53 protein-coding genes and 4 pseudogenes are annotated in these 56,820 nt (G+C 61.2%); 18 read left to right on the top strand and 39 right to left on the bottom strand.

From position 1 onward, the window contains the following. Nucleotides 1-68: 68 nt before the first annotated feature. The 9 genes and pseudogenes from NKK52_RS31515 to NKK52_RS31475 form a co-directional block, all read right to left on the bottom strand. Entirely contained in the window at nt 69-725 is a 657-nt protein-coding gene (locus tag NKK52_RS31515; RefSeq protein WP_348626517.1) for a lytic transglycosylase domain-containing protein, read from the bottom strand. 17 nt (nt 726-742) lie between these two features. Next, nucleotides 743-1,291, bottom strand: a complete 549-nt coding sequence (locus tag NKK52_RS31510; protein WP_023685538.1) for a S26 family signal peptidase — start codon at nt 1,289-1,291, stop codon at nt 743-745. Further along, nucleotides 1,288-1,557: a helix-turn-helix transcriptional regulator gene (locus NKK52_RS31505; RefSeq protein WP_023672373.1), complete on the bottom strand. Its 270-nt coding sequence runs from the start codon at nt 1,555-1,557 to the stop codon at nt 1,288-1,290. The genes NKK52_RS31510 and NKK52_RS31505 overlap by 4 nt, the downstream gene beginning before the upstream one ends. Nucleotides 1,558-1,728: 171 nt before the next feature. Further along, entirely contained in the window at nt 1,729-2,052 is a 324-nt protein-coding gene (locus NKK52_RS31500; protein WP_023672372.1) for a DUF736 domain-containing protein, read from the bottom strand. A gap of 856 nt (nt 2,053-2,908) precedes the next feature. Beyond that, nucleotides 2,909-3,988 carry a hypothetical protein gene (locus tag NKK52_RS31495; RefSeq protein WP_023685539.1) on the bottom strand — a complete coding sequence of 360 codons (1,080 nt, stop codon included), beginning with the start codon at nt 3,986-3,988 and terminating at the stop codon, nt 2,909-2,911. Further along, a complete protein-coding gene (locus NKK52_RS31490; protein WP_245263156.1) occupies nt 3,931-4,086 on the bottom strand; it encodes a hypothetical protein in 156 nt (51 codons plus the stop codon). Before NKK52_RS31490 ends, NKK52_RS31495 begins: the two co-directional genes overlap by 58 nt. A 114-nt stretch (nt 4,087-4,200) precedes the next feature. Then, nucleotides 4,201-4,621 (bottom strand): annotated as a pseudogene (locus NKK52_RS31485) (DUF2958 domain-containing protein). Between the two features lie 247 nt (nt 4,622-4,868). Next, on the bottom strand, nt 4,869-5,831 hold the full coding sequence (locus NKK52_RS31480) for an ArdC family protein (protein ID WP_023697813.1): 963 nt from the start codon (nt 5,829-5,831) through the stop codon (nt 4,869-4,871). A gap of 539 nt (nt 5,832-6,370) precedes the next feature. After that, nucleotides 6,371-6,604 (bottom strand): helix-turn-helix domain-containing protein, encoded by a 234-nt coding sequence (locus tag NKK52_RS31475; RefSeq protein ID WP_023708050.1) that lies wholly within the window; start codon nt 6,602-6,604, stop codon nt 6,371-6,373. A 104-nt stretch (nt 6,605-6,708) separates the two neighbouring features. Between NKK52_RS31475 and NKK52_RS31470 the strand changes: the two genes are divergently transcribed. Beyond that, nucleotides 6,709-6,990 carry a DNA -binding domain-containing protein gene (locus NKK52_RS31470; protein WP_081731646.1) on the top strand — a complete coding sequence of 94 codons (282 nt, stop codon included), beginning with the start codon at nt 6,709-6,711 and terminating at the stop codon, nt 6,988-6,990. Between the two features lie 94 nt (nt 6,991-7,084). Here the strand turns inward: NKK52_RS31470 and NKK52_RS31465 are convergent, their stop codons facing one another. From NKK52_RS31465 to NKK52_RS31405, 13 genes are all read right to left on the bottom strand, one after another. After that, complete coding sequence (locus tag NKK52_RS31465; protein ID WP_023685543.1) at nt 7,085-8,995, bottom strand: putative bifunctional diguanylate cyclase/phosphodiesterase; 1,911 nt, start codon at nt 8,993-8,995, stop codon at nt 7,085-7,087. A 293-nt stretch (nt 8,996-9,288) separates the two neighbouring features. Beyond that, complete coding sequence (gene ubiM, locus NKK52_RS31460; protein ID WP_023672363.1) at nt 9,289-10,470, bottom strand: 5-demethoxyubiquinol-8 5-hydroxylase UbiM; 1,182 nt, start codon at nt 10,468-10,470, stop codon at nt 9,289-9,291. A 416-nt stretch (nt 10,471-10,886) separates the two neighbouring features. Next, nucleotides 10,887-11,018, bottom strand: coding sequence for a cbb3-type cytochrome oxidase assembly protein CcoS (gene ccoS, locus NKK52_RS31455; protein ID WP_081740647.1), 132 nt, complete (start codon nt 11,016-11,018; stop codon nt 10,887-10,889). An 84-nt stretch (nt 11,019-11,102) separates the two neighbouring features. Further along, nucleotides 11,103-11,870 carry a CBS domain-containing protein gene (locus NKK52_RS31450; protein WP_023740425.1) on the bottom strand — a complete coding sequence of 256 codons (768 nt, stop codon included), beginning with the start codon at nt 11,868-11,870 and terminating at the stop codon, nt 11,103-11,105. Between the two features lie 66 nt (nt 11,871-11,936). Then, nucleotides 11,937-12,107 carry a cbb3-type cytochrome oxidase assembly protein CcoS gene (ccoS, locus tag NKK52_RS31445; protein WP_023685546.1) on the bottom strand — a complete coding sequence of 57 codons (171 nt, stop codon included), beginning with the start codon at nt 12,105-12,107 and terminating at the stop codon, nt 11,937-11,939. Next, nucleotides 12,104-14,392 (bottom strand): cation-translocating P-type ATPase, encoded by a 2,289-nt coding sequence (locus tag NKK52_RS31440; RefSeq protein WP_023685547.1) that lies wholly within the window; start codon nt 14,390-14,392, stop codon nt 12,104-12,106. The genes ccoS (NKK52_RS31445) and NKK52_RS31440 overlap by 4 nt, the downstream gene beginning before the upstream one ends. Next, nucleotides 14,389-14,886 carry a FixH family protein gene (locus NKK52_RS31435; protein ID WP_023685548.1) on the bottom strand — a complete coding sequence of 166 codons (498 nt, stop codon included), beginning with the start codon at nt 14,884-14,886 and terminating at the stop codon, nt 14,389-14,391. The genes NKK52_RS31440 and NKK52_RS31435 overlap by 4 nt, the downstream gene beginning before the upstream one ends. Further along, nucleotides 14,883-16,442, bottom strand: coding sequence for a cytochrome c oxidase accessory protein CcoG (ccoG, locus tag NKK52_RS31430; RefSeq protein ID WP_352630883.1), 1,560 nt, complete (start codon nt 16,440-16,442; stop codon nt 14,883-14,885). Before ccoG ends, NKK52_RS31435 begins: the two co-directional genes overlap by 4 nt. A 128-nt stretch (nt 16,443-16,570) precedes the next feature. Beyond that, a complete protein-coding gene (gene ccoP / locus NKK52_RS31425) occupies nt 16,571-17,434 on the bottom strand; it encodes a cytochrome-c oxidase, cbb3-type subunit III (protein ID WP_023685550.1) in 864 nt (287 codons plus the stop codon). Between the two features lie 2 nt (nt 17,435-17,436). Continuing rightward, nucleotides 17,437-17,586, bottom strand: a complete 150-nt coding sequence (locus NKK52_RS31420; protein WP_023818742.1) for a CcoQ/FixQ family Cbb3-type cytochrome c oxidase assembly chaperone — start codon at nt 17,584-17,586, stop codon at nt 17,437-17,439. Between the two features lie 11 nt (nt 17,587-17,597). Further along, nucleotides 17,598-18,329 carry a cytochrome-c oxidase, cbb3-type subunit II gene (gene ccoO, locus NKK52_RS31415; RefSeq protein ID WP_023818743.1) on the bottom strand — a complete coding sequence of 244 codons (732 nt, stop codon included), beginning with the start codon at nt 18,327-18,329 and terminating at the stop codon, nt 17,598-17,600. An 11-nt stretch (nt 18,330-18,340) separates the two neighbouring features. Further along, on the bottom strand, nt 18,341-19,951 hold the full coding sequence (gene ccoN / locus NKK52_RS31410; RefSeq protein WP_031204392.1) for a cytochrome-c oxidase, cbb3-type subunit I: 1,611 nt from the start codon (nt 19,949-19,951) through the stop codon (nt 18,341-18,343). A 554-nt stretch (nt 19,952-20,505) separates the two neighbouring features. Then, nucleotides 20,506-21,252 carry a Crp/Fnr family transcriptional regulator gene (locus tag NKK52_RS31405; RefSeq protein ID WP_031204393.1) on the bottom strand — a complete coding sequence of 249 codons (747 nt, stop codon included), beginning with the start codon at nt 21,250-21,252 and terminating at the stop codon, nt 20,506-20,508. A gap of 152 nt (nt 21,253-21,404) precedes the next feature. On the opposite strand from NKK52_RS31405, the gene hemN reads away from it, so the two are divergent. After that, nucleotides 21,405-22,754, top strand: coding sequence for an oxygen-independent coproporphyrinogen III oxidase (gene hemN, locus NKK52_RS31400; protein ID WP_023685554.1), 1,350 nt, complete (start codon nt 21,405-21,407; stop codon nt 22,752-22,754). A gap of 236 nt (nt 22,755-22,990) precedes the next feature. On the opposite strand, the gene queE is transcribed toward hemN, so the two are convergent. The 3 genes from queE to queC are packed head-to-tail and all read right to left on the bottom strand — an operon-like array spanning nt 22,991 to nt 24,776. Then, nucleotides 22,991-23,725: a 7-carboxy-7-deazaguanine synthase QueE gene (gene queE, locus NKK52_RS31395; RefSeq protein ID WP_023685555.1), complete on the bottom strand. Its 735-nt coding sequence runs from the start codon at nt 23,723-23,725 to the stop codon at nt 22,991-22,993. After that, nucleotides 23,722-24,078 carry a 6-carboxytetrahydropterin synthase QueD gene (queD, locus tag NKK52_RS31390; RefSeq protein ID WP_023673552.1) on the bottom strand — a complete coding sequence of 119 codons (357 nt, stop codon included), beginning with the start codon at nt 24,076-24,078 and terminating at the stop codon, nt 23,722-23,724. Before queD ends, queE begins: the two co-directional genes overlap by 4 nt. Continuing rightward, nucleotides 24,078-24,776: a 7-cyano-7-deazaguanine synthase QueC gene (queC, locus tag NKK52_RS31385; protein ID WP_023685556.1), complete on the bottom strand. Its 699-nt coding sequence runs from the start codon at nt 24,774-24,776 to the stop codon at nt 24,078-24,080. The genes queD and queC overlap by 1 nt, the downstream gene beginning before the upstream one ends. A 561-nt stretch (nt 24,777-25,337) precedes the next feature. Between queC and NKK52_RS31380 the strand changes: the two genes are divergently transcribed. Together NKK52_RS31380 and NKK52_RS31375 are read left to right on the top strand one after the other, a co-directional pair. After that, nucleotides 25,338-25,727: a hypothetical protein gene (locus NKK52_RS31380; protein ID WP_023673549.1), complete on the top strand. Its 390-nt coding sequence runs from the start codon at nt 25,338-25,340 to the stop codon at nt 25,725-25,727. A gap of 56 nt (nt 25,728-25,783) precedes the next feature. Beyond that, complete coding sequence (locus NKK52_RS31375) at nt 25,784-25,948, top strand: hypothetical protein (RefSeq protein ID WP_023685557.1); 165 nt, start codon at nt 25,784-25,786, stop codon at nt 25,946-25,948. 186 nt (nt 25,949-26,134) lie between these two features. Here NKK52_RS31375 and NKK52_RS31370 read toward each other — a convergent pair. Beyond that, nucleotides 26,135-27,084, bottom strand: a pseudogene (locus tag NKK52_RS31370) (IS1380 family transposase); the annotation flags it as partial. A gap of 97 nt (nt 27,085-27,181) precedes the next feature. Continuing rightward, nucleotides 27,182-27,280: pseudogene (locus NKK52_RS31365) on the bottom strand (LysR family transcriptional regulator); the annotation flags it as partial. Between the two features lie 573 nt (nt 27,281-27,853). On the opposite strand from NKK52_RS31365, the gene NKK52_RS31360 reads away from it, so the two are divergent. Together NKK52_RS31360 and NKK52_RS31355 are read left to right on the top strand one after the other, a co-directional pair. Beyond that, nucleotides 27,854-28,129 carry an acyl carrier protein gene (locus NKK52_RS31360; protein ID WP_023673543.1) on the top strand — a complete coding sequence of 92 codons (276 nt, stop codon included), beginning with the start codon at nt 27,854-27,856 and terminating at the stop codon, nt 28,127-28,129. Beyond that, nucleotides 28,130-29,335 (top strand): beta-ketoacyl-[acyl-carrier-protein] synthase family protein, encoded by a 1,206-nt coding sequence (locus tag NKK52_RS31355; protein WP_031194397.1) that lies wholly within the window; start codon nt 28,130-28,132, stop codon nt 29,333-29,335. A gap of 318 nt (nt 29,336-29,653) precedes the next feature. On the opposite strand, the pseudogene NKK52_RS31350 reads toward NKK52_RS31355, so the two are convergent. From NKK52_RS31350 to bluB, 5 genes and pseudogenes are all read right to left on the bottom strand, one after another. After that, nucleotides 29,654-30,533, bottom strand: a pseudogene (locus NKK52_RS31350) (IS1380 family transposase); the annotation flags it as partial. A gap of 698 nt (nt 30,534-31,231) precedes the next feature. Next, complete coding sequence (locus NKK52_RS31345) at nt 31,232-31,486, bottom strand: helix-turn-helix domain-containing protein (RefSeq protein WP_031197535.1); 255 nt, start codon at nt 31,484-31,486, stop codon at nt 31,232-31,234. Nucleotides 31,487-31,934: 448 nt separating this feature from the next. Continuing rightward, nucleotides 31,935-33,755 (bottom strand): glutamine--fructose-6-phosphate transaminase (isomerizing), encoded by a 1,821-nt coding sequence (glmS, locus tag NKK52_RS31340; protein WP_031204395.1) that lies wholly within the window; start codon nt 33,753-33,755, stop codon nt 31,935-31,937. 374 nt (nt 33,756-34,129) lie between these two features. Beyond that, nucleotides 34,130-34,396, bottom strand: coding sequence for a class I SAM-dependent methyltransferase (locus tag NKK52_RS31335; protein ID WP_198031538.1), 267 nt, complete (start codon nt 34,394-34,396; stop codon nt 34,130-34,132). Between the two features lie 241 nt (nt 34,397-34,637). Beyond that, the gene (bluB, locus tag NKK52_RS31330) at nt 34,638-35,273 is read right to left on the bottom strand and encodes a 5,6-dimethylbenzimidazole synthase (protein WP_023685561.1); all 636 of its coding nucleotides are present in this window, start codon (nt 35,271-35,273) and stop codon (nt 34,638-34,640) included. A gap of 2,428 nt (nt 35,274-37,701) precedes the next feature. On the opposite strand from bluB, the gene NKK52_RS31325 reads away from it, so the two are divergent. Further along, nucleotides 37,702-38,457: a Crp/Fnr family transcriptional regulator gene (locus NKK52_RS31325; RefSeq protein WP_023731597.1), complete on the top strand. Its 756-nt coding sequence runs from the start codon at nt 37,702-37,704 to the stop codon at nt 38,455-38,457. Nucleotides 38,458-38,995: 538 nt separating this feature from the next. On the opposite strand, the gene NKK52_RS31320 is transcribed toward NKK52_RS31325, so the two are convergent. The 7 genes from NKK52_RS31320 to panB form a co-directional block, all read right to left on the bottom strand. After that, complete coding sequence (locus tag NKK52_RS31320; protein WP_023708080.1) at nt 38,996-39,970, bottom strand: hypothetical protein; 975 nt, start codon at nt 39,968-39,970, stop codon at nt 38,996-38,998. A 170-nt stretch (nt 39,971-40,140) separates the two neighbouring features. After that, complete coding sequence (locus NKK52_RS31315) at nt 40,141-40,551, bottom strand: DUF2285 domain-containing protein (protein ID WP_023673629.1); 411 nt, start codon at nt 40,549-40,551, stop codon at nt 40,141-40,143. 58 nt (nt 40,552-40,609) lie between these two features. Continuing rightward, complete coding sequence (locus NKK52_RS31310) at nt 40,610-40,984, bottom strand: transcriptional regulator domain-containing protein (protein WP_352498917.1); 375 nt, start codon at nt 40,982-40,984, stop codon at nt 40,610-40,612. Between the two features lie 22 nt (nt 40,985-41,006). After that, a complete protein-coding gene (locus tag NKK52_RS31305) occupies nt 41,007-41,639 on the bottom strand; it encodes an acyl-homoserine-lactone synthase (protein WP_023707030.1) in 633 nt (210 codons plus the stop codon). Nucleotides 41,640-41,731: 92 nt separating this feature from the next. Continuing rightward, nucleotides 41,732-42,457, bottom strand: a complete 726-nt coding sequence (locus NKK52_RS31300; RefSeq protein ID WP_023708081.1) for a LuxR family transcriptional regulator — start codon at nt 42,455-42,457, stop codon at nt 41,732-41,734. A gap of 93 nt (nt 42,458-42,550) precedes the next feature. Then, the gene (panC, locus tag NKK52_RS31295) at nt 42,551-43,414 is read right to left on the bottom strand and encodes a pantoate--beta-alanine ligase (protein ID WP_023685567.1); all 864 of its coding nucleotides are present in this window, start codon (nt 43,412-43,414) and stop codon (nt 42,551-42,553) included. After that, nucleotides 43,411-44,271 carry a 3-methyl-2-oxobutanoate hydroxymethyltransferase gene (gene panB, locus NKK52_RS31290; protein ID WP_023707031.1) on the bottom strand — a complete coding sequence of 287 codons (861 nt, stop codon included), beginning with the start codon at nt 44,269-44,271 and terminating at the stop codon, nt 43,411-43,413. Before panB ends, panC begins: the two co-directional genes overlap by 4 nt. Before the next feature lie 163 nt (nt 44,272-44,434). Between panB and NKK52_RS31285 the strand changes: the two genes are divergently transcribed. The 11 genes from NKK52_RS31285 (at nt 44,435) to groL (ending at nt 56,423) form a co-directional block, all read left to right on the top strand. After that, nucleotides 44,435-45,403, top strand: coding sequence for an NUDIX hydrolase (locus tag NKK52_RS31285; protein WP_023673634.1), 969 nt, complete (start codon nt 44,435-44,437; stop codon nt 45,401-45,403). A gap of 67 nt (nt 45,404-45,470) precedes the next feature. Next, nucleotides 45,471-46,445, top strand: a complete 975-nt coding sequence (nadA, locus tag NKK52_RS31280; RefSeq protein WP_023685568.1) for a quinolinate synthase NadA — start codon at nt 45,471-45,473, stop codon at nt 46,443-46,445. Continuing rightward, a complete protein-coding gene (locus NKK52_RS31275; RefSeq protein WP_031204400.1) occupies nt 46,442-47,986 on the top strand; it encodes an L-aspartate oxidase in 1,545 nt (514 codons plus the stop codon). The genes nadA and NKK52_RS31275 overlap by 4 nt, the downstream gene beginning before the upstream one ends. After that, complete coding sequence (gene nadC / locus NKK52_RS31270) at nt 47,983-48,837, top strand: carboxylating nicotinate-nucleotide diphosphorylase (protein ID WP_023685571.1); 855 nt, start codon at nt 47,983-47,985, stop codon at nt 48,835-48,837. The genes NKK52_RS31275 and nadC overlap by 4 nt, the downstream gene beginning before the upstream one ends. A 90-nt stretch (nt 48,838-48,927) precedes the next feature. Continuing rightward, on the top strand, nt 48,928-49,941 hold the full coding sequence (gene bioB, locus NKK52_RS31265; protein ID WP_031196184.1) for a biotin synthase BioB: 1,014 nt from the start codon (nt 48,928-48,930) through the stop codon (nt 49,939-49,941). Then, on the top strand, nt 49,938-51,089 hold the full coding sequence (locus tag NKK52_RS31260; protein WP_023685573.1) for an 8-amino-7-oxononanoate synthase: 1,152 nt from the start codon (nt 49,938-49,940) through the stop codon (nt 51,087-51,089). The genes bioB and NKK52_RS31260 overlap by 4 nt, the downstream gene beginning before the upstream one ends. Beyond that, nucleotides 51,086-51,721, top strand: coding sequence for a dethiobiotin synthase (gene bioD, locus NKK52_RS31255; protein WP_023673640.1), 636 nt, complete (start codon nt 51,086-51,088; stop codon nt 51,719-51,721). The genes NKK52_RS31260 and bioD overlap by 4 nt, the downstream gene beginning before the upstream one ends. Then, entirely contained in the window at nt 51,721-52,986 is a 1,266-nt protein-coding gene (locus NKK52_RS31250; protein ID WP_023673641.1) for an adenosylmethionine--8-amino-7-oxononanoate transaminase, read from the top strand. The genes bioD and NKK52_RS31250 overlap by 1 nt, the downstream gene beginning before the upstream one ends. Continuing rightward, a complete protein-coding gene (gene bioZ, locus NKK52_RS31245) occupies nt 52,983-53,966 on the top strand; it encodes a 3-oxopimeloyl-[acyl-carrier-protein] synthase BioZ (protein ID WP_023685574.1) in 984 nt (327 codons plus the stop codon). Before NKK52_RS31250 ends, bioZ begins: the two co-directional genes overlap by 4 nt. A gap of 432 nt (nt 53,967-54,398) precedes the next feature. Next, a complete protein-coding gene (gene groES, locus NKK52_RS31240) occupies nt 54,399-54,695 on the top strand; it encodes a co-chaperone GroES (protein WP_019863563.1) in 297 nt (98 codons plus the stop codon). Nucleotides 54,696-54,758: 63 nt separating this feature from the next. Then, complete coding sequence (gene groL / locus NKK52_RS31235; protein ID WP_286460910.1) at nt 54,759-56,423, top strand: chaperonin GroEL; 1,665 nt, start codon at nt 54,759-54,761, stop codon at nt 56,421-56,423. Nucleotides 56,424-56,820 lie beyond the last annotated feature (397 nt).

The following is a 56,820-nucleotide window of genomic DNA, read 5'->3' as shown; positions in this document are numbered from 1 at the left end:
TGCCTTTATCTTGCCTTCCGCGGACCTGCCTCCCTGCCCCCCCGCCCGAACCGCGGTAGCCGCTGCCCTCACCTGCGATCCGGCCGGCCTGACCTTGCTCGCTCCGATCCGAGCGGCACCAGGAGTTGGCCATTCGGGCCGGTCACGGAAACACCGTTTCGGAGGAAAAACAGCGACTGCCCGGAAGGGATTCCCGGCGCGCTTTTGGAACGGGATTTGTCGGTGAGCGCGTCCATATCAGCGGCCGAAATGCCCGCCGCCTTGACCTCTTCCAGATACGAAACCGTCTCGCTGGGCAGTGGCCGCCCACGCTGCAAATGCTGTTCGTAGCGCTCCGGCCCGGCGTTATAGGCTGCAAACAGGCCTGGAAATCCGAAGCGGTCATACATGGCGCGCAGATAGGCAGTGCCTGCCAGAATGTTGTCGCGAGGGTCGTGCGGGGCGGCTCCCAGGCCAAGCTCTGCGCGCAACTCCTCGTAGGTGCCTGGCATCACCTGCATCAGGCCAATGGCACCGGCGCTCGACGTGACCGGCCGTCCATTGAGCCTTGTCTGCCCCCGGCTTTCGGCATCCATGACGGCATAAATCCAAGTCTGTGGAATGCTGAAACGCCGGCTTGCTTCGGCTACGAAGGGCTGCCATCTTGCAAGCTGCGGACTATGGGAGATGACGACCGGCTTCGTGTTGGTCGCCGCGGAACAGGAGCATGGTGCGAGAGACACCATGCCCAGCATCAGGAGGGTCACTCGGTCCATAGCGGCACGAGCCTCCCGATGATATTTTCGGTCGGCACCGGCCCGAAATAGCGGCTGTCGAACGAGCGATTTTCGTCGCTGCCGAGTAGGAAAACCTCGGCAGCGGCGAGCTTTCGGCAGGCATTCCACGAAGGCAGCGGACGGTGCTGCGTGTCGGTTGCAAGCCGGCGCGCGACAATCTCGCCGCCGATGATGATGGCGTCGCCGAAGGCGCAGACGTGCTCGCCAGCCAGCGCGGCAAGGTGCTTGACCAGCGGCACGTTGCTGGGCAGATAGAAGCGTTCGGCGGCCAGATCGACGACCGGTTTTGGCGGGCGGACGAGTACGAGATCACCAAGAGCTGGCGATCCGGACGCGACGCGATAGAGGCCGACCGGCGCACTCGCCGAGGCGTTCCAGACCAGCCAGGGCGATGGTTTGCCGAAGGCGGCGAAGCCGATCAGGGCAAGGCCCATCGTGGCCATGGCGATCGTCTTGCGCGCCCGAATGCGCCGCAGATGGCTGCCGATCAGATGGATGGTGGGACGCCGGCTCATGAGCGGCCTCCCTCGCCGGCCGAGCCGGAATCGTGCCCGCCGTCCTCGGGCCCGGTCTCCTGCGCGTGCCCCTTCGACCAATCGTCGAGTTCGTCGATGTGATAGCGGACATAGCGGCCGTGCTTGCGGAATTGCGGGCCGCCGCCTTTGAGGCGCATCTTCTCCAGCGTGCGCTGGGACAGCCCGATATAGAAGGCCGCTTGCGCGGTATTGAGAAACGGACTGCCCTTCTTGGCGCGGGCTGCGCGTTCGTTTTCGTCGTCCATGATGATCCTCGTTTCGCTACGGACAAGCGAAGGCGAGGATCGGCGAGCGAGATCGTTTTGGGGACGGGCGAAGAGTGGGGGGCGAGTTTTCGCCGCCCCCTTCGGCGGCCTCACGGGTCCTGAGAGAGGACCCCGCGCCGGTGGCGGCGCGGGGCTTTCCGGATCGGCCGGTTAGTCGACCGGGTTCCAGATGATGGCGTAAGTGTCGTCGTCATCCTGGCCGGCGGCGCGGCCGAGATTGGCGTAGAGCTTGCGGGGGCCAAACTCGGGGGCGGCAATCGACAGGCTCACATAGTCCTTGCCGGAGGTCTCGCCGGTGCGGATCCAGCCCGCACCCACTTCGACCCCTTGCGTCAGCACCCGGAAGTCGGGATGGGTGTCGGCGCTCTTTGCCTGATTGGGCACGATATCGATGTCGGCGCGGACGCTGAGCGTCTTGAGCTGGCCCTTGTAGCCGCCGTTTTCCTGTTTGGTGACGTATCCGATCGCGGTCATTTCCAGTCTCCTCTTGGTGCTCGCAAGGGACCATTCCCCTGCGATGGCGGACCGTGATGGGCGCGTCCGGACCGCCGGAACCGGGACGGCCGCAGCGATAGCGGAGGACCCGCGCGGGCAGCTTTTTTGAAGCGAAGCGGCGCGAGGAAGCCGCCGCAGGCGGCGGGGAAAAAAGCTGCCGGCGAGGGTTTCGGGCGGGCCTGATCCGCCCATAGGTCGACAAGCCAGCCGCAGGAAATGGTCCCCGAGACACAATGGAGACAGGTGGCGCGATCGGTGACACAAGAAGCCGGCCGCAATGCAGAGCGCCGGCTGCGCGGGCTCTGTCGGCAACCGGATCGGACAATTGGCCCGATGGGCCTTTGGCGCCTCAGCAAGCAACCCGGCGCGGTGCGGGGCTGCCGAAATGGGGCGAACTGGCGTCGGAATTTCTCGCGCGCGGCACTGGCTCGACAAGACGCCCAATCGGCAGCCGGCGTGGCCCGTAGCGGCGCGCGCGACCTGAGCGGCGGTAATCGAGAGAACCGCCGCTCGGGCCCTGATCGACTATTCGCGCACGAACAGCGGCTGCACTTGTGTCCACTGATCGGCGGTGCGGAGCCGCTGCGGCTGGTGTAGCAGCTTTCGGCCGGGAATTTCATCCAGCGCGGCAGCCAGGTCTCGACCCAGGGGCGGCCATTCTCGCCCGCCAGGAAGTCGCGGATGATGTTCTTTTGCGTCTTGACCTTCTCGGCGACATTGCCGTCCGCGACCAGCTTGCCGCCGACGTCGGCCAGCATCGAATTGGCGATTTCCTTGTCGCGCAAGAGGTCGAAGAAGGCATCGTCCGGTTGCCACCATATGCCAATGTCGACGTTCAGGTGGTTGCCGAGGCCTCGACGACGGCGCTGCCGGCTGCAAGCGTCTCGGCCATGACAAGGGTGAGAACGCGCATGACATCGTCGTCGCAGAGCGCCAAGAGGCGCGCGAACACGCCGGCGATAGCAACGGCGTCGCCATTGCCGCCGGCGACCAAGCTATCCTCATCCGGTGATCCGAGCAGGGCCAATACCTCGCGCCGCTTTTTGCCGAATGCGGCTTCAGCCTTGCAGCCGGCAAGGCTGGCAGTCACCGTCTCGTTGGCTGCGCGCTGCGGCTCAGGCCGCACCTGCCACAGGCCCGAACCGGTGATGGCGTGCGCCACCACGAGGCGCAGCGCCACGGCGGGATGGTCGAGCATGGCCGCGCGCACGGCGGCATGGCGATGCAGATCGATATAGTTGTGCATCGGGCCGGTGACTTCGGGGCGCGGCAGCTTGGCGGCTGTTTCTTCTTGCTCGCCGCCCTCGCGGGCGCGGCGGGCTTCCTTTGCGTGACAGCCAGCCCTCGTGACACTCGACCTCACCGCGATGCGAGACAGTGATGATGATCTTGCCGCCCTTCTTCTTCGGGGTCTTCTCGTGGTCCCATGCGTGGAAATACTGGCCCGGTTCCAGCGCACAACCTCGCTCCAGCCCTCGTTGAGATAGGTGTCGCGTTTGGTGGCAATCGCTTCGTTCTGCTTTTGCCAGAACAGGTCGGCATCGGCGAAATAGCTGTCCTCGCCGAACAGGTCCGAGGTGATCAGGCCGGGATACTCCTCGATGGCAAACAGTGCCACCTTGGTGGAAATCGACTGGCCGCCGAACAGCCATTGCTTCAATTGATAGCCACGCGGCGCGTATTGATCGGGATCGGCACAGAGTGCCAGCCAGTCCTTCTGCTGCGCCTTGGAAGACATGGTGAGATGGCGCACCGGCTCGGTGTCGATCTCCTCGCGCGGATAGGCTTCGCGGATTTTGGGCAAGAGGTCGCCAAGCGCCAGAATGCGTTTGACCTTGAGATCAGTGATGCCGAAGGTCACAGCGATGTCGAGAACGGTGCGGCCTTGCCTGACAAGCCGCGAAACGTCTCCCATTGCCATACTTCGTCAGGATCGAGGCGGGCGAGGTTTTCGATCAGAGAAGCTTCCAGCGCATCGGCGTCGTCACCGTCCTCCATGATGGCGCAGGGCAAGGGATCGCCTTCACCGCGCTCGTCGGCAAGCGATTTCGCGGCGAAATAGCGCCGCCTGCCGGGTTGTCCCCGCCGCGGAGGCCGAAGGCCGACGCGGCGGGACGGTTTTTGCGCCTATCGGCGCTGCTGTTCCGCCGTGTCGGGCGGAAGCTCGGAATGGGGCTTTGATAGGGCGTCTGCTGCCTGCCGCAGCAGTCGCTCGGCCTCGGTGACGTGGCCGCAAAATGCGGGCGGCTTCGGCATGGACGGAGATCGGAAAGCGCGCCTGGAAATGCAGGTCGCGCTCTATGCCGAGGCCAAGCGGCCCTTTTACGGATGCAAGCTCGGCCAGACTGACGCTGCCAAGTTCGGGGAAGCCGAAGCCGAGATCGCAAAGACCGAACAGCGTGTCGCCATCGGCGTCGAGTTCGCTCAGAAGCGAGGTCGCGGCACCTGTCGGATCAAACAGTTTCACAACGGGAAAATGGTCGATGTCGGCGCCGGCGGCGCCATGGGCGAGCAGTCGTGCGCGCAGTGGATTGGTGATCAGGATCATGGAAAGACTCCTTGTCAGAACGGGTCGCGTTGACTTCTTGCGTCCGGCGGGAGAAAGGTTCACCGGACCTTCCTCTGATCCGCCTCCCCATTAGAGACCGACCTCGAGCAGCTTTGCGCCGCGCGCGGACACATCGGCGCGTCCATCAGGAGGGTTTGCCCGCGTGGTGATCGGCTGGACGCCGGGAATGAGCGTCTGCTCCTTTGCGGCGTCGGCTCGGTCGCGGTCAGTTGAGGATCGCGCATCGTCATGCCGCAATCCCTTCTTGCGCCTCGCCTTCCGCATCGGCCGGAAGGCCAAACAGGAAATCAGCGGCCTTTGAAGCTAGGCTGGCGGCACGGAATATAGCGCGGTTGTCCTCGCGCAGCACCTTCAGCCATGAGCCGATGTAATCGGCGTGACGCACGGTCGGCTCGATGCCGAGATTGCTGCAGACGAAGGCGGCAGTGATTTCGGCGACCAATTCTTCACGCGCGTAGGCCTTGGAGCCGAACGAGCCGGAGAGGTCGCGAGCAAGCCGCGTCGGGTGGCCGGTCCAGTGGCCTAGCTCGTGAAAGCAGGTCCGGTAATAGTCGATCTGCTGATGGAACGCTGGCTGCGGCGGCACCTGAATGTGGTCGCTGCACGGCATGTAGAAAGCGCGATCGCCGCCGACCCTGAAATCCGCACCGCTGGCGAGAATGAGCGTCTCGGCCTGCGGCACGATCTCGCACTGTGGCAGCGGCTCGGCAGGGGCATGGAGGTGTTCCGGAAGATTGTCGCATTGCGCGACATTGAAGACGGTAAAGCGCTTCAGAAAAGGCACGGCCTGTGGTGCATCGCCCTCGTGGCGTGCGCGCTCCTTCTCGTTCTTTGGGACAAAGCGGTCGGCATGCACGATCGTCGTGCCGCGCTCGCCCTTCCTGACATTGCCGCCCAGGGCAAGCGCCTGCCGGAAGGTCAGCCAATTCTGGCTGGGATAGCTGCGCTCGATGACGGCGCCCCACAGGATGAGGATATTGATGCCGGAATAGGTGCGCCCCGTGGACGCATTCCTCGGCAGGCCGAGGCCTGCTTTTGCGCTGCCCCATGGCTTGACCCATGGCACGGTGCCGCGCTCCAGCTCGGCAATGATGCGGTCGGTGATCTCCTGATAGAGGCTTGCGCCTGGGCGCCTGCCCTTGCCTGCGCCAGCCTCTCCGCTGGTGGTACGCTTGCTGTTTGCACGCATGTGTTATCCTCCGCTCGCCAATCGCCGCGCCTTTCCCCGGAAGCGGGGTGGGCGGCGAGTCGCGACCGGAAAGGCCCGCCGTGGTAGGCGGACCGCATCCGAAGGACCGGAACGAAGAGGAGGACCCTGAGCGGCACGCGAAGGGTTGCGGGCTGCCGCGGCGGGTCTAGAAGGGAGTGCCGCCCGCCCCGCGCCACCGGGAAAGGCCAACAGACAAACCGCGCCGCCCGCAAGGGCGGCGGCCGTCACAGCCCGAAGGGCTGCCCACGCCAAGGGGCGAAGCCGAATGGCCGAGACCGCCTGAGCTTGCCGAAGAAAAGCGGGCTCGGTTCACGAGCACCTGGTGCGCGTCGTCAGGCGCGCGGGCGCCCGCCAAGTTTTTTCGCACATGGTCAGGCGCCGCAGTTACGTCGAGAACCAAAAGGCATCGGCGCCGTGCGCGCGGCTTCCTCCGAGAACCAGCGCTCGCCTTTCAACAAATTGAGGCGTTGTCCCACTCAATATTCCTGTCCGTGATCATGATGGATGCGGCGCGCCCGCTAGGACCGGAGGCTGGAGAGAATCTCGCACGGATCAGCGTCAAGGGCCGCAGTTATGTCGAGAAACTCGATGACATCGAGACGCCGCTCTGCGCCCTCGTACTTGGCCACGAAGGATTGGGGACGACCAAGCTTGTCAGCCAGCTGCTTCTGGGTCAGGCCTTTGGCCTTGCGCAGCAAAACCAGCCGGGCCAGGAACCGCTGGTGGCGGGGCGATCGAAGGGATTTGGGCATGGAGGCGAACCGGTCGGGTAAAGACCGGATCAGCGACTAATCCCGGTTTCGGATTATCCCATTTTGGGATATACTGCCTGCGCTCACAGGCGAGGTTCGCAGGCATGAATGGACCAATGGGAACAGATGAGACTCGAAGCTCAAGTTTGAGCGATGAAGTCCCCTGGTCGGAGAACCTCACGAGCTACGACAGGGAGCATTTCACGATCTACCTGCGGATCCTGGATGCCTGCGCCGAGAATGCCAGCGAAAAGGAGATGGCCGAGCGCATCCTCGGCATCGACCCGTCCATTGACCCGGTCCGCGCCCGCAAAGCTCTTCGCAGCCATATCGACCGTGCGAACTGGATGGTGACGACCGGCTACAAGGAACTGTTCGCCGGCTGATGCACAGCGCCCAATGCCACGTGTTTCGAGTAGGCAAGTCTCTGTAGCCAAATTCGGCAGCGCACGGCCGCGACAGCGGGCGCTGCGGGAGCGGTCACAACTGGTTCGCGTACTGTTTGACTGCCATTTCCAGTGCTTGCATCAAAGGCACAGCCTTGGAGAAGAGGAAGCCTTGAGCGGTTCGGCAACCAAGCTTGTGCAGGGTTTGCCGATCCGCCTCTGTTTCGACGCCCTCGGCCATGACCTCGATCCCGAGCATGTCACCGAGTTCGATGACGGATTTGACAAGCAGTCGGTCCTCTCGGGACTTGGCCAAGCCGCGAATGAAGCCTTGGTCTATTTTCACCTTGCGTATCCGACGGTCCTTGAGAGATGCCAAGGTAGAAAAGCCGGTGCCGAAGTCGTCGAGCGCGATGGAAATACCGGCATGCGAAAGCCGTCCGAGCTTTTCATCCACTCTGTCCGGATCCACCGGCGATTCTTCGGTAATCTCGATTTCGAACATCGTCGCAGGCAGGCCTCTTGCGGCCAGACCATCCAGAACCATGTCGTCGATATCGCCGGCTTCCAGTTCGCGCGGGGAAACATTCATCGCCACACGAATGTTACGACAGTCAGCTTTCACCAAGCCGTCGATAAAAGCACAACAGTCGGCGAATACGGTTTGCGTCAGCAGCTGAAGCATTCCGGTTTCGCGTGCGGCTGTGATGATTTCGGGTGGAGAGATGGCACCATGTGTCGGATGGGACCATCTCAGCAAGGCTTCAAAACCGACCACGGCCTCGGTGTCGAGTTTCACGATCGGCTGGAACCAAGGTTGCAATCTTCCCGTCTTTATCGCCGAATGAAGGTCCCGTTCGATGGACTGGCGGCGTTGGAGTTCCCGGTCGAGTTCGGCATCGAACAGGCAAAATTCGTTCCTGCCATGGCGCTTGGCCGTATAAAGGGCGATATCGGCCCGCAACAGCATTTCAGTCAGGCTCGACGTCTGCGCCAAGTATATCCCTATCGATGCCCCGACGCGCACGGACGCGACCCCGATATAGGGGCGAGCAATTTTGGCTATGATATTGGAGGCGAGATCACTGGCAGAAAGCGAAGCTCTCGTTGAGGGAAAAACCAGCACGAATTCATCGCCGCCGATACGAGCTAGCGTTGAGCCTTCCGGTGCTTCCTGCTCTATGCGGCGGGCGATCATGACAAGCAGTTCATCACCGGTCCTGTGACCGTAGGTGTCGTTGACAGATTTAAAGCCGTCCAGATCAATCAGCATTGCCACGAAGGGGCCATCCGCGGTCTTGAACCGACCGATGGCGTGTTCAAGGCCCCGCCTGTTGAGAAGGGCGGTCAAATGGTCCTCCCTGGAGTTGCGCTCCATTTCCGACGCAAGTCGCTCTGCCTCATGTCTCAGGCGGCTTGCTTCGCGGAAGCGCGCCTGCCCAACAAACGAAGCTCGGACCAAGCCGCCCATGAAGAGCAGAACGGTGAAAGCCAGAATGTAGCGTTCAAAATTGCCTTTCGCCAAAAGGCACGCCACCGTGATGAGGAGTGGAGGTGTGATGAAGCTGGTCGCCGCCGCGGCATACGAACTGCCATATGTAACCGCACCAGCTGAAATGCCCGCCAGTATGACCAGATGCATCGGTGCTTGAGGTGTTGTGTATCCAACAGTCAGCACGGCCGGGAAGGACCAGGCAAACCCTGCCAGAAGGGCAAGGACGCCAAACATGCGAAGGCGCGGCAAAACGCCAAGCGAATCCTGATGGCGCCCCGTTTCCTTTAGCTGAAAACGGGCGAGTGCAAGCCGGGCGGCATTTAGCGCATTGACGACCAGGAACCAGCTTGCAGCGGCAAAGCCGCCGCCAGAAAGGGCCTGCACCCCGCAAATCAGGCCTGACAGGATCGCGCTTATCGGCATCGACACGAAGAGCCCGGCCCTCAGGTCAGCAAGCTGATCCTGACGGATTTTGGCCTCCAGCGATTCTTCTTTCTTTAGGGGTGCCATGAATGGACCAGCTTGCTTCCGTCATTGTTCGCGAGGACCAAACCTATGCAAGCCCACTGAAGGACGGGTTAACTACCCAGCGAGGGTAACCGGTGCGCTCACCATGCTTCGGGTCACACCTTTGGCTTAGCATTGCCGAATCATCAAGGTTTCGCCCGCGCGCGTGCCTTGATCCGAATCATGCCATGATCGGCAACGTCACCAGGAAGCAGCCTTGCCCGCGACGCTGCGAGCCAGCAAGACAAAGAAGCCGCGCCGAGACAGCGCTCCAGAGCGGTAGCGCTCTGTGCGATTCACCGCCTGAGCATGGCCGAAATGCCATGGCGGACAAAGGGAAGATGTTGGGCAAAGCGGAGCCCAGCATGTCTTGCAAGCCGTGCCGCCGGGTGCTCGCTTGAGTAAAGACCGACAAGCATGTTGGTGGCATGATAGAGCGGCGCCGCCGACAGCCGCAGCCGGCTTTCATATCTGCCGAGCATGTCGGGATCGGCAATGTCGCGGCGTGCGCGACATGCTGTCAGTATTTTATGAGCGAGTTGCTTCTGGCCGCTGAGGCCGATGTTGAAGCCATGCGCGGTCACCGGGTGCATGCCGATGGCAGCGTCTCCTATAAGTGCCGCACTCGGTGCCGAGAACTTGTGCGCCCAGGTCGTGACCAGCGGATAGGCATGGCGGGTGCTTGCCAGGGTCAACTGCCCGAGGCGTCCTCGACACCGGTTCATCAATTCCATGAGGAACAATTCGTCATCGAGAACAGACAGTCTATCGGCCTCGATTGAGCGCAAAGTCAGAAGCAGCGACGACACGCCTTCCATGAGCGGCAACATCGCTATGGTCTGATGGTGGTCGAACCATTCGACCGCGATCTGGCGATGGAAGCGCTCGTGCCTCACTCGGCAAATCAGCATGGAGTGGCCAAGCGGATGGATGTTGGCGCCAATGCCGAGCAGGTCGCGCATCGCGGACAAACGCGAATCCGCTGCTACGAGCAGCCGAGCGGCCAATTGCCTGCCATCAGAAAGCGTTATGACCGCCTCGTCGTCGCTGGTTGTTGCATTCACGACCGAGTTGCCGCACAGCAGCCGGGCATGATCCTGGAAGTAGACAATTTTGAACAGGGCATCGCGGATCCGACAATTTGGGACCAGAAATCCGAGTGGTTCCCCAGATCCGCTGCGAGTATCGAAGCACAGGGCGAAAGGGCTCGATCCGTTGAGCACGCGCGCGCCATGAAGCGGTGATTTGTCAGATGCGGGCATGGCGTCCCAGGCGCCGAGCTCGCGAAGGATTCTCACCGAAGCGTGCGTCAGCGCGATCTCGCGACCGTCGAAAGCCGGATTCGCCAGGCTGTCGAGCGACTGCCGTTCAACCACTGCCACCTTGAGTCGGCTCAGGGCGAGCGATGCTGCGAAGGCAAGTCCGACCGGCCCAGCTCCGACGACAATGATGTCGAATGTGTCGACAGAGCCGGCCATCAGCGTGCCGCCATAGCGGCTATCTGCGATACGAAGCGCTCTTGAAGCATCGCAATCACCCACGGTTTGCCGCTCATCTCCCCATCGTCGACAGACATGCGTTCTCCGTTGGAAGCCTGGTCAATGAAACCACGCCGACGAAGAGATAACGCTGATCTGGATCAACCAGGCTCGATAACCCGGCAACGGCGGGTTCACGGTCGAGTGGTCGATTGCCGTGAAAACGTTTGCATGTCTAGGCATTCTGAACGGTCGGCTTCCCAATCGCGTGCCCCTACTGGCCAAAGGTTCGGCAACGTATTGTGGCTGATCCGTTCTTCGCACGCGCGCCGATATCATCATGACGAGGCAATCCAGCAAAGACTCGGTCGACTGACGACCAGCATCCGCACAGTCGTTGGGCGCCGCCAACCGGTTCAGCCTCGCGGCTCTTCCCGATCGATAAGGATCCGCTGGGCGGAGCCGTCGAGATCTTCGTATTGGCCGCTCTTCAGATCCACAGGAAGCGCCGGTCCAAGCCCCACCAAAACAGGCAGCGGCCATCGCATTCCGTCAGGACGGGCATCTTGCTGCCGACAGCGTACTCTCCGCCCATGACGGGCGCTAGACGCCGAAGGAACTCGCCGACGGCCTCATGTCCAAGTGATGTGGGAAGGGAGCAGAACCAAAGGGACTCTGCTCCGCGTCCCCGCCTTTTCCGCAGCTATGAAACCTTCACCGAACGGATCCGTACTGAGGAGGAGGCCGTCCTTGACTTGCCCGACGCCGGCAACCTTCTCAGCCGCAACGATCGCTGCCTTCCGCTGACGCTCGTCGACAATCGCCCCCTTCAGTTCGACAAGGCCGTCGCTGACCCTCACATCGATCAAGTCACCACCGCTCCAGGTTTGTGACTGCAGTTCGGCAAGGATAGCCTTGCGGATCAGGTCGTCATCGGGTGGCGTGGTTCCCTGTTTCGGCATGGCGCGGATCAGGACAAGCAGCAAATCAGTTCGCGTGATGATGCCGATGACCCTGTCCCGATCGACAATCGGAAGATTGTTGATGCGATGTTGCATCATCAGGTCGACAATATCTGCAATCGAGGCGCCAGGAGGCGCCGAGATGACGGGTGTGGTCATCACCTGATGGATGATCCGTCCGTTCGAGCGCGCATAGTCATTGGCGACTGTGCCCGGGCCAAGATCAAACTCCAGCCAGCGCGGACGCACACGCTGGGTCCCAAGTTCTTCTCGGCGCAAGAAGTCGCTTTTGCTTACAATACCAATCAGGGTGCCGTCGCTGTCTGCTACCGGCAGGCAGCTGACCTTGTTTGAAAGCATGAGCTCGACCGCTTGCGCGATCGTCGCGTTCGCATCCGTCGTGATGACTGGCTTTGTCATTATGGATTCGGCCTGCATCCTCACCCTCCTGATCTTTCGTCGGACGACGATAGGACATCCCGACCCGCGGCGCTTTGATCTGAGTCACTTGGAGCGAGGAGCATTCTCCGCGCCGTCGTCGCGGTCGATTAGAATGCGCTCCGCAGCGCCATCGAGATCATCGTACTGGCCGCTTCTCAACGCCCACAGGAAGCCGGACAGGCCGAGTGCGCCAAGGAACAGCGCCACCGGAATGAGATAGGCGAGCGTCGTCATGAGGATCGGGCCAAGGCGCCGGCCCGCGCGGGCCTGTCCTGCCGCGCAGTTTCGGACGACGCACCCGTTGCGAAGCCTTGCAGACGCATGGCATTTCCAATCACAAGCAATGACGAGGCAGACATCGCGACCGCCGCGATCAGAGGCGTAACATGACCCAGAATGGCGATCGGCACGGCCACAGCATTGTAAACGATAGCAATTGTTATGTTCTGTCGGATCAGGCTTCCCGCCTTGCGCGACACGTCCAGCGCCAGCGGGATCGCCAAGAGGCTTTCGCGCAGAAAAACGAAGTCGGCTGCATTGCGGCCAATGTCGGCGGCGGTGGCGGGTGCGATCGAGACATGCGCGGCGCTCAGCGCCGGCGTGTCGTTGAGCCCGTCGCCAACCATTAGAACCTTGTGCCCGTCTCTCGCCAGGCTCTCGATGCGTTCAACCTTGCCGGACGGCAGCAGGCAGGGAACGAAGTCATCGACACCAAGCATGTCGGCAACCTCGGCGCAGGCTTTCGCGGTATCGCCCGACAGCATTTCCACGCACATACCAGCGTTGCGCAGTTGATCGATCGCTGCCCTGGTGTCGAGGCGTAGCGCATCTTCGAAAACGAAGGATGCGACAATCATGCCGTTTTTAGTCAGGACTGTTCCGCCATAGCCATGTTTGCCTTCGCCGCCGGTTCGCGCCTTCCAGCCAGCCCATCCGCGTCGACCCAGCCGCCAGGTGATACCGGCGGCGGTGGCTTCGATCCCGAAACCCGGGTGCTCGGTCACCGCATCGAATTTGTGCTGGCTGCTGCTGACGGCAAAGCCGGCAATGGCCTTTGAATATGGATGACGCGAATGCGCGGCCAAGTCGGCAGCGATTGCCAGCATGGCGGGATCGATCGACGACGTGTTGACGAGCCTGGGCTGGCCAAGCGTGAGCGTGCCGGTCTTGTCGAACACGGCTGTATCGATCGCTGCCAGGCGCTCCATGGCCGAGCCGTCCTTCACCATGATGCCGTTCTCGAACAGGCGCCGCGCGGCGACCACCTGAACGATTGGGACGGCGAGGCCAAGCGCGCAGGGGCATGTGATGATGAGAACAGCGATGGCAATCGTCATCGCCCGATGCCAGTCGCCGGTCACCGCCATCCAGCCCGTGAATGTTACCAATGCGGTGAGATGAACCACGGGCGCGTAGAGTGCCGACACGCGGTCGGCGATACGGCGATACCGGGCGCGACCACCTTCGGCGGCCTCCATCAACCGAACCATTTCCGCCAGGAACGAATCCTTGGCGGCCGCTGTCGCCTCAATCGTCAGCGGACCGGTGAGGTTGAGGACACCGGCCTGCACAATCTCCCCTGGCGCGACGTTTCGCGGCGTGCTCTCGCCAGTGACCAGTGAGCAGTCAAGATCCGACGCTCCATGAACGATCGTGCTGTCGACGGGGATTCTCTCGCCGGCTCCAATGAGCAGTTGCATCCCCGGTTCGATTTCGCCAACCGGCAAATAGTCCCGTGCGCCATCGCCGCGCAGCACCATGGCGCCACGCGCAGCCAACTGTGACAGGTTCTTTACCGCGGTCCGCGCGCGTTCGCGCATCACGTGATCGAGCGTGCGGCCGATCAACAGGAAGAACAGCAGCGATACCGACGCGTCGAAATAGGCGTGGTCGCCATGGGTGATCGTCTCATAGAGGCTCATGGCGTAGGCCAGCGACACGCCGACGGCGATCGGCACGTCCATGTTCATGCGGCCGTGGCGCAGCGCAGTCCACGCCGATTTGAAGAAGATCCCGCCGGCAAAGGCGAGGGCGGGAATGGCGATGAGCGCCGAGACCCAGTGGAACAAATCGCGGGTGGCGCCTTCGGCGCCGGACCAGACCGATACCGAGAGCAGCATGATGTTGCCCGCCGCAAAGCCGGCAACGGCGACGGCGCGGATGAGCTCCGATAACGTCCTGTCCTTCGCATCGGTGTCGGCTTCGAACAGATGTGCCTGGTAGCCCAGGCGCCCGAGCACTGCGACCAATGGTGGAACCTCATCGCCGCGCCACTGGACCGAGACCCGCTTCGTTGAAAGGTTGACGCGGGCGGCCTGAACGTGATTGAGCTTTCCCAACGCGGTCTCGATCATCTGGATGCAGGCGCCGCAGTGAACCGTCGGTACCGACAGGTCGGTCTGATGAAGGTCATCGCCCAGCGACCGGCTCGCCAGCCTGACCTCCTGGCTTGACGGCAGGACCGAAGCGGGGCTGACCAGATCCAGCGCCATTTCAGCGCCCGGCGCGCAGCAGCTCATTTCAGCACCCCTTGGGAAATCATGACCCTGCGCACGTCGCGATAAGGTTTTGCCAGGCCGGCATCGGCGTCTATTTCGATGATCCAGACACCATCCCTTGGCACGTGTTGTGCTGCAAACTCCTGGCCAGAGACCAGGGCGAGCGTGACGGACTCATCCTCTTTCTCGTAAGCCGGATGGCGAAACAGCACCTTCACGCCATGCAGGGAAACCGGTTTGCCCGCGGCGTCGATGATGCGATAGCGGACTTCGCCCCATGCGATGGTCAACTGGCCGGTCCAGCCAAGCGCTGCCTGCGCACGGCCTTCCTCGGCCTTCTTGTTGAATTGCTGGCTCGCCACATAGGTATTTTCGACGACAAGGCCGGTCCAGCTTGTGTTGGCAAGCGTCGCCATCGTGAGATTGACCGCGATGACCACGCCGAAAAAGGCAAGGACGGTGGCCAACATGTGCCTGCCGGTGAACTCGCGGGGTTTTCGCGTGGTGGCGTTCATCTGGCGATCTCCGGCGAGTTGAAGGTGGCGGTGTATTCGTTGGACTCGAAGCTGACCTTGTCTTCGACCCGGAATGTGAAGGTCTGCGCCTGGCCATGAATCTGGTCGGCGGGCAGGCGCGCGAAAACCTTCAACATCTTCAGCCGGTCGGGTTCGACCTGGACTGCAAAGGAGCGATCGGCGGGGAGATCGACGCCAACGATGCTCATCTCCGCGCCTGGCAAACCCCCGAGGGTGACGATAATCGTTCTCGGTTCGGGGATCATGTTCAAGAGCTTGACGGTATAGCCATTGCGGATCGAGCCGTCCGAGAGCGTCACGAATTGCGGGTTGCGGTCGTGTAGGACATTGATTTCGAGCCGGTCGCGCGTCAGCAGCGAAAAGAGCAGGCCCAGCCCGATCAGCGACCACATGGCCATGTAGACATAGGTTCGTGGCCGAAAGATCTTGCGGATATGGAAAAGCGCCACCCTGTCCGAAAACACGCCGTCATCCGTCCTGACCAGTGATGGATCGACCGAGCTGGCGCCGCCGGCGGTGGCCAGCATCATGTTGGCGTTGTAGTCGGAGAGCGTCGCGTAGGAGATCAGTCCTCGCGCTTTGCCGAGCTTGTCCATGACGCCGTCACAGGCATCGATGCAGAGCGCGCAGGTGATGCATTCGAGTTGCTGACCGTCGCGTATGTCGATCCCCATCGGACAGACGGCGACACAGGCATTGCAGTCGACGCAATCGCCGACGGGATGCCCTGCGGCAAGAACCTTCTTGGCGTGACGCGTGCGCGGTTCGCCGCGCCAGTCATTGTAGGTGACAGTGAGCGAGCTCTCGTCGAGCATGGCTGCCTGGATGCGCGGCCATGGGCACATATAGGTGCAGACCTGTTCGCGCATCAGCCCACCAAACGTGTAGGTCGTCGCCGTCAGGACCGCGACGGTGATGTAGGCGACAGGCGCTGCCGTGCCGGTGAAGAGTTCGCCGAGCAGGGTCGGCGCATCGGCGAAATAGAAGATCCATGCGCCACCAGTCGCTGCGCCTATGACCAGCCAGATGACGTGTTTCGATGCCCGCAGCACAAGCTTACGAGTGGTCCAAGGACCGGCATCGAGCTTGATGCGTGCGTTGCGGTCGCCCTCGATCGCGCGCTCGACGACCAGGAACAGATCGACCCATACGGTCTGTGGGCATGTGTAGCCACACCATGCACGGCCAACAGTCGATGTGATCAGGAAAAGACCGACGCCGGCCATGACCAGAAGACCGGCGACATAGTAGAATTCCTGCGGCCATATCTCGACGAAGAAGAAGTAGAAGCGCCGGTTGGCCACATCGAGCAGCACGGCCTGGTCGGGGGCAAACGGACCGCGGTCCCAGCGCAGCCACGGCGTGAGATAGTAGATGCCGAGCGTGATCGCCATCACGATCCATTTGAATCGGCGAAAGCTGCCCGAGGCCCGCTTCGGGAAGATCTTCCTGCGCGCGGCATACATTGGCTGGCGCACCTTGGCGGAGTTGAACGTCGTGGGTTCGATCCGTTCTATTTGCGTGTTATCGAGCACGAGAAGCTCCAGTCACCAGCGACGATTTCGCCGGAAGCCGACTCATCGGTTCTGGATGATGCCGAGGCCCGGCTTGCGCCGGGCCTCGTCGCTTGGCGGGAGGGGGAGGACGAGAATAGGCTGCTTTGCTATTCTCCGCCGCCAAGCGAATGGATGTAGACCGCCAGTTCCTTGACCTTGATCTCGCCGAGGCGCGCGCCCCAAGCCGGCATCACGCCGTGTTTCGGTGCGGTTACCTGGGCGGCGATGGCCGCTTCGCCTGACCCGTAGAGCCAGATGGCGTCGGTCAGATCTGGAGCGCCGAGTTCCTTGTTGCCTTTTGCATTGTCGCCATGACAGGCCACGCAGTTTTCGGCAAAGACCTTTGCGCCCGGCGCGACCAATGCTTGATTGACGACGGCTCCCGACAGACTGGCGACGTAGGCGCTGACCTGTTTGATCTGGTCGGCGGTGATGATGTCGGCAAAGGCGGGCATTTCCGACAGGCGCGTATCCGGATCGGAGGCGAAGCGAATGCCATGGGTGATCGTCTGCTGAATCTGGTCCGCCTTGCCGCCCCACAGCCAGTCGTCGTCGTTAAGGTTGGGGAAGCCCTTGGAGCCCTGGGCGCCGGAACCATGGCACTGCACGCAATTGAGCTTGAACGCGGCACCGCCGGCGGCGACGGCGAATTCGCGCAGCGTGTCGTCCGCCGCGATCTCCGAAACACTTTTCGCTTCTATCGCGGCGACATATTTGCCCTTGGCCGCTTCAGCCGCGGACAACTCGTTCCCGACATCGTTGCGGCTGGAGTAGCCGAGCACCCCCTTGGTTGCCGTGTGCAGCAGAGGCCATGCCGGATAGGCGATCGTGTACCCGATCGCCCAGACTATGGTGATGTAGAACGTCCAGACCCACCAGCGCGGAAGCGGGTTGTTGAGCTCCCGGATGCCGTCCCACTCATGACCGGTGGTTGAGATGCCGGAAACCTCGTCGATGTGATCGCTGCTCATGATCAGTCCTCCTTCAGAGGAATTTGAGCTGCTTCGCCGGCTTGCCTGCGGCCTCCGGGACGAACTGCAAAGGCAACAGATCCGATGAAGAAAAGAGCCATGGCAAGTAGGCCCCAGCTGTCGGCAAACTCCCGCATGAAATTGTACGTCATGGCCATTGTCCTCAGCGGTAGCCGGCGGTCTCATCGTAGTTCTTGAAATCGACCAGCGTGCCCAGCATCTGGAGATAAGAAACCAGCGCGTCCATTTCGGTGACTTGCTGCGGGTTGCGGTCGAAGTCGCCGATCTTGGCCTTGGGGTAGCGGGCCTCGAGGCCGGATGTGTCGGCGTTGGGATCAGCCTGCGCCATCAAATCGGCATTGGCGTTGGCGATCATGTCGTCGGAGTAGGGGACGCCGACGCGCCTGTTGGCGACCAGATGCGTCGAGAAGTCCTTCACCGCGATCGGCTTGTCCTTCAGGAAGGCATAGCTCGGCATGATCGATTCCGGCACCACGGACCGTGGATCTGTCAGGTGATCCACGTGCCACAGGTTGGAATAGCGGTCGCCAACGCGGGCGAGATCCGGTCCGGTGCGCTTCGATCCCCACTGGAAGGGGTGGTCGTATATCGACTCGGCCGCCAGGCTGTAGTGGCCGTAGCGCTCGACCTCGTCACGGAACGGGCGGATCATCTGGCTGTGGCAGAGGTAGCAGCCCTCGCGGACATAGATGTTTCGACCAGCAAGTTCGAGCGGCGAGTAAGGCCGCATGCCTTCCACCTTCTCGATCGTATTATCGAGATAGAAGAGCGGTGCGATCTCGACGATACCGCCGATTGTCACGACCAGCAGCGACCCGAGGAGGAGAAGTGTAGCGTTCTTCTCGATGACCGCGTGTCTGTTCATCAACCTCATTTTCTGTCTCATCATCGCGCAAGCTGGAGGGCGGGGGTGGAGCGCGGCATCGGATCCTGCTCGCGCCGGTAGCCGAGGATGGTCATGGCGATGTTCCAGGCCATGATCAGGGTGCCGGAGAGGTACATGGCCCCACCGATGGCACGCATGATGTAGTAAGGATGCATGGCTGCCACGGTTTCGGCGAAGGAGTAGACCAGGAAGCCCTGTTCGTCGTATTCGCGCCACATCAGGCCCTGCATGATGCCGGACACCCACATCACCGCGGCGTAGACGACGATGCCGAGCGTCGCCAGCCAGAAATGCCAGGTGACGAGCCTGAGCGAATAGAGGCGTTCACGGTTCCAGAGTCTCGGCACCATGAAGTAGATTGCGCCAAACGAGATCATGCCGACCCAGCCGAGCGCACCGGAGTGAACGTGGCCAATGGTCCAGTCGGTATAGTGCGACAGAGAATTGACCGTCTTGATCGACATCATCGGGCCCTCGAAGGTGGACATGCCGTAGAAGGCGATGGCCATCACCATCATGCGGATGATCGGGTCAGTGCGCAGCTTGTCCCAGGCGCCCGACAGCGTCATCAGGCCGTTGATCATGCCGCCCCATGACGGCATCCACAGCATGATCGAGAACACCATGCCAAGCGTCTGCGCCCAGTCGGGCAAGGCCGTGTAGTGCAGATGATGGGGCCCGGCCCAGATGTAGAGAAAGATGATTGCCCAGAAATGGACGATCGACAGACGGTAGGAATAGACCGGCCGGTTGGCCTGCTTGGGCACGAAATAGTACATCATGCCGAGGAAGCCGGCTGTGAGGAAGAAACCGACGGCGTTGTGGCCGTACCACCATTGCGTCAGGGCGTCCTGGACTCCGGAAAATGCAGAATAGCTCTTGGAGCCGAGAAAGGAGGCCGGCATCGACAGGTTGTTGATCACATGCAGCATCGCGATGGTCACGATGAAGGAAAGGTAGAACCAGTTGGCGACGTAGATGTGCGGTTCCTTGCGCTTCAGGATGGTGCCCAGAAACAGGATCAGGTAGCCGACCCAGACGATGGTCAGCCAGATGTCGACATACCATTCGGGTTCCGCATATTCGCGGCTCTCGGTGATGCCGAGCAGATAACCGGTCGCGGCCATGACGATGAAGAGCTGGTAGCCCCAGAACACGAACCAGGCGAGATCGCCACCGAACAGCCGAGCGCGGCAGGTGCGTTGGACGACATAGAGAGACGTGCAAAGCAACGCGTTGCCGCCGAAGGCGAAGACGACGCCCGAGGTGTGCAGAGGCCGCAAGCGGCCGAAGTTGAACCAGGGCTGGATGTTGAGATCGGGATAGGCAAGCTGCAGCGCGATGACCACCCCGACCAGCATGCCAACCACACCCCAGAACATGGTGGCGATGGCGCCGTAGCGGATTGGACCATCCATGTAGGCGGACGGGTCGATCGGAGCGGCAGGCTTGAACTCAGTGTTACGCAGTAGGATCGCAGTGAAACCAGCCAAGGCGAAGAACAAGACCCACATATGCTGGCGAAAGGGTTCATCCACCCCAGCGCCAGCCGCCACCAAAGCCGCGAATGCGAACAGGCTTAGAAGCACGATTTCTTTGCCGAATTTCATCGCAAGCCCCGATTTCCAATTCCGGCGGATGCCAAACCGCGGTGTCTTATTGCGCAGCCGTCGCCTGCTCGCCCTGATCCATGTCAGAGCCGCACCATTTTGCTCGAGCAGCATCGAGTTCGGTGCGATCAGACTGCGACAATCGAATGTGGAAGCGCACCACCGGCCGCTCGTTTATGGATGGGACCTGGCGTCCCCGGTCGGGCCCCGGGTGCGGAGGCGACCGCGGGCGTGTGGGGGAGCGCACCTTCTGCGACGCTGGAAAGCAGGTCGACGCCTTACCGAACCCCGCGTTCAATGCCTTGGAACAGCCAGCGCCAGCGTTACGCTGCCGTCGTGACATTCGTGGCTTGGGGAGACGGCGATTTTCCCCTGCGGATGAGGCGTATTGACTTCGGCCAAGTGTGGATGCTTCGCCGACGAGCCGAAAGGCAACTGGCGCATACGATCGGATGGAGAACGGGCTGTCGCTACGCGACTTCTTCTGAGCCCAACGCGAGCATGCCCTGCCCCGAATGAAGTAAGTGACGGGGGCCATGCAGCTTCTGCGTCATTCAAACGGCTGTAGCGCCTCGGCCGCCGCAGCGCCGTTCCAGCCGGCTCATGCTGTCCACGGTGACGCGGCGGTTGTTCTCGATCCGAATCACGCCGTCCATTCTCAGGCTGGTCAGCTGACGGCTCACGGTCTCGTTTGTGATTCCAAGGAAATCAGAAATGTCGGCACGCGTCATCGGCAGCTCGAAGCACGTCGAGCTAGCCGTCGGGTCAACATTGGAGTCGATGTTCCGGGCAATCATGAGGAGAAAGCTCGCCACCTTCTCTGGTGCGGTCTTGCGCCCCAGAGTCACCATCCATTCGCGTGCCTCGTCAAGTTCGTTCAGCGCCTGCTTGAGCAGGCGATGCACAAATTCGGGTGACTGCTTCATCATCCGTTCGATGGCCGCTCTGGGAAACGAGCATAGCGAGACAGCTGTTGCCGCTTCCGCATTGATCGCACTTTTCATCTTGAAGGGCCGACCCAGAAAATCCGGGGCGAACTGCAGGCCGACAATCTGTTGGCGTCCATCTGACAGGCTCTTCGTGAGCTTCACCACGCCTGAAAGCACGTTCGAATAACAGTCGATCGCCTCGGCGTCGCCGATCAGTTCGACCCCCGGCTCGATATTGTGCCGCGACGACGTCTTGGCGAGCTGAGCCAAATGGTCTGGCTCTAGCGCGCCACAGACACCGCGGCTCCGTGCCTCGCAAGACAGGCAAAGAACGGGGATGCCGGAACTGTGAATATCCTGCCGTAATGTCATTCGATCGCTCTACCGGTCCGTGCGGGCAGGATAGCATCCACGGTAGAAAAATCCTTGCGGCAGTTTGTCCGTGCTTAAGGTTGATCGAAATCAGGGCTTAGGCTCATCCAAGCATCCACAGTTCGGGCGACGCAAACACGGTGGACCACGACATGCGACAAAAGCTAGTTGCCAGATTTGGCGAGAACGTCCCGCGATACACGAGCTACCCGACCGCGCCGCATTTCAATGCAAGCGTTGACGCTACCGTTTGTCGTGGCTGGCTACAGGGGCTCGACGAGGGCGACGAAATCTCGCTCTATCTGCACATCCCATACTGCGACAAGCTTTGCTGGTTCTGTGCCTGCCATACCAAGCAGACACGCCATTACGAACCGGTGACCACATATCTGCGCTCACTGCATGCCGAGATCGCCACCGTCGCCAGTCTTGTTGGAGGCAAAGGTCGTGTGCGTGCCGTCCATTTCGGCGGTGGTTCGCCGACGATGCTCAAGCCCGAAGATATGGTGGCGCTGGGAACCGCCCTGCGCAACAGCTTCGGCTTTCTTCCCGGCGCCACGATCAGCGTTGAAATCGAACCCAACGATATGGACGATGCCCGCCTCGATGCGCTTGCCGAAATCGGCATGACCCGTGCGAGCCTCGGCGTTCAGGATTTCGATCCGAAGGTGCAAAAGGCGATCAACCGCGAGCAGAGCTTCCTGCAGACCAAGACGGTCGTCGACGGCGTTCGTTCGCGCGGCGTCGGATCCGTCAATCTGGACCTGCTCTACGGTCTGCCGCACCAGACCAGGGAAAGCGTCGCTTCTACGGTCACGCAGGCACTGACCCTGGAACCGGATCGGATCGCACTGTTTGGCTACGCGCATGTACCGTGGTGCAAGAAACATCAGACGATGATCGACGAGGCCTGGTTGCCGGGTCCCGCGGAGCGCTTTGCCCAGTCGCAACTGGCTGCACAGGCGATTGTAGACAATGGATACGAGGCAATCGGGCTCGACCATTTCGCCAAACCAGGCGATGCGCTGGCGATTGCGGCACACACCGGGACTTTGCACCGGAACTTTCAGGGCTACACGGACGATTGCTGCGAAATCTTGATCGGGCTCGGCCCGTCATCCATTAGCCAGTTTCGGCAAGGCTATGCGCAGAACATGCCTTCAACCAGCGAATATAGACGCATGGTTGATGACGGCGGGCTGGCCGCTGTTCGGGGTATCGCACTTTCCAACGACGACCGCGTTCGCGGCTGGATCATCGAACGTTTGATGTGCGACTTCGCCTTCTCGGCCATCGATCTGGTGGAACGCTTCGGCGAGGCCGGCCAGAGGCTCCTCCTTCAGTCAAGTTCCATGGCCCTCCACGATCCGGTTCGATTGCTTGAACTTGATGGCGACAGATTCGTTGTGCCGGCTGAAAGTCGCCCTTTCGTCCGAAGCATCGCGGCCAGGTTCGACAAATATTTCGAAGCTGGAACGGCCAGGCACTCGGCGGCAGTCTGAGCACTCAGAGGAACGGTCATGCCTCTCAGTCGATCATGGACCGCGGTACGTTTGTTGATCGGCGACCGTCTATCGAGACAAGATTCTGAGCGGACCAGACGCGTCTTGGCGCAGCGACGATATCGTCCGCTCGAGCCCTGCCTGTCGGATCATGGTTGTCGGCGACAGCTCCCTTCGACCTGAACCACCCGTTCACCCGAATTCTGCCGGCGCAGTTCCAGTGGAAAGGGCCTGGGCTAGACGGCTCTCTTGTTACCCCAGAGCACAACGTGCAGCTGCGGCAGCACGCGGGCCTCGAACCATCTGTCGCGGGTCACGCTGTCAACCAGCCACTCCATGCGCTTCAATATTCCGTCAAGGTCGACAGGCGCGTCATCATTTGTGGGGTGTGGCGGCGTGTGATTGCCGGGCTGCAGATAGATCGGAAGTTGCGGAAATTGCGCAGCGGCGTCTTTCGCGTAGGTGTAGTCCCTTTCGTCGAAAACAATGAGCTTGAGCACGACTTGGGGCTTGCCTTGTGCCGCCTGGAGGCACGCCTCGACAGCGGCCCAATCTGTCGTCATTCGGCTTGACGGCGGCTTTGGGCTGAGGATCAGCACGTCAAGCTGCGCAAACCAGTCCCTGACAAGCGACCCTTGGGTTTCCAGCGCAAAACGGTAACCGTCACCATGGCCCCGGTCGATGAGCGCGCCGAGCGGCTGGATGGCCGGATTGCCGCCTGATAGCGACACCATCAGCGGGCGGCCACCGGAAAGGGCAAGCACATTTTTCCACACCGCCCCAACGGACATCATCTCCCATTCATGGCGGAATTGATTGTCCACAGCATGGAGGCTGTCGCACCAGGAACAGCGATAGTCACACCCGCCGGTTCTGACGAAGATCGTCGGCAAACCTATGAGCACGCCCTCGCCCTGGATCGTCGGCCCGAAAATCTCGCTAACGCGGATTGCGGGATGAGTATTCGTCATGGCCGGTATTCCGCCCAGGTTTTCGGCGTTTCGCTCACCCGCACGGCCGCGGTTTCGCTCAGGCGTGCCTTGCACCAGTCGTAGAAATGTCTGGCCAGATATTCCGCCGTGACTTGCTCGTGTCCCAGCACGTCGTTGAGATGCCGGTGGTCGAAGCTCTCGTCGATGTAGCGTTTGAATGGCGCCAAGTCGTGGTAGTCGCGCACGAAGCCGTGATCGTCCAGTCCATCCGCTGAAAGCTCCACTTCGACGATGTAGTTATGTCCGTGCAGGCGCGCGCATTGGTGATCGGGTGGCAATGAGGTGAGCTGATGCGAGGCTGAGAAGTGGAATTCCTTGGTGATGCGGAACATTACGCGGTGGTCCTTCGCAGCGCTCCGAGCCAGAAGTCGGAGTCCTCATACTCGGTTGGGTCCGGGTGCCCAGCGATGTGAAACGCCTCACGCCGCTCGACGCAGGTCCCGCACCTCCCGCAATGACGCTCGGTGCCCTTGTAACAGGACCAGGTCTGCGCAAACGGCGTGCCGTATGTGGCTCCATCCGTAACAATGTCCGCCTTCGTCAGGTTCACATAGGGTGCATAAAGGCGAATCTGCGCGTAGCCGTCGAGCGCGTGGTCCTGCATCATCTGGAAAGCGTCGATGAAGGCCGGACGGCAATCGGGATAGACAACGTGATCCCCACCATGCACGGCCGTCGCCACTGCGTCAGCGTCTTGCGCTGCGGCGAGGCCGAAGGCAATGGCCAACATGATGGCGTTCCGGTTGGGCACCACCGTTATCTTCATCGTGTCTTCGGCATAGTGCCCGTCGGGCACGTCCACATTGTCGGTCAGCGCGGAGCCGGAAAGGTCGCCGCCGATCTCGTGGATATCGATGATTCGCTGCGGGACACTCAGGCGCTCCGCGCAAAGGGTGGCGAAGCCCAATTCCTTCCTATGCCGTTGGCCGTAATCGAACGATAGCAGGCCGGTCAGCTGGTGCTCCGCTGCCACCTTGTGGGCAAGAGTAACGGAATCCAATCCGCCGGAGCAGACGACGAGAGTCTTCATCGTTGGGTCCTTGTTTTAACCGGGTAGGCTGCGACCGGAGATTTCTCTGCGCTCCAGTACTTCAGGAAAACCATTTTGTGAAGTGAACGGAGACCAATTCGTGCGCTTGCGTGCGATGCGCAAAAAGCCTTCGCGGTGAGCTGCAAGGACACGGACTGACGAGACGTCACCCTTCAGCGGAATGCTCAAAGTCGAACGCTTCTCGGGGACAAAGTTCTCGACGAGCAGAGCCTGTCGGTCCCGAGCGCCGAGCGACGCCATTGCAACGGTTTCGGAGTACAAAGCCGAGATGGGCTTGCCGCAAACAGCTCACTTACCAGGGATGTTCAGCGATGCCGAAATCCAGATATCGGGGTGGATTATGAGATCAATTGTCGCGACAGCTTTGGCTGGCCTGCTCGTCGCGCTTCGTAGATGCAGCGCATTCCACGTCAGGATCATTTTGATGAGCACGCCCTCAATGGATAACCGGCGAACCCTGAATAACCGGTCGTGAGCCGACATCTGTGAACAAGCGGTGTGGTCGATTGCAATCACCCATGTCTTGCGCACAGGTACCTTATGGCAGTGGATGAACTGAACTTGATGGTTTTACAGATGGCAGTCGAAAGCGTCCGCTCGCTCTCGTTGAGCTTCGCTGAAAAAGCCGCCGAGATAGCCACCAGGAGCCGCGGCAGCCTGCTTTTCAACGTGCGGATCGACGGTGACGCGCAGGTCCAGCGGGTCGCAGCCATCCGATATCACGGCGGCCAATTCGGCGTGCTGGCGTTAGACGGACACGGCCTAGTTACCCACTATTGCATCGTTAACGGTATGTTCTCACATTACATTGCGGCCTTGGAGAGCTGGCACAGGATGCCCCTGTCGATGCAGGCCAAGATGGATGCCAACGGCAATGCCCGTCTCTTCGTAGCGGCGTTGCGGGATGCCGGACATATGCTGGGCACCTAGCATTTGGCCAGAGTGCATCTCTGAATTTGCAAGTGCATCACTGCGATGGCGCCGGCATGATCGTCATGCTCGAAAAGGGCTGCGGCGGCCGCGGCAAAGCGGTCGCCGCGATGATGGTGTCAACGGCGTTGCATCGATGCGAGCGTTTAGAACAGAGGTCTCCTCCTGGCATCGAGCGCATGCAAGGAGCTACGCAAGCGCAAATGTATCAAGTATTTTGAAGGGACGACCCCTCATGCATACTTAGCTGCGATGCTCGGGCGGCATAAGCCTCGTTGCCATCTAGCCGCCTTGATGCACGGCGATAAGCTTTTGACGGCCTGAAGCGACGCTGTGGTCGCCGTTGCGGTGCTTTTCCACGCGCCTCGTCAGGCGCCGGGATTGCTCCGGCGTGATGGCAGGCGGGGGACGAAGCGGATATCGCCACCGTGGGCGCCGACCTCGACCCGCGCGATGATGCGCTCGACGCGGCTCCAACTAGCGGCGCCGTCAATGAGCTCCTTGAACATGCGGACCTTGCCTCTCTTGGCCGACGCTTCCAGGCGTGCTGTCGTGCTGGCCTCCAGATCCGCCACATGCTTGCGCAGGGTCGTGGTGGGCGCGAGGCCAAAGATGAAGTCGACGCGCAGCACCAGTCGATGACCTGGGTTGCAATAATGGCTATCCCCGCGGAGCAGGATTCGAATGTTCGGCCAGTTGATCCGGATCGCCCGCACCAGACGGCGCAGGTGGGGGCGGATCTCAGCCCCACTCGGCCGCTTGGCCGGTCGCAGGATCGCGCTGACGAACCGTCCCGCACCATCGAACACGACGATCGGCTGGAAGCCGTACTCGTATGGTGGGCATTGTACAGGCGAAGCTGTTGGCCTCCGTGCACAGCGTCGAAGGTGTCGTCAATGTCGAGTACGATCCGCTTCGGTACTTGCCGGAACGAGGCGCAATAGAGATCGACCATCGCCCGTCCCATCGCGACCAGCTCCCGCACCCCGGGTAGGTTCTCCAGCCGGCACAGCGTCGATTGCGACGCCAGATCCCGACCCGACGGCAGCGCATCCTGGGCCATCTTGAAGACCGGATCGCGGCGCAGCCGGTTGGCGTCGTTGCCGTCCTCGTAGCCGGCGCCGATCATCTTCATGCGAAAGTCGATCATGTCCGCCAGGCTGTGGACGACCTGGTCCGGGCAGCGCGGATCGTCGATGCAACGCGCCAGACGCTCGGCCACCCGCAACCGCTTTTCCACCTCGGCCAAGGCCAGAACGCCGCTGTTGGACGACAGCATGCCGCCGTCGAAACGGGCGACGACGGACTAGCCGCCGACTGATGACAAACCGCTCAGCGGCAGCGCAAGATCGTTCATGGTGGGTGTGGTCTCCGGGAAATTTCGGATCGGCTTAAGCAACCAAATCCTACGTCATTTCAACGGGCTTGCGCCACATCCACCAACCCCCATGAATGGTTAGGTTGATGCTGCGTGCCGCCGCCGTGAGGCCGCGCTCGCTAAGCAGCGCGTCGAGAACGACGAGAAGATTCAGATCGAGCCCTTTGAAACGCATGTCTTAGCTATCCATAGCGTGGATGAATTTGATTGAAACAAACGATTTTACCAATTTTCCGGAATGTCGCATGGACCTGGCAGGACCTCACGTGCGCCGATCACTGCCTCTATCGCGTGGCGAGTCCCTTGAGAAGAGCCCGAAAGAGGAAATCTGTCGCGTGCGGTGGAGATTGTACTGGGAATGAGAGGCAGCGCTCCAAATCATGTCGAACTCTCCGACGAATGGCGACCGGTACATAGTTGATCGCAACTGGTCCGGAGCTATGAAACATCTCGATTACATATGAGGTGCCGAGTGAATACGCTGACAGCACCCACCGTCGCAGCGTTTAGCTGACGTTTGACGACGGTTCCTATCCATTTACACGCAGATTCTTGATGTGCTGGCGCAAAAGCGGGAGGCCGGCGACTTTTCTTCGTCATCGGGCTGACGCCGCAGAAGCCGGAACTCGTCCGGTTCCTATGGGCATTGGGCTTGGTCGGCGCACAGGCTCTATGAGGGGCAATTTTGGCAACGCGACGCGACTCGGGTTTTGAACGACGCCGAAAACGCAAGCTGGAAAGGAACAAGATGGCAGATCAACTCGCCAACGAAATAATCGCAATGATCAAGAAGCGCGCCGCGTCGGAGGGCGGCATAGCGCCTGCCACGGGCGGCGAAATAACGGCTGCCACGGGACTGACTTCGCTCGGTATCGATTCACTGGGATTGGCGGACGTTCTCTGGGACCTGGAGCAGGCCTACGGCATCGAGATCGAGATGAATACGGCCGAGGCATGGTCGGATCTCCAGAATGTTGGGGGCATGGTGGAAGCCGTGCGCAGCTTGCTCCCTACGGGGGTGTGAATGGACAGGCGCGTCGTGATTACTGGGATTGGCGGGATTTGCGGGCTTGGAACCAACGCCGCCGCCATTTGGACAGAGATGCGAGAAGGCCGCTCCGCCATCGGCCCAATCGTCAACTCCGAGTTCCATGAATTGAGGGTCAGGATCGGTGCCGAGATCAAGGCCCTGCCGGAGCATGACATCGACAGCAAGCAACTCATCTCCATGGACCGCTTCAGCCTGCTCGCTGTGCTTGCGGCGCGCGAAGCCATGCGTCAGGCCGGACTTTCCTCCAAAGACGGAAATAGCTATCGCTTCGGTGCGACGGTGGGCGTTGGCGGCTGCGGGTGGGATGCGATCGAGCAAACCTACCGCGCCATCCTTCTGGGCGGTAAGCGTGCCGCTCTCTTGACTGTACCCAAGGCGATGCCGGGGGCCGCTGCCGGCCAGGTCAGCATGAGTCTCGGCCTGCGCGGGCCGGTCTTCGGCGTCACGTCCGCCTGTTCCTCGGCAAACCATGCGATTGCCTGCGCGGTGGACCAGATCAGGCTCGGCCGGGCCGACGTGATGCTTGCCGGCGGCAGTGAAGCGCCGCTCATATGGGGTGTGCTGAAGGCATGGGAAGCGATCCGCGTGCTTTCGCCCGATACTTGCCGGCCATTCTCGGCCGATCGCCAGGGGCTGTCGCTTGGTGAAGGCGCCGGCATGGCGGTGCTGGAAAGCTACGAGCATGCCCTGGCTCGGGGCGCCACCATCCTTGCCGAAATCGCCGGTGTCGGCCTTTCCGCCGATGCGTCCGGCATCGTCGCGCCGACTGTCGAGGGGCCGGAGGCAGCAATGCGGGCCTGCCTTGCCGATGCCAGGCTGGACGCCGAGGATGTCGACTATCTCAACGCGCACGGCACCGGCACCAAGGCCAACGACCAGATCGAGACGGCGGCGATCAAGCGCGTCTTCGGTCAGCACGCCTTCTCAATGTCCATTTCTTCTACCAAGTCCATGCACGCGCATTGCCTCGGCGCGTCCGGCGCGCTCGAGTTGATCGCCTGCGTGATGGCTATCCGCGAGAGCGTCGTGCCGCCGACTGCCAATTATCGTGAGCTGGACCCCGATTGCGATCTCGACGTCACGCCCAATGTGGCACGCGAGCGCAAGGTGCGCGTGGCACTGAGCAACTCCTTCGCCTTTGGCGGCACGAACGCGGTTCTGGCGTTCAGGCAGGTGTAGAAGCCATGAAAGATGCTTCCGGCAACATTATCTCTCGCACCTAGATGCTTGCCGGATAACCTTGTGAAGGGCGGGTCATTGACCGCCTCGGCGCATGCGGGAAGTGGCAGCGGAAGCTCGAGGATCCGGGGGTATCGTCTTTGCGAAATTCTTAACTGTTGAACCGGCTTGGACGTACCGCCGCCCCGTAAAAGGTAAGCGAGGCCATGCGGGCTCGGCTTGAGGGTCTGAAGCTGTACACGACAATGTCTGGAAGCCGCAGGGTCGGCTCTGCGCCCGTTATAGTCGCCTGAGTGCTGCCGGCCCGGCCGCGCCGCGGGCTCCGTCAACGAACTTCTTGAACCTGCGGACCTTGCCTGTCTTGGCCGACGCTTCGAAGCGCGCGGTCGTGCTGGCCTCCAGATCCGCGACATGCTTGCGCAGGGTCGGGGTGGGCGCGAGGCCAAAGATGAAGTCGACGTCGTTGGCGCGGCACCAGTCGAGGACCTGCGGGTTGCAGTAAGGGCTATCGCCGCGGAGCAGGATTCGAATGTTCGGCCACTTGATCTGGATCGCCCGCACCAGACGGCGCAGGTGGGGGCGGATCTCAGCCCCACTCGGCCGCTTGGCCGGTCGCAGGATCGCGCTGACGAACCGTCCCGCACCATCGAACACGACGATCGGCTGGAAGCCGTACTCGTCATGGTGGGCATTGAACAGGCGAAGCTGTTGGCCTCCGTGCACAGCGTCGAAGGTGTCGTCAATGTCGAGTACGATCCGCTTCGGCACTTGCCGGAACGAGGCGCAATAGAGATCGACCATCGCCCGCCCCATCGCGACCAGCTCCCGCACCCCGGGTAGGTTCTCCAGCCGGCACAGCGTCGATTGCGACGCCAGATCCCGACCCGACGGCAGCGCATCCTGGGCCATCTTGAAGACCGGATCGCGGCGCAGCCGGTTGGCGTCGTTGCCGTCCTCGTAGCCGGCGCCGATCATCTTCATGCGAAAGCCGATCATGTCCGCCAGGCTGTGGACGACCTGGTCCGGGCAGCGCGGATCGTCGATGCAACGCGCCAGACGCTCGGCCACCCGCAACTGCTTTTCCACCTCGGCCTAGGCCAGAACGCCGCTGTGGACGACAGCATGCCGCCGTCGAAACGGGCGACGACGAACTTGCCGCCGACTAAAAACCGCTCAGCGGCAGCGCAAGATCGTTCATGGTAGGTGTGGTCTCCGGGAAATTTCGGATCGGCTTAAGCAACCAAATCCTACGTCATTTCAACGGGCTTGCGCCACATCCACCAACCCCCATGAATTTTTCAGGCTAGCAGAGAGGGTGCTTGCGGTGCACTCACTGACACGAGATCGCAAATGGAGGCGCGTGACCACCAGAACTGGCGACACCCATGGTGGTCCGCTGGACCCGCAGGAGGAACCACAAGGTGTCAGCGGGCAGAGCGCAAGCGAGTGCCTACTTCGATCTTTCTAGAAGCGCGCCGGCAGCCTGGGCGGGGGCTTGGGGGTCAGACTGCCGGCGCACGCCACTCACGAAGAGCGGCCCCTTTTCGTGGTTCGAACGCCCATAGTCAACCGGAAACGTCAGGATGCCCGCCATGTTACTTTCAGAGCGGCGCGACTTCGCCATGGTGGACGATTCAGCCTAGGACTAGCCACTCTCGTAGGCCGAGTTGATGCTCAAGCCAGCATCGCCTCGCCGAACTAGGAAGAGTTCGCCGTTAGTCCTTCGTCGCGAGCCGATGCCGTCGTGCACGTTTCGTAGCACTCCGGGCGGCTATATCGCTTTGTGTTCGGCGAGCTGCGCCAGAAGGCATCGCATCAAATCGAATCAAGCGTCGACATCAGCCGCAAGCTTCACATCACAACAGCTAGTCCACCCATTGCAGATCATCCGACTGTTCAGGCGGCGTCCGAAATGTCCAACTCCGACTCAAGAATTCCCACAGGTATGGAAAGCGATTTCGCTATCCGATCCCGATAGCCCTTGCTGTACCTCAGACCTCGCTCGATGTTTTGGATTTCCTCAGCGGCCAGCCCGCACGCGACCGCCAGGTCGTCGATCGAATATCCAAGGTGCTCGCGATAAGCGCGGACGATGTGGGTTCCCTGGGACATAGCCGTCAAGACTGGTTCGGGAATGCGCGAATCCTTCATAAACATCTCCAAGAACTGGGAGCTCCCTCGGAGATTCCTCCCCGAGGCGCACACTTAGCAAATAAAAAAAATTGGTCGTCCATTCGGCCGAACCGGCCTCATGCATGGGCCGCTGAATTGGCCGGGCCGGAATATGGCGGCTCACCTCCTTCTGATCAAGTATCAAGGCTGCCCGTGCTGAGAGCCTGGTCGGCGTAGCGCATGCGACCTGCGATCCTTCGTGGACCATTCTCGCCGATGGCTTTCTTGAACAGCAACTCGAACTTTCGGCAGGACACTGCTTCCTTCGGCCAATCTCCACCGGCGAGGCAGCGAAAGACCCGCTCGTAACCGCTACCGAGTTTCGCAATTGCAGCAAACAATGGTCATCTGGTTTCATCCGGGCTTCGGATCCAGACAAGGGGTACCGCTTTCCTGGAGGCGCATCGCCACCTGTACAGGTTCACAATCATTCGACCGTGACCGATTTTGCGAGATTGCGCGGCTGGTCTACATCCGTCCCCATGAAGAGCGCCGTGTGGTAGGCTAGAAGCTGTATCGGGAGCGAGAAGATCATTGGCGCGATAATCTCGTCGACAACCGGCAGCACGAGCGTGTGCATGGTTTCGAGTTTCGATACGGCTGCCCCTTTTTCATCGGTGATGAGGATAATCCGCCCTCCACGGGCAGCCACTTCCTGCATGTTGGAAACGGTCTTGTCGAAAAGACGGTCATGGGGCGCGATGACGATCACCGGCATGTTCTCGTCTATCAAGGCGATCGGCCCGTGCTTCAATTCACCCGCTGCATAGCCCTCGGCATGGATGTAGGAAATCTCCTTGAGCTTCAGCGCACCTTCCATCGCTAGCGGGAAACTGGTGCCACGGCCGAGATACAGGACGTCACGACACTTTGACAGTTCGCGCGACAAGAACTCGATTTCCGGCTGGATGCACTCGAGTACGTGGCCCATCACGCGCGGCAATTCGGCGAGGCTCCTGACGAGCGCCTGCAGCTCGTGTTCGGGGACGGTCCCGCGGGCTCTGGCCGCGCCGATGGCGAGTGCTGCTAGAACGGCAAGCTGGCAGGTAAAAGCCTTGGTAGAGGCGACGCCGATCTCCGGTCCGGCAAGGATCGGGAAAACCGTATCGGCCTCCCGAGCGATGGTCGATTCGCAGGCATTGACGATAGCGCCAATTTTCAGCCCACGCTCCTTGCAGTACCTCAATGACGCAAGCGTATCGGCGGTTTCGCCGGACTGCGAGATGAAAAGAGCCGCCGATTGCGGCGGCAACGGGATCTCGCGGTAACGGAATTCGGACGCAACGTCGATTTCAACGGTCAGGCGCGCATAGCGCTCGAACCAGTATTTTCCGATCAGTCCGGCGAAATAGGCGGTCCCGCAGGCAGAGATCGCCAAGCTCGGGACCTTGGCGAAATCAATGCCAGGAAGCATGTCGCGACTGTCTATGATGTTAATGTAATGACGGAGAGCATGGGCGATGACCTCGGGCTGCTCGTAAATCTCCTTCTCCATAAAGTGGCGATGGTTGCCCTTGTTGGCGAGATCGGCCGCGGCCGTGGAGATATGGCGCGGACGCTCGACGGGACGGCCGTCGACATCGAAGATATGGGCGCCCGAATTGCTGACAACGGCCCAGTCGCCGTCGATGAGATAGGTAATTTCATTGGTGAAGGGAGCAAGGGCGATCGCGTCGGAGCCCAGGAACATCTCGCCGTCGCCGTGACCGATCGCGAGCGGTGGTCCGTTGCGCGCCGCCGTGATGGTCGACGGTTCATCTTCGAAGAGGATGGCAAGCGCATAAGCGCCCTTGACGCGTTTCAGCATGGCACGCGTGGCCTCTTGCGGCCTCATGCCCTCTCGGCGGTATCTTGCCAAGAGATGCCCAACGACCTCGGTGTCGGTGTCGGTCTGGAACTCGGCGCCATCCGCCGCCAATTCGTCCTTCAGCTCGGTGAAATTCTCGATGATGCCGTTATGGACTACGGCGACACCGTCGCTAAAGTGCGGGTGCGCATTGCGTTCGGTCGAGGCCCCGTGGGTTGCCCAACGCGTGTGGCCGATGCCGACGTTGCCGCTCAGCGGCTCTTCCTTCAGTCGCGTCTCGAGATTGACGAGCTTGCCCTCGGCGCGCCGGCGGTGCAAGGCACCCTCGATGATCGTCGCAACGCCGGCGGAATCATAGCCGCGATATTCCAAACCCTTCAACGCGCCGATCAACCGATCCGACACCGGCTGTTGCCCAACGATGCCAACAATCCCGCACATGTTCGTCTCCGCATCTTTGCGGGCAGCACCAGCCCACGCGAGACGGATACCCGTCCGGCCGCTTTAAGTGGCGGCCTTGTAGTAGAATTCCATAATATTGGTAAAATTGATTGTTGTGATAACTACCATCCACCCGATGGATAGGTCGGCGGCTGTGGAGCCACGACCCAAACTTCTATTCGCGCCTGACGCTCTTATGAGGATCGCAAACTCACACCCGCGGCAGGATCACGGCCTCGGAAAGGCCAGGAGGGCTTGGACAGTGGACGGACGACGGGCCTGCGACCCTTTGTCAGGCAGTCGGCATCTAGGAGCATGGTGCCGCCGACTTGGGCATCGGCGATGGTCTGTCTTGGCGACAGCCTGAGTTCGCTTCAGGACCGTCGTCGTCTCGCGCGGCTGCCGGTGTCAGTTGACGATAACAAATGTCCGCCGGGGGCGAGCGCCTCGCGCACGGCACGTGCCAGCCGCGGTCGGTCCGGGACGCCGTCGAAGGCGTTGGCCGTGAAGACTCGACGGGGCGTGACACCAGAGTAGCGAGTTCGTAGCGCGTAGCCGGCGACGAATTCGCAATTGGTCGCGCCGGCGCCGGTCAGCCGGCGCTGCGCGGCCTCCAGTTGGTCGGCGTAGTGCGACGACATGGCGGGCGATCGTGGTGATCGGCACAGCCGCCCCGCAACAGAGGTCGACCACCTCCATGCCCGGCTTCAGCCCGGTTGTCGCAAGCGCCATCTTCGCTGCGGTCGCGCTTGTCATGCTGCTCTTTCCTGGCCTTTGCAAGAACACGAACCTCGGCTTCGGTCGGAATGGCAATGTGGCGAAGGGCGACCCGATCTGCGTCAAGCTCATCGCCAGGGAAGAGGCGAATGATGGGCAGCCCCACTACCGCCTGATCACCACCGGCGGCCGCCGATGTTCCCAGCATTCGCGTTCCAAGGTCGGCATGTCGTGCTCCTCGCTGGCATAGCCGAGGCAGAAATAGCCGATCAGCGTCCATTCGGGCGGCGTGTCGAGAATTTCGGCCATCTCGGTCGCATCGAGGATCGACACCCAGCCCATGCCGATGCCCTCCGCCCGCGCCGCCACCCACAGTGTGTGCACCGCCATGACGGCCGAATAGTCGATGGTCGCCGCCATGGTCATGCGACCGAGCCCATGGCCTTGTCGGGTCGTGCGGTCGGCGAAGACCGCGAACTGACAGGGCGCCTCGTCGAGCCCGGCAAGCTTCAGCCGGGCATAGAGTGCGGCGCGCTCTCCCGAAAAGCGCGTGAGCGCCTCGGCATTGCAGCGCTCGAAGCAGTCTCTCACGGCAGTGCGCCGCTTGAGGCTCTCGACGACTACGAAGCGCCAGGGCTGGCTGAGGCCAACGGAGGGCGCAGTGCTGGCGAGCTCGAGCAGGCGTTCCAGCGTACCCTCCGGCAGAGCCGTCGGCTCGAAGCGCCGCACATCCCTGCGCCAGCGCAGCAGCGTGATCAGCCCGGAGCGAAAATCGTCGGTGAAATCTGGAGGTGACGGCATGGCGGTCTCGTTAGGTATGTATTGGACACTAGGGAGTACAGTGTGGACAGCCTACTGCCGATTGCCAAGCTGGCTTGTTGCGTCCGACAATCGCGTCATGCGGCCCCAACCGCAAACGATAGAAAAATGTTTCCTGATGGGCGGCGCTATTAAGATGCAATCGACCAAGCCAGTTTCGATCAGCTCGCACGGCGGTGAATCGCGTACCAGGCCGTTGGTAGATGCGCCATTGACACTCAGGCGCACCCGTATCGCTCACCAGGCCTCGACGGCGACAGGCGTCTCAGCTTGCATATACTCGTTCCTGCCGCATCGCCTGCAACTCAGTTTGCTTCCGACCACGTCGGCCTCGACGTCCCCGAAGATTCCCCAGGTCATTCGGCCGATACCATCGTCTGACATCATAGCGCCGCAGCGGACAGCACCAGCTGCCCAATTTCATTTGGGGCATCGCTGAGCTTCCAGTCGCCACCGCAATTTCGTCTTCCACCAGCGTCAGGCCTGACCCAAATTGCAGCTCATCCCTCTCACAGTCAATTCGCGCTTGAATTATATGTTCTACTTTCGTTCACTGTTCGGACGACACATTAGAAAGAGCTGGAATGGAATCTATCATCAGCCCTCGATAGCCGCCAAAGGTGGCCGCTGTTCAAGCCCGCCGAAAAGTTTGGATGCCGTTCACAAGGGGAGAGCATTGGTGGGACCATGCCGGCGCCATCTACCTCTTTGTTCTTCTCGGGGAACATCGCCCGGGCCAGTGGTCTCAATCGTGACCGGAGAGTAAAAATAACGGACGCGCATCAGGGCTCGCGCACGTGGAACGCAATGAGCATCCCCAGTTACTGGCACATTCTACAATCAGCTACCAACTGACAAACGTATGGCAGGAGACGGATGAGACGTGGACGGTGTTCGACCGTCGTACCGCAGAGTCGCCATAAGTCGCATTTAGGAGGTCCTGATATTTGATGCAAATGGCTGGGAACGTTGCTCACCCTCAACTCGGAGGTGACCGTTACCATAAACAGCGGATGGGCTGGTGCCGTCATGAAGTTGGAGGGCGACTTGCCTCCTCTAGCCGTTTTCGCAACCTATTCCGTCGCCGTCTCGGTCAAGATCATAGATATCGGTGCCTACGACAGAGACCGGCCCGTGTACGTATGCGGGACCATTGCCCTTTCCGGAGGAACAGTCGACATCGCTGGCGATTGGAACACAGGCGCCTGTGTAGTTAGGGTCGCAGGATTCTTGGCCATGAGCGCTGCTGATGAAGGACGCCAGACCCAGAGCGACCGCGCCTAGACGATGAAACCGCATCAAACACCCGCCAGCTAACACCCAAGAAATCTTAGCGGGCATTTTAGCTCCATGCAATATTAGCACTGGCTTGGGCGCCTATATATCACCACCAAGCTCCAAAGAGATAAGTTATTGCCCCACTGCAATGATCAAGATCGCGTTGAGGGTCGCGCGATGGCGGGCTACTTGATTTCGGTTTGGCAGATGCGTGGCCAAAGACCGACGCGTGCTGCCAGGCATATGCATCTTCGGCGGGGTTTGACTTTTGATATTGCTAGGCAGGAAGGTCGCTAGCTGTACAGACCAGCTTATTACCGAGGTCGAGAATCCTAGTACCGATCGGTGGTAGTGCATCCACAGCAGTCTGATTTGACAGCCGTCGTCGAGCCGGAGTTCGCATCGCCCTCTGCGGTGAGGCCTCCGTAAGCGTCTGCGACGACCGACAGAGTCGACAAGCACGCGCTTCGTTCAGCGCCCCGAGGTGATCATGGCTGAAAGCGGCCCTACAAGGGCGGCCGATAGTAGCCTTCAAGGCCTACAAGAGGCAAACGCTGTGGAATCGTGTGCAGGGCGAGGTCGGCGGTCCCGAAGGAGCATAAGAAGAACAAGGCCGAATGGCTGAAGCCGGGACTGGTCCGCCGGTCACGAGGTCGGAGGGCGAAGAGAAGCTGCGCCTCGCGAGGCTACGGATTTCTGGGAGGATAACCAAAGAGCGCGGCCAGTCTTAGGTATATTGTACGATTGTTACCCAAGCGGCGGCCGCATGGACTCTCATCATCTTGGAACTACATTGCCAGAATGGCACAGCTCTTTGAATCCGCCCCAATGAGCGCTTCATTTCAGATGATCGTGGACCACTATGAGACAGCGGTTTCACTCCAGGAGCGCATTGTAACTCGCGCTCGACAAGTCGGCTTGGCGACCAAAAGCGATGACGAATTTCTGGAGCATCTGAATGCCGCGTTAGAGCGGGTGCGCCAAAGCTTGGCTCGGGCCGATTAACGTAATTGATTAAAAAATGGGACATCCGCGGTCGGCAGGCATACAGTGTGCCATCGACGGCAACTCTAAGGGCGTCCGTCGGCTGTGAGCGATCAACATGCTTCCGCCCCAATAGGGAGAGGGAGCTATGACAGACTCCAGTTCACAAACTCACACTGCCGCGCAACGCGACACCGGCCAAAATTCGATCTATCGCAATTCGCTGCTGCTACGAATGTGCTCGGCAGATTTGGCATTGCTGCAACCTCATTTCGAAAGCGTCTCCCTTGGGCTGAAGACGCATCTCGAAGTGGCGGGGTCACCAATCAGCACCGTGTACTTCTTCGAGAGCGGTCTCGGGTCAGTGGTGGGCGAGCTGCGGCCTGGTATCGAAGCTGAGATCGGAATCATTGGTTGTGAGGGCATGACCGGCTCAGCGCTTATCATGGGCGATGACCGGTCAACGCACGATTGTTACGTCCAATTAGAAGCCCGAGCCTTTGTTATCGACGCGGGCCTCTTCACCAAGGCGCTTCTGACAAGCCCAACCTTGCGAACCTTTCTGCTCCGCTACGTTCACTACTTTCACCTCCAGGCAAGCTTTACCGCGCTCAGCAATGCCCGGATGAACATAGTCGACAGGCTCTCAAGATGGCTGGTGATGTGTGATGATCGCGTCGACGGGAACAGCTTTGCGATTACGCACGAGTTCTTATCAGTTATGCTCGGTGTCAGGCGGCCCGGCGTCACCATAGCGCTGCAAACCTTGGAGGGCCAAGGTCTGATACGCTCAATGCGAGGAGAGGTAGTCATTCTTGATCGCGCGCGTCTAATTGCGCTGGCAGATGGGTCATATGGCAGGGCTGAAGCCGAATACGCTCGGCTAGTCGGCAAACTGCATTGATCGCAGGTGCCGCGGCGTCCGTAGCGCCGCGACGGTGATCGCCAACGAATGTGCTCGACAGGAGATGGTCGATCTCCTGCATTGGAGTCACGTAAGCCGCCTAGACAGAGCCTTCACCGCCGACGTTGCCGAGCATCGGGATCCAAGACGAAGCTGTCATGCCGGCACCGCTGCATGCGCCCCGCGAGGAACAAACCGCCCCTCGCCTTCGTTCAGGATCCCGAAGCACGATACGGCTGTGCACCACCTTCCGGCCACTCAAAGGAGACCCGAGACGACTTGGTCCGTAAAGGAGGTTGTCGAAGAGCATCTGAGGCTTCGCGCGGCAGGCGATATCGAGGAGGATCTCTGGGGCGCACTGCCATCTAACCTCGATTAAACAGGCACTGATGCGCTGGCTGGAGCAATGGCGAGACTCATTGCACCAGCCAAGTTCAGGGCATGTGCAGACAACCGCTTTTGGCCCGGAACAGATCGATTGGCGGCATAGCCTTATCTTTCCCTCACAACGGGAAGGCTGTTTCGGGACTTTTCGAAATCAGCGGATCACAGGCTCGCCATGGAAGCGGCGGCGCGATGGAGGAGAAACGCCGAAGCCAACTTCCATCATCAGCCGTGGCCTGTGCGACGGCACGGTGCCCATATGGAACCCGAACGGATCCTCGACGAAACCGAAACCGGCCTTGCCGGTCAGCGTGACCGGACTCTGCTTGCCGTAGACGTCCAGAATCTCTTGCGCTGGATGGCCGACGACAAGCGTAAATTGGTGCTTGAGGGCGCGGCGATCATGGCTGCCGCGAACATAGATATGCGGGCCGGTCCCCTCGTCGACGGGCACCAGATAGAAAAAGAACTTCAGCATCCGCCAGTCGTCCAGGTCGAAGTGGTATTTGCCGAGCGAAGCCAGGTTCTTGTCCGCGTCCGACGCCTGGCCGGTCGGGAAGCTCCACCAGACGCGCGTCGTGATCAGCGTCGCCTGGCCGCCGAGATAGTGCGCCGCGATATCCATGAGCAGCGGATCGTTTTGGATGGCAACGGCCGACTTACAGCCCAGAATGCGCTCGAAATAATGGCCGCTGAGCAACGGACGGCCAAATCGCGCCTCAGCCTCCGCATGCTCCGCCGGCATGAACTCGAGTCGGCGATCGAAATTGCCGAAACAAGGTGTGCACCTGGCGAATGCGGCTACATCTTCAGCCACCATTGCAGGCAGGACAAGGCCGGGAAAAAGCCCATCCATCCGCAGCGCGTCGACAACGTCGTGGCAATTGACACCGGCAAACATCGTGTCCTGGGCTCTTTGCGGCCTTCGGACCGGCTTTGCACCACGCCAGTGCATTCTCCGTGCCGGCATGGTGCGCGCCAACATGAACATGGGCAGCCACGCCGGGTTCTCGCGAATATCCGACAGGTAGGTCGGAATGCGTACGGCTATGCGACGCAGCATGCTGCCGTTTCGCGCGATTGTCTCAAGGCTTGCAGCGCCGGCTTTGTCGGAGTTCATAACGGTCATCGGGGTCCTCAGGTCATGAATGCACTTATCGACGAAGTTGGGTCCCGGTGTTTCGCCGAAACCCGATTCGCCGCGGAAGAACTAGGCGCTTGCCACGTTTTGTGCAACGCACCATTGCAGTGAGAAAATGGAGGTTGCGCGTTCGTATAAGACAATCGCAACCACTCCAATTACCTCAGGAACTGTCTGTAGCCGCCGCCCATCAGGTAGCGGCCGCGTTGGATGGCGCGACGTACCTGATCGCGAAGATGGCCGCCTGGATGACGCCAATCTTCTTCGACACGGCGTCTCCCGAACAAGGCAATGGCGACCTCCTGATGAGATGCTCCCGCCAGCGAGCCATCCAAAGCCTGCAGTACAATACGCAGACGCGCTCCGCGGTGTTCCGGCGGAAAGCAAGCAGCTGACACGCGGCGGCAATCATTGATGTCGTTCAGGAACTGAAGGGCAGCGACATGGAACTTGAGGTGCTGCGGCTGAAGGATTGCGTCGACATATAGCCGCAACGGGCGGAGGACGGACGCACCGGAAACGGCGATCTGCAGACTCCGGCAGTTCTCCCTCAGCAGCACGTGCTGCATGCCCGCAGCTGTCAGCAGGATGTCCTTGCAGCATGAGAGCGAAGAAAGGTGAAGCGGTTCAAAATCGTGGTCGAGCCCCAGCGGCTCCGCGGCCGCTCGTAGAATACAGGCGCAATCGCGCGGATCCCAAAAGACCCTCGCCGATGTAGCGTCCGACTGTGGCGCGTCCGCGAAAAAGGAGGCTCCATTGTCTTAGGAAAGCTGATTCTGTCGTCAACTCGATTATCTTCATGTCGGCCTGGGTTCCGACAAAGCAGGCGGACGGTGCCATTTTGGCGTGGTCGCGCTGGAATTGTGGATTACGCCGAAGAAACTCCCAGGCCCAGCCAGTGCGTGGCAATCGTCTGGCGTAGTGGTAAGCGTCCTGGCGACGCCAGTCCGGCCAGCATACAAGGCCGACCGTCGCTTCCTTGGACAAACCAGCATCCTTCATGGCACAGGTGTCCACAATGGCGCTATGCTGACGGGCCTAGAACCGGTTGCCACAGTACCGGTCCGCTCAGACGTCCCCTGCTGCGGATGCGCAAAAGGCTCGCGTGGGAAATCTCGAGAAACCCAGCCACCGCCTCCGTTTTGCCGACGCACTTGGGTTCTCCGATGCGCGACAATGGCCACGTAGCAAGGCGGAGGATCCGCTCCATGCGCGTGTCCGTCACCGTTACGATCCGGGTCAGATCCTTGGCCAAGCCGAACTCGATCATGCCCGCGAAGAGCTCGTAGGTCGCCTGAGCCAGCCCGCCCGCTGCCTTGGGCGCCGACGGAGGAAGATCGAGCGCGAAACGACTGCTCTCCCATATGTCGGTGGTCGAGGGCACGACGTCAGCACCCAGCAGCACCGGGAAGGTGTCGCGCAACATTGTGGGTCCGGTGCTGGGCAAAAGACGCACGCAACCGCGAATTCGCCAGTCGGATCCTTTGAGGAGCAGATAGACAGGCTTGAGAGCATCAAACGGATCGGATTCCATCTGGTCTTCGGTATCAACTTCCCAATCGAGCCTTTCCTTGAACACCCGAAACCTGAGCCCGTGCATCTCTTTGAGCTCGCCTGCAAAATCACTGTAAAAGTCTGGTGCTATCAGTTGCATCATGGTCGCCTCCATGTGGGATGTGTTCCCGCCATCGAAGGGCAAAGCTGACAGCGATGCAGCCTGTAGAGGTTTACAGGTATCGTGGCTGAGAATCAGGATCTCGTCAGGCCGGAGGCAGCCATTCGTGCAACGGCTTGGTTGATCGTTCGAACGCCAAACTTTGCCTTGGCGTTTTCCAGATGAAAGGTCACGGTGCGCTTTGAGACGCCGAGAAGCTGGCTAGTATCCCAAGCCGACTTGCCGCGCGCCGCCCATTTCAGGCACTCGAACTCCCGCGGGGTGAGCGTTACACCATCCACCACGCGATGATCGGCGAGCCTTCGCCGGACATGGATATGAAAGTTGATGGCCACCAGCTGCAATGCTTTTTCGTAACGTGCCAGTGACCGCAACAGAGGCGGACGGGACTCGTCGGAAGCAAAGGTCAGGGCAGCAAACCGGCCGAGATGATCATGCATGGACATCGTCAGGCCGCCGCAGATGCCAAACTCAGCCGCACTCTCTAGAATTTGTTGCTGCGAATTCGGCAGACCGTGCCGAGCGCGATCCACACCCCAATCGAATGTATCCCAGCCTTGCAGCCCGCGCAGGATGACCGGATCGAGACTGTGGTACCGCTGTTGCAGATAACGTGACGTCCAGGATGAAGGATAGTTTGAAATCAATTGGGGGGCGTCGCCGGAGGCTGACGGGTAGGTGAAATAGGCGAATAGCGGGAAGTCGAAGCCGGCTGCAGCGGAGGCCATTGCCTCACCGAGATCGGCAGCATCAACACTTGCAGACAGTTGCTCGACGAAGTTCTCAAACACGCGATGCATGTGTCCTGTGCGTAACCTCCGTAACGCTCAATGCCAGGCAGAGACCTTGTTTTAGATGATCCCGGACGAATACGGCGCGTGCCGAGAACGTGGCTAATCTGTTGAACCAATCCGAAATAGTCTGACGTTGTCTATGAGCCGTGTGCCGCCGAGCCAGGCAGCGGCAAGCAACCGTGCCGGTCGATCGAGGCTCGTTATCGGGTGCAGATCTGCCTCATCGCGAAGTTCCAGGTATTCGACCTCGCGATAGCCTGCAGCCAGAATTGCTGCGCGAGATTCTGCAAGCGTTGGCAGGATGGGTGAGCCGCGCTCAAGCCGCTCAGCCGTCTTGAGCAGGACCGATGATAGCTTGGGAGCAACAGCGCGTTCCGCTGGCGAGAGCCGCACATTGCGCGATGATAGCGCAAGACCGTCGGCTTCACGGACTGTCGGACAGGCAACAATGGTGATTGGAATATCCAGATCCCGGGCCATGCGCCTGACCAGGTGAATTTGCTGAAAGTCCTTTTCGCCAAAGAAGCCGAAGTCAGCGCTGGTCTGCAGGAAGAGCTTGGCGACGACGGTCGCCACGCCGTCGAAATGCCCCGGCCGGAATGTACCGCACAGGCCTTCGCTGACACCGCAAACCGAAACGGTGGTGGCGAAGCCCGCCGGATACATCTCCTCTGCATCTGGCGCATAAAGCAGGTGCGCGCCAACCGATGCCAGTTTGGCGGCATCCTCGTCCTCGGTGCGGGGATACGCGGCAAGATCGGCCTGGCTGTTGAATTGCTTCGGGTTGACGAAGAGCGTCACTATCACACGGTCTGCCTTCTCGAGTGCAGCGCGCACCAGGCTGAGATGGCCCTCATGCAGGACGCCCATCGTTGGCACCAGGGCTATCCTCACACCTTCGCAGCGCCATGCGGCGACGCTTTCGCGAAGCTGGTCAACGCTCCTGACGATCGGCACGCTCACGCTGCTTCTCCGCTCTTGGTGGCGTCCGTGTCGGCGGGCTTGGGCGCATCGGCAAACACATGCTCTGCGGCGGGAAACTGGCGCTCCTTCACCTCGCGCGCATAGGAAGCGATCGCAGCCGCAGCCGCCTCCCGGAGTTCAGCATAGCGCTTGACGAACTTGGGCCGGAAGTCGCCGAAGAGGCCCAGCATGTCGTCGACGACGAGAATCTGGCCGTCACAGGCTGCCGAGGCACCGATGCCAATGGTCGGGGTCGCCACCTCCTTGGTGATCCGGCGGGCGAGCGCCTCAGGAACCTTCTCCAGGACGACCGCAAAGGCGCCCGCTTCGCCCACCGCAATTGCGTCGCGCCTGATGCGCTCGGCATCCCCGCCCCTGCCCTGTACGCGGTAGCCACCGATGGTGTTGATGGCCTGCGGCGTCAATCCGACATGGGCCATGACGGGCACGCCGCGTGCGGCGAGGAAGCCGATCGTCTCTGCCATCGCTTCGCCGCCTTCGAGCTTGACGGCCGTGCAGCCGGTCTCGGCCATGACGCGCGCGGCATTGCGGAAAGCCTGCTCTGGGCTTTCCTCGTAGGAACCGAACGGCAGGTCGACCACCATCAGCGCCTGCTTGATGCCACGGCGCACCGCCTGGCCGTGCGTGATCATCATCTCCAGCGTGACGCCGAGCGTCGAGGGCAGGCCGTGGAGAACCATGCCGACGCTGTCGCCGACGAGCACCACATCACAATGGGGATCGACAAGCCGGGCGACTGGGGTGGTGTAGGCGGTAAGGCAGACGAGCGGCGTCCCACCTTTGCGCGAACGAATATCCGGCGGTGTGATCGCCCTGGTGTCACCATAAGCGCTCATGGGACCCTCCTTCCCCTACGTTACCAGCTGCGGCTGTCGCCTTTGGCACATTTTTGTGCAGGTGCGAAGAGCAAAAAAAATGGCCATGCAGCTGCGGGGTGTTGACGTGCCAATTGGCACGCTTACACTAAATCGATTAAGGTGCCCCCGAGTTGGCCAAATAATGGACGATCAGGCAATAGGACTCAGGAAAGACAGAGCCGCCGGCAAGGCCGACAACGTCAAAGTGGACTTGATCGCCTTTGTGGTCGCCGTAAACGGCAGTCAACCCTGTGTCCTCACCATCGGCCAGGCGGACACCTTGCCCTCCGGTCCCTTTGCGCTTGAGCACCGATCGCTGCAATCCGGCTTGAGGGGGTGGGTCGAGCAGCAAACCGGCCATCGGCTGGGGTACATTGAGCAACTCTACACGTTCGCGGATCGGGATCGCATCGGCGCCGAGCGCCAGCAGCGCGTCATCTCCATCAGCTATCTCGCATTGACGCGCAAGGAACAGGCAGCGGGCTCGCCCAAGTGCGGATGGCAGAGTTGGTATGAATATTTTCCATGGGAGGACCACCGCTCCGGCACGCCTGCGGTCGTGCTGGACGTTCTGCGGCCGCGCCTGATCGAATGGGCAAACGGGGTTGGCGATTCGGCCACGCGACGTGAACGCTGGCAGCGGGCGACGATAGCCTTTGGCTTCGACGACCGCCTTTGGAACGAGGAACTCACGCTTCAACGCTATGAGTTAGTCTACGAAGCAGGCCTGGTCCAAGAGGCCGTAAGAGGGCGGGACGCAGGACCCCCGCCGCTGGTGCCCAGCAAGTCCATGGTCGCCGATCATCGCCGCATCGTGGCGACCGGCATTGCGCGGCTGCGCTCCAAGATCAAATACCGCCCAGTCGTCTTTGAGCTGATGCCGCCGGTCTTCACGCTTTTGCAGCTGCAGCGAACCGTGGAGGCGCTCGCCGGCAGGCTCATCCACAAGCCGAACTTTCGCCGACTGATCGAACAGCAGGAGCTGGTCGAGGAGACCGGAGAGGCCACCACTGAGACCGGCGGCCGGCCAGCGAAGCTTTTCCGTTTCCGCCACGCCGTTCTGGACGATAGACTCATCGCCGGGACAAAATTGCCGCTGGCGCGGGGTTGACATCCCTTATACTCACAGCAAGTATATGCTGGTTATTTTCAGTTAGAGTATAAGCGGGAGGGGGTCGATGGGCGCCATGCTGCCTACGGCCACGTTGCTCTACGAGCGCGTCCGACGAGTGATCCCGCCGATTGAATGGCCGGCTTTCGCCGAGGATATCGAGGCGATCCTTGCGCTGAAGCGCGAGCGCAACGCGATCATCCTGGCGCACAATTATCAGACGCCCGAGATCTTCCACTGCGTGGCCGACATCGTCGGCGACAGCTTGGCACTAGCCCGCACGGCTGCGACGGTCGAGGCGCAAGTCATCGTGCTGGCCGGCGTCCATTTCATGGCCGAAACGGCCAAGCTCCTCAATCCGGGCAAGACCGTGCTCATTCCGGATCTCAGCGCCGGTTGCTCGTTGGCGGACTCAATCACGGCAGAAGACGTGCGCTTGATGCGCCAGCGTTATCCCGGCGTTCCGATCATCACTTATGTAAATACGTCCGCCGAAGTGAAGGCCGAGTCGGATATCTGCTGTACATCCGGCAACGCCAAGGCGGTCGTCGAATCCCTTGGGGTTCTCCGGGTGATCATGTTGCCGGACGAATATCTGGCCCAGAATATCGCCGCCCAGACAGATGTGCAGATCATCGCCTGGAAAGGGCGTTGTGAGGTGCATGAGCGCTTTTCACCGGCCGACATCCGCGAGTTGCGCGAAAGCCATCCCGGCGTGGTCGTGCTCGCCCATCCCGAATGCCCGCCCGACGTCGTGGCTGAAGCCGATTTTTCCGGCTCGACGGCTGCCATGTCCGACTATGTCGAAAGGCAAAGGCCGCCACGTGTCGTGCTGATGACGGAATGCTCAATGAGCGACAACGTCGCGTTAGCCCACCCAGAGGTCGAGTTCATCCGGCCCTGCAATTTGTGCCCGCATATGAAGCGGATCACGCTTGCCAACATCCGCACGGCGCTCGAGCAGAACCACCATGTCGTAACCGTCGAACCCGGGATCGCCGGGCGCGCGCGGCTAGCGGTCGAACGGATGCTGGCAGTTTGAGCGCCGACCCCCGCAGCTTCTTCGGGCGGCCCATCATCATCGGCGGCGGCATCGCCGGACTGATGACCGCGCTTCAACTGTCGCCGGAGCCGGTGCTTCTTCTGTCAAGGTCGCTGCTGGGAGCTGACAACTCGAGCACCTGGGCCCAGGGGGGCCTGGCTGCAAGTTTCGGCGAAGACGACGATCCGGCAATGCACCTGGCCGATACGGTTGCCGCCGGGGATGGTCTCTGCGACAGAGACGTGGCGAGCCGCATCCTCCAAGCCGCGCCTAAGGCCGTAGAGGGGCTTGCGGGCTTTGGGGTTCGCTTTGACCGCACGCCGGAAGGATCACTGTGCCTCGGATTGGAGGCCGCACACAGCCGACGTCGCATCGTTCATGCGCATGGGGACGGCACCGGGCGTGAGATCATGCGTGCGCTGATCGCGGCTGTGCGTTCCACTCCGTCGATAGTTGTCGTGGAGGGCGTGGAAGCGCGCCGGCTCGCCGTGCGAGAGAATGCAATCCGAGGCGTCTGGGCGAGCTGTTCGATCGCACCTTTCTTCTTCGGCTCACGGCGGGTCGTCCTCGCCACCGGTGGCATCGGGGGACTGTTTCTCGACACCACGAACCCTTGGGGCAGTTGCGGACAAGGCCTTGCGCTTGCGGCCCGCGCTGGAGCTGTCCTAGCCGACCTCGAATTCATTCAGTTCCACCCGACCGCGCTTGACGGCCCAGAACGCCCTATGGCGCTGGTCAGCGAGGCTGTGCGAGGCGAAGGTGCTGCCCTGATCGATGAAACCGGCCAGGCTTTTCTCCAGAGCGTGCCCGGGGCGGAACTTGCGCCTCGCGATGTCTTGGCCCGCGCCGTGTGGAACCATCTTGCGGACGGCCACCATGTTTTTCTCGATGCCCGACAACGGCCAGGCCCGGCATTCGCTCGACATTTCCCGACAATCGCATCAGCCTGCCTTGGAGCGGGCATCAATCCCGCGCGCGATCTCATCCCCATTCGTCCGGCCCAACACTACCACATGGGTGGCGTTGCCGTGGACAGCTCGGGCAGGACCTCCGTCAAGGGGCTGTGGGCCTGCGGCGAAGTCGCTTCGACAGGACTGCATGGCGCCAACAGGCTCGCCAGCAATTCCTTGACGGAGGCAATCGTGTGCGCCCGCTGGGTCGCTGAAAGCGTCGCCGGAACGCCTGCGCGCAGAACAAGGCCTGCGTTTGCGAACGTTTACCCACCGCCCGCTCCGATAGCCGTGCGCGTTTTTCTGTCGCGCGCACTCGGCATCGTCCGGGATGGTCAAGCGTTGAAAGCAGCCGCGCGTGCCTTATTGCCGCTCGCCGAAAGCAAGGATGCGGCCTCGGATCCGGCGGCTGTCGGGCTAATGATTGCTGTTGCCGCCTTGTTGCGCGAAGAAAGCCGCGGCGCTCATTACCGGACAGATTTTCCTCATCATGCGACTGCCGCCCGACGGTCCGAAATCACGCTCGAAGCCGCCTTGGCGGCTGCGCGGGAACTCGGACACTCGCCAAGCTCCGAAGGTGCAAAGGGATGATGCTCTCACCGCTCCCCACGGTCCTGCTTGAGCCGCTTGTACGGGCATCTCTTCTTGAAGACCTTGGCAGAGCCGGCGACTTGACCACGGACGCCATCGTCCCGAAGGAATGCCAAGCGGGAACCGTGTTGGTGGCGCGACAGTCCGGAGTTGTCGCCGGCATCGATCTGGCGATGCTCGCTTTCGGCTTGATTGATCCTGGTGTCGAAATCTCCGTGGAGCGGGCAGACGGCTGCAATGTCGTGGATGGAGAGGTCATTGCATCAGTGGTTGGCCCGGCCCGGGCCATTCTCACAGCCGAAAGGACGGCACTCAATTTTTTGTGCCATCTGAGCGGCATCGCCACAGCAACGGCATCGATGGTCGCTGCGGTTCGTGGATATGGCGCGAAGATCATCTGCACCCGCAAGACGACGCCCGGATTGCGGGCAGTCGAAAAGTATGCCGTGCGCGCAGGTGGCGGGTCCAATCACCGCTTCGGCCTGGACGATGCAATTTTGATCAAGGACAACCACATCGCCATCGCAGGCGGCGTCCGGCCAGCGCTCGAGCGAGCACGAAGAGCGGCCGGTCATCTCGTCAAGATCGAAGTCGAGGTCGATACTCTGGCCCAGTTGGAGGAGGTACTTGGCTTCGCTCCCGATGCGGTTCTGCTCGACAACATGTCCCTCCCCGATCTTCGCCGCGCCGTCGCAATGGTCGGTGGCCGCGCTATCACCGAGGCTTCTGGCGGGATCACGTCGCATACAGCGCGAGCGTTTGCCGCGACCGGCGTTGATCTGATTTCGGTCGGCCGACTCATCCACAGCGCGCCGATCCTGGATATCGGCCTCGACCATCGGGGCTCATGATTGTCTGAGTAACGAACAGGATTGGGTCAACTGTCCTTTCCGATCACTAGTCAGATAGCAAAGACCCGCAAGTCATACCGGAGGAACAGCATGGAGATGCAAACGGCAAGTTCAACGCAGACATCGCCACAGGCTCAATCCCCTGACCCCCCTGACCTTGGGGCGTGGACCTTGGAGAAGGCTCAGGCGCTTTACCATGCCCCCTTCAACAATCTCCTCTTCCTGGCGCAAACGGTGCACCGCCAGAATTTCGATCCAAACAAGGTCCAGCTCAGCCGGCTGCTCAGCATCAAGACCGGAGGATGCCCGGAGGATTGTGGCTATTGCAGCCAGTCGGCGCGTCACGAAACCGGGTTGGAGGCGTCCAAGCTGATGGATGTCAGGCGCGTCATCGCCGAAGCGACCAAGGCGCGTCATGCCGGCGCCACCCGTTATTGCATGGGCGCGGCCTGGCGAAACCCCAAGGCGCGCGACATGGATGCGGTGGTGGCGATGGTCGAAGGCGTCAAGGCGCTGGGCCTGGAGACCTGCATGACACTCGGCATGCTCGATCTTGAGCAAGCCGCTCGACTGAAGCAGGCGGGCCTCGACTACTACAACCACAACATCGATACGTCAGAACGCTACTATAGCGAGATCATCGGTACGCGGAGCTTTGCCGAGCGGCTCGAGACGCTTGACCACGTTCGCAAATCCGGCATCAAGGTCTGCTGTGGAGGCATTGTCGGCATGGGCGAGGAGCCGGTGGACCGGATCGACATGCTGGTGACGCTGGCCAATCTGCCGGAACATCCGCAAAGCGTTCCGATCAACATGCTGATCCCGATCGCCGGTACGCCGCTTGCAGACGCCAAGCCCATTGAGCCGATCGAATTCGTGCGCGTGATCGCGCTGGCGCGCATCATGATGCCGAAATCGCATGTCCGTCTGTCCGCCGGCCGCACCGCGATGACTGACGAGATGCAGGCGCTGTGCTTTTTTGCCGGCGCCAACTCGATCTTCTTCGGCGACACGCTGCTGACGGCGGACAATCCCGGTGAGGACAAGGATACCCTGCTGTTCCGGCGCCTTGGCATCGATCCGATGGAACTCGAGGCGCAATGAACGGGGCGCCGCTTGCCCGTTATGATGCGACCTTGCAGGGGCTAGCGCGCAAGGACCGGCTGCGGACGCTTTCGCCCCGCGCCGGGCTGGACTTCTCGTCGAACGACTATCTCGGGCTGGCCGCGTCCAGAAGACTTGGCGATGCGGTTGTGGCGGCGATTGCGCGGGGCACGCCGGTTGGCGCCACCGGGTCGCGGCTGTTGCGCGGCAATGCACCGGAACACGAGCAGCTCGAGGCAGACGCGGCGGCATTCTTTGGAGCCGACCGCGCGCTGTTCTTCGGCAGCGGCTACATCGCCAACTTCGCTCTGCTGAGCGCCCTGCCGCAGAAGGGCGATCTTTTGGTTGTCGATGAGCTCGCCCATGCCAGCATGCATGAGGGTGCGCAGGCCGGGCGCGCACAGTTCGTGCTGGCCGCGCACAACGACGCCACCGCTGTCGAGGATGCGATTACACGTTGGCGCGTCGCAGGCGGCATGGGATGCGTCTGGATCGCGGTGGAAAGCCTTTACAGCATGGATGGCGACTGCGCGCCTTTGGAGAGCCTGGTCGCACTTGCCGATCGGCACGGCGCATTCATCGTCATTGATGAGGCGCATGCCACCGGCGTCTGGGGACCGGATGGCCGGGGGCTTGCCGCCGCTTTCGAGGGCCGCGACAACATCATAGCGCTCCACACCTGCGGCAAGGCGCTCGGCGCATCTGGTGGGCTCGTCACCGGGCCGAGGGCACTGTGCGAATATCTGATCAACCGTTGCCGTCCATTCATCTACGCAACCGCGCCATCGCCACTGATGGCGGTCGTGGCGCGCGAGGCACTCGCAATGCTCGCCGACGAGCCTATGCGGCGTGTTCAGCTGCATGAACGCGTCGCCAGCGCCGGCCGGTTGGTCAATCGCTGGGGTGTGACACCAAGTGGCTCTCAGATCCAGCCCTTAGTAATCGGCGATGTAAGGCGCACCATGGCAGTGGCGGCGCGCCTGCAGGCCCGCGGCTTCGACATACGCGGCGTTCGTCCTCCGACCGTGCCCGAGGGCACGTCGCGGCTGCGCATCTCACTGACGCTCAATATTGGCGAAGCCGACATTTCCGCCATGGTCGAGGCGCTGGTCGAGGTGTTCGCCGAAACATCACCGGAGGCGATATGACCCAACGCATCGTCATCACCGGAACGGATACCGGAGTTGGCAAGACCGTGTTTGCGGCTGGGCTCGCCGGTTTGCTGGACGGCTTTTACTGGAAACCGGTGCAATCGGGCCTCGACGGCGAGACCGACAGCGAGGTTGTCGCGCGGCTTGCCGGCTTGCCCTCAGAGCGCGTGCTGCCGGAAGCCTACCGCTTGCGGAGCCCGCTGTCGCCGCATCGTTCGGCCGAGATCGACGGCGTGGCGATCAAGGCTGCCGATCTTGCTTTTCCCGTCCTACCGACGCCGCTCGTCATCGAAGGCTCCGGCGGCCTAATGGTGCCGCTCAACCGGCGCACAAGGTTAATCGACATCTTCGCTGAATGGCGGCTGCCCGTTATTCTGTGCGCCCGCACCACACTCGGCACCATCAACCACACCTTGCTATCGGTCGAGGCGCTCCGCGCCCGCTCCATCCCGTTGGCGGGCATCGCTTTCATCGGCGATGAGATGGCCGATACGCAACGGACCATCGTGGAATTCAGCGGTGCCCCGCAGCTCGGCAGGCTGCCGCACCTCGATGTGCTGACGGGCAAAACACTGAGGGACGCAATGGTTGCCGGCTTCGCCTTCGCCTCGATTACTGGAGGTGACTGATGTCGCAGTCTCATGTGTGGCATCCCTTCACCCAGCACGCACTCGAGCCTGCGATCCCAGAAATCGTCCTGACTGAGGGCGCCTATCTCCACAGGGCCGACGGCGCCCGCATCCTGGACGCCATCTCCTCCTGGTGGGTCGTCACACATGGCCACCGCCATCCCCGCATCATGAAGGCAATCGAGACAACCGCGTCGAGCCTCGACCAGATTATCTTTGCGGGCTTCACGCACGAGCCGGCAGAGCGCTTGGCCAAGGCGCTTGTCGGCCTCGCTCCCGCTGGACTCGACTGGGTGTTCTATTCCGACAGTGGCTCGACCTCAGTCGAAGTCGCGCTGAAGATGGCGCTCGGTTATTTCCGCAACATCGGCGCGCCGCGCTCGCGCATCGTCGTCATGGAGCACAGCTATCATGGTGACACGATTGGAACGATGAGCGTCGGTGCGCGTGGCGTGTTCAACGCCGCCTATGAACCCTTGCTGTTCGAGGTCGACATCATCCCCTTTCCGGCCGCGGGGCACGAGCAGGAGACGCTGGATCGTTTCGAGGCTGTGACCCGCGATCGACGAGCCGCAGCCTTGATCGTCGAGCCGCTGGTGCTGGGCGCCGGCGGCATGCTGATGTATCCAGCATCGGTTCTGGCCGAATTGAAGAAGATCACTGAGGCCTCCGGCTCGCTGCTGATCGCCGACGAGGTGATGACCGGCTGGGGACGCACCGGAACCATGTTCGCCTGCGAGCAGGCATCGATTTCTCCAGATATCCTGTGCACCTCCAAAGGCTTGACCGGCGGCACCATCCCGCTGGCCGTAACGCTTGTCACCGATGCCATCTTCCGGGCGCACTATTCCGAGGACCGGAAGAAGACGTTTTTCCATTCGAGCTCCTACACCGCCAATCCGATTGCCTGTGCGGCAGCACTCGCCAATGTCGAGATCTGGCGCGACGAGCCAGTGGCCGGGCGGATCACGGCCTTGAGCGTGATGCAGGCCGTCGGGCTGCAACGCTTTCGGGACAATCCATATTTTGCCGACTGTCGAGCCACGGGAACGATCGCGGCGCTCGACCTGCGAACCGGTTCAGCAGGTTATCTCGCCGAGATTGGTCCGAAGCTGCGCGCTTTCTTCCTCGAGCGCGGCCTACTTGTGCGCCCGCTCGGCAATGTCCTCTACCTTCTGCCACCCTATTGCATCGCAGGCGACGAGCTCGAACGACTCTATGACGCCATCGAGGAGGCCGGGGAACGCTTCGGGTCAAGGCCATGAGCAAGTCGTCGCGCATTCTCGGACTTGGCCATCACGTGCCTGGGCGCAAGGTGGCCAATGCCGAGATCGAGAGCAATCTCGGCCTCGAGCCGGGCTGGATCGAAAGGCGTACCGGAATCCGTTCGCGCTTCTGGGCAACGGACGAAGACACGCTGTCGGGTCTTGCCACCCGGGCTGGCGACATGGCGCTGGTGAACGCCGGTATTGCGCGCCACGACATCGGTCTGCTGTTGCTTGCCACCTCGACGCCCGACCATCTTCTGCCGCCAAGCGCGCCGCTGGTCGCACACAAGCTTGGCCTTGGCCGCGCAGGCGCGGTCGATCTGACCGGCGCCTGCGCCGGCTTCATCTATGCGCTCATGTTTGCGGACGGGTTCACCCGCCTGCATGGCAAACCAGCGCTGGTCATCGCCGCCAACATCCTCAGCCGCCGCATCAATCCAGCCGAGCGCGCGAGCTCAGTCTTGTTCGCCGATGCCGCCGGCGCCCTGGTGATCGGTCAGTGCGATGATGCTGATCGGGGCATTCTCGGTGCCTCGGTGGCTTCGGACGGCTCGCGCTACGGGCTGATCCAGATTCCCGCAGGAGGAAGCAACACGCCGTTCCATGGCGACCTCGACCTCGGGCAGACCCGGATGACGATGACCGACGGGCCCGAAGTGTTCGCAAAAGCCGTCGAGATGATGACCGATTGCTCGACAGCCGCGCTAGCCACTGCGGGAGTGCGGCCACACAATGTCGGCCGGTTTGTGCCGCATCAGGCCAATACTCGGATTTTCGGCGCGGTCGGAAGAAACCTCGGCATTGCGGACCAAGCAATTGTCAAGACGATTGCCGAATACGGCAACTCTTCGGCCGCGACGGTCCCGCTGTCGCTCTCGCTCGCCAACCAGATGAAGCCATTCCAGCCAGGAGAGAAAATCCTTCTGGCGGCGGCGGGTGCGGGTCTCAGCGGCGGCGCTCTCGTGGTTGGAATCTAGCCGGCCGGCTCACGCGCGCAGGATTGGTCATGAACGGCAATAGGAGCAACAGAACCAATGCCAAAAAATGGCCTTCTGAAGCTCGACATAACCAAGCTGACGCAGCACGACCCGTGCGAGCCTCTGGATGAGTTCAAATGCAGCACCCGTTGCACCAATCGTACCATCTGAATAAAGCTCAATTACAAAGGGTGAGCCGCCCCATATATGTCGGATACCCGACATTGTTCACATAAAAGGCTCGATGCTTACACGCTCTTTGCTGCCTGCTCTTTGCTGTCTTCTCTTTTCTCTTTGCTCTTTGCTCTTCCGTCTTGACTAGCAGGAGCCTGCGGCTTATCTCATTGCCGCGTTAGCACTCGCTTCGGCTGAGTGCTAGGCATGCTCCGGCAACGGAGCACCGTTCAACATCCGCACCAAGGAAATCCAAAAATGGCAAAGTCGAATTTCCGGCCGCTGCATGACCGCGTGGTCGTACGCCGGGTCGAATCCGAATCCAAGACCGCCGGCGGGATCATCATCCCGGATACGGCGAAGGAAAAGCCGCAGGAAGGCGAGATCATCGCCGTCGGCTCCGGCGCTCGCGACGAAGCCGGCAAGCTGGTCCCGCTGGACGTCAAGGCCGGCGACCGCATCCTGTTCGGCAAGTGGTCGGGCACCGAAGTCAAGCTCAATGGCGAAGACCTTCTGATCATGAAGGAATCCGACATTATGGGCATCATCGGCTGATTATCGGCCTCACCGTCAACTGAATTTCGGGCTTGATCGCAAGCCCCTGCCAGGAGCTAAAAAATGGCTGCCAAAGACGTAAAATTCTCCCGCGACGCCCGCGAGCGCATGCTTCACGGCATCAACATCCTCGCCGACGCGGTGAAGGTGACCCTCGGTCCCAAGGGCCGCAACGTCGTCATCGACAAGTCGTTCGGCGCACCGCGCATCACCAAGGACGGCGTCACCGTCGCCAAGGAAATCGAACTTTCCGACAAGTTCGAAAACATGGGCGCGCAGATGATCCGCGAAGTTGCTTCGAAGACCAACGACATCGCCGGTGATGGCACCACGACCGCGACCGTCCTGGCGCAGTCGATCGTCCAGGAAGGTAACAAGGCCGTTGCCGCCGGCATGAACCCGATGGACCTGAAGCGCGGCATCGACCTGGCCGTGACCGAAGTGGTCGCGGCTCTCGGCAACGCTGCCAAGAAGATCAAGACCTCCGAGGAAGTTGCCCAGGTCGGCACGATCGCCGGCAATGGCGACGAGTCGGTCGGCAAGATGATCGCCGAAGCGATGCAGAAGGTCGGCAATGAAGGCGTCATCACGGTTGAAGAAGCCAAGACCGCCGAGACCGAGCTGGAAGTCGTCGAAGGCATGCAGTTCGACCGCGGCTATCTCTCGCCCTACTTCGTCACCAACGCCGACAAGATGGTTGCCGAGCTCGAGGACGTCTACATCCTCCTGCACGAGAAGAAGCTGTCCAACCTCCAGGCCATGCTGCCGGTTCTCGAAGCCGTCGTGCAGACCTCCAAGCCGCTGCTCATCATCTCGGAAGACGTCGAAGGCGAGGCTCTGGCCACGCTGGTCGTCAACAAGCTGCGCGGTGGCCTGAAGATCGCCGCCGTCAAGGCGCCGGGCTTCGGTGATCGCCGCAAGGCCATGCTGGAAGACATCGCCATCCTCACCGGTGGCCAGGTCATTTCGGAAGACCTCGGCATCAAGCTCGAGAATGTCGGCCTCAACATGCTCGGCCGCGCCAAGAAGGTGTCGATCTCCAAGGAGAACACCACCATTGTCGACGGCGCCGGCAAGAAGGACGAGATCCAGGGCCGCGTTGCCCAGATCAAGCAGCAGATCGAAGAGACCACGTCGGACTACGACAAGGAGAAGCTGCAGGAACGTCTGGCGAAGCTCGCGGGCGGCGTCGCGGTGATCCGCGTCGGCGGCGCGACGGAAGTCGAAGTCAAGGAAAAGAAGGACCGCGTCGATGACGCCCTCAACGCGACCCGCGCGGCCGTGGAAGAAGGCATCGTTGCAGGCGGCGGCGTCGCACTGCTGCGCGCTTCGGCCAACATCAAGGTCACCGGCGTCAATGCCGACCAGGCTGCCGGCATCAACATCGTTCGCCGTGCACTGCAGGCTCCGGCCCGTCAGATCGCTTCGAACGCAGGTGCGGAAGCTTCGATCGTTGCCGGCAAGATCCTCGACAACAAGGGCGCGACCTACGGCTACAACGCCCAGACCGGCGAATATGGCGACATGATCGCCATGGGTATCGTCGATCCGGTCAAGGTCGTTCGCACTGCCCTCCAGGACGCGGCCTCGGTCGCCGGCCTGCTCGTCACCACCGAAGCCATGATCGCGGAGGCTCCGAAGAAGGAGTCAGCTGGCGGCGGCATGCCTGGCGGCATGGGCGGCGGCGGTATGGGCGGCATGGGCGGGATGGGCGGTATGGATTTTTAATCCAGCCCCTATCAACTTACAGCGGACAGGGCGGCAGCAATGCCGCCCTTTCCTTGTGTGCCGAACATGATCGAAACCTTGGAGTGCGTCCCGAGGATCTCGTTCGAGCCTCACCGCATGGTCGAGAATTAGGATCTTGTCCGATCGAGCAATTCGCGGGCTCAACCTGGTCAAACCGGCGCCCCCTACGAACTGCCCGATCCTTGAGGATTCCGCTGCGCGACAATCACGATGATTCATTCAGTTGGTAGCTATAGGCGGTGAATCATGAGGGGCATTGAGGAGCGTGGCAAGGCGCCCATCTCGCCATTTAACTCCATCGAGCGTGATATCAGGGACAATTCTCTCATCGGAACCGGCGGCTGGCGTTGAAGGACCCGGTGAATCATCCTGATCT

The organism is Mesorhizobium sp. C277A, assembly GCF_040324395.1.
GTDB lineage: Bacteria > Pseudomonadota > Alphaproteobacteria > Rhizobiales > Rhizobiaceae > Mesorhizobium.
Note: the sequence above shows the minus strand (reverse complement) of the source record. Positions and strands in the feature narration are given on the sequence as shown.

Bases quoted from the DNA above. Each gene is read 5' to 3' on its own strand.
- panB (WP_023707031.1), bottom strand. From the start codon at position 44,271: ATGAGCGCTTATGGTGACACCAGGGCGATCACACCGCCGGATATTCGT.
- NKK52_RS31260 (WP_023685573.1), top strand. From the start codon at position 49,938: ATGAACGGGGCGCCGCTTGCCCGTTATGATGCGACCTTGCAGGGGCTA.
- queC (WP_023685556.1), bottom strand. From the start codon at position 24,776: ATGAAGACTCTCGTCGTCTGCTCCGGCGGATTGGATTCCGTTACTCTT.
- bluB (WP_023685561.1), bottom strand. From the start codon at position 35,273: ATGCCGTCACCTCCAGATTTCACCGACGATTTTCGCTCCGGGCTGATC.
- NKK52_RS31355 (WP_031194397.1), top strand. From the start codon at position 28,130: ATGGACAGGCGCGTCGTGATTACTGGGATTGGCGGGATTTGCGGGCTT.
- NKK52_RS31475 (WP_023708050.1), bottom strand. From the start codon at position 6,604: ATGCCCAAATCCCTTCGATCGCCCCGCCACCAGCGGTTCCTGGCCCGG.
- ccoS (WP_081740647.1), bottom strand. From the start codon at position 11,018: ATGCGATGGCCGCTGCCTGTTTTGGTGGGGCTTGGACCGGCGCTTCCT.
- bioZ (WP_023685574.1), top strand. From the start codon at position 52,983: ATGAGCAAGTCGTCGCGCATTCTCGGACTTGGCCATCACGTGCCTGGG.
- groL (WP_286460910.1), top strand. From the start codon at position 54,759: ATGGCTGCCAAAGACGTAAAATTCTCCCGCGACGCCCGCGAGCGCATG.
- NKK52_RS31420 (WP_023818742.1), bottom strand. From the start codon at position 17,586: ATGACGTACAATTTCATGCGGGAGTTTGCCGACAGCTGGGGCCTACTT.
- glmS (WP_031204395.1), bottom strand. From the start codon at position 33,755: ATGTGCGGGATTGTTGGCATCGTTGGGCAACAGCCGGTGTCGGATCGG.
- NKK52_RS31495 (WP_023685539.1), bottom strand. From the start codon at position 3,988: ATGGGAGACGTTTCGCGGCTTGTCAGGCAAGGCCGCACCGTTCTCGAC.
- NKK52_RS31515 (WP_348626517.1), bottom strand. From the start codon at position 725: ATGGTGTCTCTCGCACCATGCTCCTGTTCCGCGGCGACCAACACGAAG.
- NKK52_RS31405 (WP_031204393.1), bottom strand. From the start codon at position 21,252: ATGACATTACGGCAGGATATTCACAGTTCCGGCATCCCCGTTCTTTGC.
- NKK52_RS31320 (WP_023708080.1), bottom strand. From the start codon at position 39,970: ATGACCGTTATGAACTCCGACAAAGCCGGCGCTGCAAGCCTTGAGACA.
- ccoN (WP_031204392.1), bottom strand. From the start codon at position 19,951: ATGAAATTCGGCAAAGAAATCGTGCTTCTAAGCCTGTTCGCATTCGCG.
- NKK52_RS31440 (WP_023685547.1), bottom strand. From the start codon at position 14,392: ATGAGCTGCTGCGCGCCGGGCGCTGAAATGGCGCTGGATCTGGTCAGC.
- NKK52_RS31470 (WP_081731646.1), top strand. From the start codon at position 6,709: ATGAATGGACCAATGGGAACAGATGAGACTCGAAGCTCAAGTTTGAGC.
- NKK52_RS31360 (WP_023673543.1), top strand. From the start codon at position 27,854: ATGGCAGATCAACTCGCCAACGAAATAATCGCAATGATCAAGAAGCGC.
- NKK52_RS31325 (WP_023731597.1), top strand. From the start codon at position 37,702: ATGACAGACTCCAGTTCACAAACTCACACTGCCGCGCAACGCGACACC.
- ubiM (WP_023672363.1), bottom strand. From the start codon at position 10,470: ATGGCCGGCTCTGTCGACACATTCGACATCATTGTCGTCGGAGCTGGG.
- NKK52_RS31305 (WP_023707030.1), bottom strand. From the start codon at position 41,639: ATGATGCAACTGATAGCACCAGACTTTTACAGTGATTTTGCAGGCGAG.
- nadA (WP_023685568.1), top strand. From the start codon at position 45,471: ATGGGCGCCATGCTGCCTACGGCCACGTTGCTCTACGAGCGCGTCCGA.
- NKK52_RS31380 (WP_023673549.1), top strand. From the start codon at position 25,338: ATGGCAGTGGATGAACTGAACTTGATGGTTTTACAGATGGCAGTCGAA.
- ccoS (WP_023685546.1), bottom strand. From the start codon at position 12,107: ATGACGACGCTCGCCTATCTCATTCCGGTGGCGCTGTTCCTTGGCGCA.
- NKK52_RS31435 (WP_023685548.1), bottom strand. From the start codon at position 14,886: ATGAACGCCACCACGCGAAAACCCCGCGAGTTCACCGGCAGGCACATG.
- NKK52_RS31310 (WP_352498917.1), bottom strand. From the start codon at position 40,984: ATGAAGGATGCTGGTTTGTCCAAGGAAGCGACGGTCGGCCTTGTATGC.
- hemN (WP_023685554.1), top strand. From the start codon at position 21,405: ATGCGACAAAAGCTAGTTGCCAGATTTGGCGAGAACGTCCCGCGATAC.
- bioB (WP_031196184.1), top strand. From the start codon at position 48,928: ATGGAGATGCAAACGGCAAGTTCAACGCAGACATCGCCACAGGCTCAA.
- NKK52_RS31345 (WP_031197535.1), bottom strand. From the start codon at position 31,486: ATGAAGGATTCGCGCATTCCCGAACCAGTCTTGACGGCTATGTCCCAG.
- NKK52_RS31450 (WP_023740425.1), bottom strand. From the start codon at position 11,870: ATGCAGGCCGAATCCATAATGACAAAGCCAGTCATCACGACGGATGCG.
- NKK52_RS31505 (WP_023672373.1), bottom strand. From the start codon at position 1,557: ATGGACGACGAAAACGAACGCGCAGCCCGCGCCAAGAAGGGCAGTCCG.
- queD (WP_023673552.1), bottom strand. From the start codon at position 24,078: ATGTTCCGCATCACCAAGGAATTCCACTTCTCAGCCTCGCATCAGCTC.
- NKK52_RS31510 (WP_023685538.1), bottom strand. From the start codon at position 1,291: ATGAGCCGGCGTCCCACCATCCATCTGATCGGCAGCCATCTGCGGCGC.
- NKK52_RS31315 (WP_023673629.1), bottom strand. From the start codon at position 40,551: ATGCAGCACGTGCTGCTGAGGGAGAACTGCCGGAGTCTGCAGATCGCC.
- NKK52_RS31250 (WP_023673641.1), top strand. From the start codon at position 51,721: ATGTCGCAGTCTCATGTGTGGCATCCCTTCACCCAGCACGCACTCGAG.
- NKK52_RS31300 (WP_023708081.1), bottom strand. From the start codon at position 42,457: ATGCATCGCGTGTTTGAGAACTTCGTCGAGCAACTGTCTGCAAGTGTT.
- ccoO (WP_023818743.1), bottom strand. From the start codon at position 18,329: ATGAGGTTGATGAACAGACACGCGGTCATCGAGAAGAACGCTACACTT.
- NKK52_RS31465 (WP_023685543.1), bottom strand. From the start codon at position 8,995: ATGGCACCCCTAAAGAAAGAAGAATCGCTGGAGGCCAAAATCCGTCAG.
- NKK52_RS31500 (WP_023672372.1), bottom strand. From the start codon at position 2,052: ATGACCGCGATCGGATACGTCACCAAACAGGAAAACGGCGGCTACAAG.
- bioD (WP_023673640.1), top strand. From the start codon at position 51,086: ATGACCCAACGCATCGTCATCACCGGAACGGATACCGGAGTTGGCAAG.
- groES (WP_019863563.1), top strand. From the start codon at position 54,399: ATGGCAAAGTCGAATTTCCGGCCGCTGCATGACCGCGTGGTCGTACGC.
- NKK52_RS31480 (WP_023697813.1), bottom strand. From the start codon at position 5,831: ATGCGTGCAAACAGCAAGCGTACCACCAGCGGAGAGGCTGGCGCAGGC.
- NKK52_RS31335 (WP_198031538.1), bottom strand. From the start codon at position 34,396: ATGTCGTCGCACTACGCCGACCAACTGGAGGCCGCGCAGCGCCGGCTG.
- NKK52_RS31375 (WP_023685557.1), top strand. From the start codon at position 25,784: ATGATCGTCATGCTCGAAAAGGGCTGCGGCGGCCGCGGCAAAGCGGTC.
- queE (WP_023685555.1), bottom strand. From the start codon at position 23,725: ATGACGAATACTCATCCCGCAATCCGCGTTAGCGAGATTTTCGGGCCG.
- ccoP (WP_023685550.1), bottom strand. From the start codon at position 17,434: ATGAGCAGCGATCACATCGACGAGGTTTCCGGCATCTCAACCACCGGT.
- NKK52_RS31285 (WP_023673634.1), top strand. From the start codon at position 44,435: ATGGACGATCAGGCAATAGGACTCAGGAAAGACAGAGCCGCCGGCAAG.
- nadC (WP_023685571.1), top strand. From the start codon at position 47,983: ATGATGCTCTCACCGCTCCCCACGGTCCTGCTTGAGCCGCTTGTACGG.